This is a genomic window from Bartonella silvatica, from assembly GCF_040545155.1.
Classification (GTDB): Bacteria; Pseudomonadota; Alphaproteobacteria; order Rhizobiales; family Rhizobiaceae; genus Bartonella; species Bartonella silvatica.
In genome coordinates this window covers 1-50,255 of sequence record NZ_JBEPLI010000012.1, presented here as the reverse complement: position 1 = coordinate 50,255, position 50,255 = coordinate 1, and the positions used below count along the sequence as shown (strand labels likewise).

The following is a 50,255-nucleotide window of genomic DNA, read 5'->3' as shown; positions in this document are numbered from 1 at the left end:
GGAAGCGAACAATGCCATAGCAGTAGAATACTATCTTACCTTAGACATGGCGAAAGAGCTTGCCATGGTCGAGCGTAATAAAAAAGGAAAGCAAGTAAGAGAATACTTTATCAAATATGAGCGGCGTGCAAAGCAGGCAGCAACATCACAACTCAATCTTGCAAGTGCTTTAGCCCCCCCCCTCTTTGTTAAGAAACTACTTTTAGAAAGTGTTACACAAATAGAAAACTTAAAAAATGAGGTTAATACACTCAAACCAAAAGCAATGGCTCTTGAAAGCTTGCAACGCACTGATGGGCTCTTCGGTCTTATTACAGCTGCTAAAATTCTCCAAATGAAGCCAAAACAATTCATTCTCTTCTTACAGAAAAAGAGATGGATTTATCGAATAGCTTCTGGTGCTCCTTTGCTCCCTTATCAAGACAAAATCAAAAAAGGTCTTATGGATTGTCCAACCCACACAATTCAAACAAGAGAAGGGACAGAAAGAGTCGTTCCGACAGCTAAAATTACCACTAAAGGTATTGGTGTACTCTCTCAAGAACTGAAAACACAGGGCGTACATTAAAAGGAGACAAATCATGGTAAAAAAATACGATTTTACTAATGAAATAATTGAATTTGATGGATACCTTATGCTTTACCGCATACGTGCTTTAAAAAATTTTGGTAAAGTAAAAAAAGGTGATCTTGGGGGCTGGATAGAGCATGAAGGCAATTTAAGTCACGAGGGAGATTGCTGGGTTTATGATGATGCCAAGGTATATTATGGTGCAAAGATTTACGATAGTGCTAAGGTTTATGATAACGCACAAATTTATGGAAATGTAATTATTGATAACCATTCAAGAATTTATGGAGATGTCAGAATTTTTGATAATTCAAAAACTTGTCAACAAGCTATGACCGCCCGAGGCGTCTCTTCAGAAAAGTATATCATTCCTTTCTAACAATACAAACCAACTTTTAACACAAGCGTGATTCACGCCACGGGAAAACTGTACGCAAATAAAGGAAAAAAACATGACCTATTCTCCCCTAACTATTATGGCAAATAAATATGGATTTTCTGATGAAAAGTTTCGCAAAGCAATCGTTAAAACTTGTGTTAGCTCCAAATATAGTTGCACATTCTCTGATGAAGAATTTGCTGTTTTTATTTCTATTGCCAATACTTATGGGCTTAATCCTCTTACAAAAGAAATCTATGCCGTTCCTAAAAAAGGCGGAGGAATTATCCCTATTGTCTCCGTTGACGGTTGGATTAAGATCATTAAATCTAACCCTCAATTTGATGGAATGACCTTTCAAGATCAACTCGATAAAGACGGTAATCTCATTGCCATTAAATGTGCTATTCGTCTCAAAGGAATTAAAGACCCTATCGAGGTTACCGAATATTTATCAGAATGTAAGCAAGCAACGGACATGTGGAATAAATACCCAGCCCGTATGTTACGCCATAAAGCCACTATACAATGTGCTCGTTACGCTTTCGGCTTTGCAGGCATTTATGAAGAAGATGAAGCGGCTCGTATTAATGACACCACACAAGGACAACTTGTTTCTCATGATACACTTATGCAAATCAAACAATTAATAAACATCACTCAAACAGAAGAAGAAAAAGTACTGACTTATGCAAAAGTCAAAAGCCTTGAAGATCTCCCTGATCAAAAAGCACTAGAGATTTTGAATACTTTGAAAGATAGACAGAAGGTTCAAGCAGAACAATCTCACACACAACAAAAGCAAATAAACGCGCCTATACAAGATGCAGAATATATTCATATCCAAGATATTGAATATGCACCAACACAACAACAAACGGCAGTGTAAAATGGAACAAAGAACAGCAGAATGGTTTCAAGCCCGCTTGGGAAAAGTTACCGCTTCAAATATTTATAACATACTGAGTAAAACAGCAAAAAGATTGCCGACAAGCAAATATGAAGACTACAAAATCAAACTTATAACAGAGCGTTTAACCGGTGAAGTAAGCCAATTGTATATAACACCGGCTATGCAATGGGGCATTGAACATGAAGAGAATGCGCTCAAAGAATACGAATTCATTTATGATACAGAGGTCACGCAATGTGGTTTCATCCAACATCCTACAATCAAAATGGCAGGGGCAAGCCCTGATGGTCTGATTGGCGAACATGGGTTAGTAGAGATTAAATGCCCACAATCAATCAACCATGTACGCTTTTTTATAGATGATGAAATCAAGCCCGAATATAGCGCACAAATGCAATTTCAAATGGCGTGTACCGGACGTCAATGGTGTGATTTTATCAGTTATGACCCGCGTTTTGTAGGAAAAGCGTCTCATCTCCGTATGAAAATTAAACGTATCCACCGTGATGAGAAATATATTGAAGAGCTTAATCAAGCTGTTGAAGCCTTTTTAGTAGAAATAGAACGAGAGATAAAACAACTCTCTACAAAAGCTGCTTAAACTTTATGAGGGTGCACCTAGTCTCCAGCACTCCCACCCTTTCATAACAACTTTCAAAATATGCGTGATTCACGAAACGGGTGAATTGCATCTCAATGTAAGGAGAATAGATATGGCACCACGCCTTGCTACCATAACACAGCCTGCTATTGCACGTGCTTTACGAGAAGCAAAAAAACAAGGTTGCGAATTGATAGAAATAAAACCGACCGGTGAATTACTCATCTATCTGAAAACAAATATCCCATTACCAAACTCAACAACACATCAAGATAAACTATGGAATTTATCACGTGATGACTATGACTTTGATATCGTCTTATAGGTAATCACATGCCAAAACCACGCCCCCCTCATCTTGTGAAACAAATTACCCAACATGGCAAAATCATATGGTATGTACGTATTGGTCATGGAAAACGTATTAGAATACGTGGCACCTATGGAACGCAAGAGTTTGTTGACAACTACAAAAGCGCACTTGCCGAATTACAAGGGCTTATACTGCCAAAATCAAAAACTGGTAAACTTGTTGAAGGGTCATTTGCATGGCTGCTTAAACAATACTTTAACAGCTCTAATTGGCATAATTATGCTAAAGTCACCAAAAAACAAAACCAACTCATTCTTATGAAGGTGTGCGACTCCGTAGGAAATATTCCATACCAAGCAATTAATAAAAAACATATCATAGCTGGCGTTGAACGACGCAAAGAAACACCAGCAATGGCTATAAGCTTCCTGAAAGCCCTTAATGGACTTTTTAATTGGGCGATTGACCAAGGTCTTTTAGAAAGCAATCCAACCGTAGGAGTAAAAAGACCAGCCCTTCGCAACAAAGATGGCTTTGCTGTTTGGACAGAAGAAGATGTTGAGAAATATTATCACAAATGGCATCATGGTACTCATGAACGCGTTTGGATTGATGTTCTTCTTTACACGGGGTTGCGTCGTGGTGATGCGGTTCGTATTGGTTGGAAAGACGTGAAAGATAACATCATTCATATAAAAACAGAGAAAAGCAAATTCCAAACAGATGTTTTTCTTCCTATTTTACCGGAATTAGCCAAAACGCTTGAAGCTGGTCCTATTGGTGAGACAACATTCATCTGTAGTAAAACGAATAAAAAATTTATCAAAGAACACTTTGGGAATGCCTTTAGAGAAGCTTGTAACACAGCTGGAGTTAAAAAATCAGCGCATGGTTTAAGAAAATTAGCAGCAACACGTGCCGCTAATTCGGGGGCAACAGTATCACAACTCAAAGCACTTTTTGGCTGGACCAATGATGCTATGGCAGCTCTCTACACAAAGAGTGCAGACCGTAAAAAACTCGCTCTTGAAGCCATAAAAAAGCTTCAAAAAGATGGGGGATAGAGGCAAAAAAACGTAATAGAATCAAGACTAAACTATTCCCTTACATTAAACATAGCTTTTTGATTTTATTTACTCTCTACCCGCCCCTTGGGCGTACCATGTGTTTTTCTACTGTACATAATCTATTGGTTTTATAGATCTTTTTTAAGAAAAGAAATGTATGGATATGATTAGCAATAGAGCTTTTTTATACGTCTTTTACAGGCGTGTTTTCTGTTTATCACCGACTCTGCTACACCAAAAAATATAGAAGAAATAAGCATAGTATAAAATTATCTTGCATACATGTAGAGTTCACTTCGATACAAAATCTCCAATTTTCCCTGCACTTCATATTGCTTTATCAATGCAACCAATTGCCGTAAATATTCTTCTCCATAATTGGCAATAGCACACTGCGCTTGAGTTGAAAAGCAACTCATTCCAATAAAAGCTTCAGATGGAATCGTCATTGTCCAACTGTGTGTATGTAGAACAACCTTTTCCAGATTTACCCCAAAGCCATCACTCATTTCCTGTAAAAAATCAAAATTACGATAATAACGGGAATAGTTAGGGATCATTGCTTCTAGCAATGCCTCATAAGCAGCAAAAAATTCACTATACTTAAAATCACGATTGTTTTGAATGACTGCCGTGATACCACCGGTTCGAAGTTGGGATGAAACAGTACAAAGCAACTTAGGGCGATCCATCCACTGAAATGCCTGCGCCGCAATAACAAAATTGATTTTTCCAATTTGGAGCAATAAGCTCTCGGCTTGACCTTGATACCGCTTGACAGTAGGAAACTTTCTTTGCCCCTATTTAATCATATCTGTCGATATATCAACGTGATATTGATGTTCTTTCCCCAGAAGTTCAATAATCCCCTCTAATGCGATGCCTGTCCCCGCTCCTACATCCACGATGGACAAATGTTTTTTAACTTTAAAGGGGAGTAACATTGTTTTAAATAAGGTAAGAGGATAACGCGGACGATAGAGATCATAATCATCAGCCAGTCCATCAAATTTTTCAATTTTAGATTGAGTAGTTTGTTTCATAGAAGGTTATCCTCCTTACAATTGCTGACATAAATTGGTTAATAATTTCCTCTTTTGTTAGTATTTAAGCATCATAAATATATGTTAAAATAAATTCCATAAAAATACGAAGCCTATAAATTATATCAGCATAACGCGTGTAATCTGTTTTTAAAGTGAGTTCTTTTTTTACCATTTGTTGACTTTAAAAGACTTAAAAAGTTTCTAGAATATTCTGAAAAACTCACCCAAAATTCAATGGATATGATATATCCGTACAGCTCAATTTATGTCATGAGCTTTTTTATTAAGACACATAAAGTACAACTCTAAAGTGAGCACAATAATATCAGATTTATGGCTTTATTCGTATAATAAAACAGATCAGAAAAATATTAAAATAGTACAAATTTATCAATAAATTAAATTATATTTTTGACAAAAAGAATAAATAAAATCTATATGCTCAACAGATATTTCCTCAGCCATACATTGAACAGAAATCCCAGCGACTACACAATTGCGGCAGGCATATTAGACTTTTAGTGATATTACTTCTCAACAAAGTTTGATACCTTATGATAATAGGTTATGATGAGTATTACACATGTCCTCTCTCATATTCTTGTTTTTACTTTCCATTATAAGCCTGAAAGTGTTATAAAATAATATTACTTAAATAAAAAAGGACTTCTAATGGCAAAGATCAAAGTAGAAAATCCCGTCGTTGAACTCGATGGGGATGAAATGACTCGTATCATCTGGAAATACATCAAAGATAAATTGATCCATCCTTATCTCGATATTGATCTTAAATATTACGATCTTTCCGTCGAAAATCGAGATAAAACCAATGATCAGGTCACTGTCGATGCTGCCAATGCTATTAAAAAATATGGTGTTGGTATAAAATGTGCAACCATCACACCAGATGAAGCACGTGTTAAAGAATTCAACTTGAAAAAAATGTGGAAATCCCCCAATGGCACGATCCGTAATATTTTAGGGGGGGTCATTTTTCGTGAACCTATTATCTGCAAAAATGTTCCACGTCTTGTTCCTAACTGGACAAAGCCAATTATTATTGGACGTCACGCGTTTGGTGACCAATATAAAGCAACGGATTTCACGTTCCCGAGCAAAGGAAAGTTAAGTATTAAATTTGTCGGTGACGACAACCAAGTCATTGAGCATGATGTCTTTAACGCTCCAAGTGCCGGAATTGCCATGGCTATGTATAACCTTGATGATTCGATTCGTGACTTCGCTCGAGCATCATTTAATTATGGACTACAGAGAAATGTTCCCGTCTACCTTTCAACAAAAAATACCATTCTGAAAGCTTACGATGGCCGTTTTAAAGACATCTTTCAAGAAATATTTGATACAGAGTTTAAAGTTGAATTCGAAAGTCGCAAATTATATTATGAACATCGCTTAATTGATGACATGGTAGCCTCTGCACTGAAATGGTCGGGAGGATACGTGTGGGCTTGTAAAAACTACGATGGTGATGTGCAATCAGATATCGTTGCTCAAGGCTTTGGTTCCCTTGGTCTCATGACATCTGTTCTCATGACACCAGACGGTAAAATTGTGGAAGCAGAAGCTGCGCACGGAACAGTGACGCGTCATTACCGTCAACATCAGAAAAATGAAGAAACATCAACAAATTCTATTGCATCTATTTTTGCTTGGACACGTGGGCTAGCACATCGCGCTAAGCTGGATAACAATGAAAAATTAAAAAAATTTGCTACAACACTAGAAAAAGTGTGTATTAAAACAGTTGAAGACGGTTTCATGACCAAAGATCTCGCACTTTTAATTGGACCGAAACAAAAGTGGCTTTCCACAACAGGTTTCCTTGAAAAAATTGACGAAAATCTTAAAAAAGCAATGGACCATTAAATCAAGTTATCATTAAATTTCAAAGCTCTGCAAAAAAGAGCTTTGAATCTTCTCTTGGCAAATTTCAATAATTATCTTATAAGCGAAAAAGGGCAACTTTTTACTGAGTAGAAAGAACAGTGACACAACAAAGCTGGTCCGCGCTTTTATTGGGTAAAAATGGCATTCGTTTTTTAACGTTTGCAGGAGGTGTTCTGTTATATGCTACGAACATCTATATTGTTATTACTATATTACCTTCTCTTATGAGTGATATTGGTGGTGAGGTGTATTATTCTTGGGTAGCAACTATTTTTATCACAGCATCACTTCTTGGAACTTCATTCGCAACAAAAATATTAGAAAAAGTAGGTCCCCGCAAAGCTTATGTTATTGCTGCAGTTCTCTTTACTGTTGGGAGTTTTATGTGTAGTGCAGCATCAACTATGCCGTTATTTTTAGTAGGACGCTTTATCCAAGGGTTTGGAGGTGGCTCTTTACTATCCCTCTCCTATTCTATGGTACGTATTATTTTTACTGCACCTCTCTGGTCCCGCGCATTGAGTGTTATTTCTGGAATGTGGGGAATATCCACCCTATTAGGGCCAGCGATCGGTGGCATTTCTGTACACTATGGTGTATGGAGATTATCCTTTTTGGTCATTGGTTTATTAGCAATCATCTTTTCTTTTATAGCTCTTAAAATCTTACCAAAAGAAAATGAAAATAATTTTCCAACAGCTCCCCTTCCCCTCGCGCAGCTCTCCACACTTATTCTATTGATTTCTATCATTTCTACTGGAGGAGCTATAAACAGCACATCTGCAAAAATTTGTGGGCTTATTATCGGATTGAGTTTTCTTTTTATTCTAGCAAAAATTGAATCATCAACGCTTTATCCTATGTTACCACGCCACTCTTTTTCCTTTTCTTCTGAGTTCTTTCCTGTTTACGCATTAATGCTTATTATGACTATAACTGTATATAGTATAGAGCTTTATTTGCCACTCTTTCTTCAGGAGCTCCATAAACTACCTCCACTTATTGCTGGTTATATGGCAGCACTTATGAGTCTTGGTTGGACATGTGGTGCCTTATCAAGTGCCAGTGTATCTACAAAAAAGATCTGTAGAATTACTATATATTCTCCTATATTAAACCTGTTAGGTATAAGCATTCTTTTATGGCTCATTCCAACAAAAATGCCCACATCTGCACATATTTTTATCATTTGCATCACATTATTTTCTATTGGAATAAGTGCAGGTATAGCATGGCCGCATTTGTTAACAAGAATTTTGCGATGTGCGAATGATGAAGATGCCCTACGGGCCAGCGAATCTCTTACCTCTGTACAATTATTTTCAGCGGCACTAAGTGCGACACTCGCTGGGACAATAACCAACCTTTTTGGTCTCTTTAATCCTGGTGGAATATTAGGAATGATTTCCGCAGCAAAAGCGCTTCTTATTGTGCTCATCAGTCTTTTATTTTTTCTTGCTTTTCCATTTGCTTTGCGCATTTCCTATAGAATATTTAAAAACCCAACAGGACAATCAGATAAATGAATAAAAAGGGCCTTTTTCTTAATAAAGAGAAGAAAAATTAGTCGTGCTTTTCCATAAACCATGAAAAAGAAAAGATCAACAGCCCCAATAGAGTTAAAACAGCCCCAACAATAGCGGTATACTCATAACCATAACCTAACTTCAAAACCCATGCTCCAGATTCTGCTCCAAGAGCATTTGCAATATTAAAAGCAGATTGCATTAAGGCTCCTGCTAAGATCTGTCCATGAAGAGAAATATCCATAATTTTGGTTTGTATAGAAGGCATTGCTGCAAAAGAAGTCCCAACAAGAAAGCATCCTAATGCAGCAGTTAATGGAGCATAGGATAAAAAGAAAAAAAGAAAAAAGACAAATGTACTCCAAACCATAGAAAAAAATATCACTGGTGAAATGCCAATTTTAACTGCAAATTTAGGACCACATAGATTACCAACCACCATCCCAAGTCCCACTAACGGCATAATAAATGGTACAAAATCAAGCGAAATACCAGAAACGTGCGTTAATGTTGACTTAATATAGGTAAAAACAGAAAACAATCCTGATGCTCCAACTGAAACCATCGCCAAGAGAAGCCATACCTGTTTTTGCCTTAATGCATAAAACTCACGGAAAAGACTTGTTTTTGAGGTATGTAAATCTGCAGGTAAAAACTTCAAAATAAGTAAACAACACAATAACGCAATAATGCCAACGAAGATAAAAGCAACCTGCCATCCAACAAGCTGACCAAGCCATGTTGCTCCTGGTGCTCCTAAAACGGTCGCAATTGTTAAACCAAGCATTACATACCCAACAGCTTTAGAACGCGTTTTTATTTCTACCATTGAAGCAGCAACCATCGTAGCAAGACCGAAATAAATGCCATGTGGAAGACCACTCATAAACCGCAATACCACTAATATGCTAAAATCAGAAAAAAAAGCAGTGATAATATTTGCCAATGCATAAAAAAACATCAATCCTATCAAAACCAATTTACGTGATAATTTAGCTGTTATAATAGCCAAAAGAGGCGCTCCAATCATTACACCCAATGCATATGCAGAAACATATTGACCAGCTGTAGGAATATCGACATATGAGCTTCGTGCCATCTCCGGCTGTAATCCCATTGCAACAAATTCTGCAGTTCCAATAGCAAAACTTCCCACTCCAAGAGCTAAAATTGCCAAACGTCGTGTTCTCGAATCAGTTTCTAATAAAAAAGTGTTTTTGTTATAAGGGTTATTTATTGCCATCACTTTATATAGTACATCTTAAGTATAAAGATTTATAGTATAAGTAAATATCTAATATTTTTAAAATAAGTATTATATTATATTATATACATAAACTATTTTTGACTAAATAGAGGAAAAAATATTATAATGAATAGAATAAATCCAATTAGAGTGGCATTATTATCAGAAAATAATATACTTTCCACTTTTCAACACGAATCATTTGTGTTTTTAAAACCTTCAGCTCAGCTAAAATCAGTTTTCCATCACTTATAAAGGTACATCACATTGCAATATGAATTTCTAAAAACTTTCCAACGAAAGAATTTTATCATTCTTACACACAAATAAGCCTGATCCTTGTCATTATTTAACAACAAAAAACATTCTCCCCCTCAAAAAACACAATTTTCATACTTCTTTAAGAGTTCGCTAACACCTCATTAACATTGTTGATTTAAACAGTCACCAGAAACAGAAACAAACTGTTTTTCTCCGGATCAGGTAACGCGTACCGGAGTAACAGTTTCTGTTTGCGATTACAATTGTAGAATAATAGAGATCAATAAAGCTGTATATTAGAATTTTTGATTTGGGTGGCTTTATTCTCTTAAAAAGCATTTTTCACTTTATTTTTAGTCGTTTTTTAAGAAAAATAAATTCAAAAACATGAAACAAAGAAAAACATCATACATGAGTGCTACGATCAATACTTTGGCGTCCTCTTGCCCATAAAGCACGCGTTTCCGCACAAAAGTCAGCATAACATCCTTCTTCAATAGCATCACGAATACCTTGCATAAGCTGCTGATAATAAAACAGATTATTCCAAGTCAATAACATACCACCAAGAGCTTCACCAGATTTAGTTAAATGATGCAAATAAGCACAACTATAATCGGATGCAGCTGGACAAAGTGACTGTGGGTCAAGGGGACGTGGATCCTCTGCATAACACGCATTGCGCAAATTAATTCTACCAAAACGTGTAAAAGCTAAACCATGACGCCCCGCACGCGTCGGCATAACACAATCAAACATATCAATGCCACAAGCAACACTATGCAAAATATCATCAGGCGTTCCAACCCCCATAAGATAGCGTGGCTTATCTTCTGGCAAAATCGGACAAGTCGTATCTAATACAGCTGTCATCACACTCTGCGGCTCACCAACAGCAAGTCCTCCAACAGCATAACCTTTCAAATCCATCTCTTTTAATGCTTGGGCAGAACGTTCACGCAGTTTCATATTATCACCACCTTGAACAATACCAAACATCGCTTTTTCTGGCTGATCACCAAAAGCTGTCTTACAACGCTGCGCCCACCGTAACGAAAGCTCCATAGCAGCTTCCATTTCCTTTTCACTTGCAGGTAGTGCAATACATTGATCTAACTGCATCTGGATATCAGCATTAAGAAGCCCTTGAATTTCGATAGAACGCTCTGGACTCATTTCATAATATGTTCCATTAATATAAGAGCGAAAAAGCACACCTTGCTCTGTGATTTTACGGATTCCCGCAAGCGACATAACCTGAAATCCACCAGAATCTGTCAAAATAGGTCCAAACCAGCGCGAAAATTCATGTAATCCCCCTAAACGGGCAACACGCTCTGCCCCTGGACGCAACATTAAATGATAAGTATTGCCCAAAATAATATCTGCTCCAAGACCACGTATCTGATCCATATACATGGCCTTAACGGTTCCTGCCGTTCCAACTGGCATAAATGCAGGAGTGCGCACACAACCACGCCCTGTTATAATTTCACCACGACGCGCACGACCATCTTGAGCAATTTTCCTATAATGAAATGTTTTTTTCATCACTTTTATCTTTTTACTTCCATAAAGTCATATCCCTCTTATCAATTTCATCATAAAATTTACAGATTAATTCTCGTGTTACTAAACATCGTTACGAGCATAAAGAATGAAAAAATATAAACAAAATTAAGCTATATGCACAATCAAAATGATAATATGACTTCACAGAAAAAGTACTGAAAATAGCTGACAACAACAATATAAGCCTCTAAAATAGCTATGCTGATTTCCGTAGCTTTAAGAAAACTATTTATTTTTTTAATTAAGGCCTATGTCTTATAAAGGTAATTTATTATTTATACGTTTAGTAATCAACTCAAAGATCACTAAAGTTGCCTAAATCTATTTAAATTGAGAAACAATACAAAACCATTTCAGAAAGAGCTAAAATGCCTCTTCAAAAAGATCAATGTAAAAGCTATCATAATATGAGAAACTAACAAGTATAATCATGATACTGACTTTTACAATATATTCAGTCAAACCTATTCTCAGTTGTATTCTGTGCTGAGTTTCTTTTTATCAATGTAAATTTCCTAATCTCTACCAGTGATTAAAATGTATGAAAATAAAATCGTTATTTTTCAAATATAAATAAAATCACTTTTTAAATAAGAGAAACGAAACACTATGCTTTATGTTTTCTGACTTTCTCTCATAAATTCATAGGCCCCCACACAAAACAACGACAATATAATATTACCATTTTTAAACGGGATAATCAGGCTAAAACAATATTACATCAGTATAAGACTTAAGATACCCTCCTTACTGGTGCGCTTTCTTTAAAGAAAGCTTTTGCAACCGGTTCTCAAGCTCATTTCATAACCTATCGCTCAATGATATAATAAAGCCAATTGAATACCAATATCTTTACATTTATGTAAGATACAAACCAACACCGTCATTCTATTTACGAACTCAGGAATCGTTTTTCAATAGCCTCTACATTGAAACTACGCATGAAAAGGATTTTACTCTCTTCTCAAACTATTTTTTCCCACATCTCAACCTCACTTATGACATAAAAATGAAAAGTTCTATTCAATTGAATAGAGACAACATAGTGATTTATAAACATTATTCATATTGAATGCGTGACGCGGTTAACATAAGATTCCCTCACTTTAAGTCTGTTTATGTTAACCTCATCAGAATTATATCCTAACAATGCATAAACGGAATTGGCGTGCGGAAAAATGAGGCAAGAAAGAACAAAAATACCCCTATATGTCAATGTAAGGACGATCACAACGCATCGACAAACTGGCAAATAGAATAATGGTGCTCAATAACTTTACTGTTATAACACCACTGCGAATAAACTTGAGATGCCTTTTATGAAAACAAACGTGTGAAGCTGCAACAACAATAACATTCTATTGACGTGAAGAGTGCCCCTACAGAACACATACCTTAATCTGATCACCTCTAAAAACGACAAAGATTCATATGAAAGAAAACGCACAATAGCTTAAATTTCTTACGGATAAAGTTTGTATGAATAGATCTTATGTCATCACACTTGAGATAAAAAAACAGACACACCTCTACTAAATATTCTTAGAACGAAAACTGATATAATGATACTATTTTGTATCTGCAGCAATTGTCGCTTTGATGATGGCATCAGGATCTACAACAGGTTCACCACGCTTTATTTGATCGATATTTTCCATACCTTCAATAACTTGCCCCCATATAGAATATTGACGATCAAGCCAAGGAGCATCAGCAAAGCAAATAAAAAACTGAGAATTAGCAGAATTCGGATTCTGACTACGTGCCATAGAAACTGTACCACGCTTATGAGAAAGATTTGAAAATTCTGCTGTTAAATCCGGCTTTTCTGAACCACCCATACCCGCACGTGATAAATTAAATTTTTCACTGTCTTTTTTTCCAAACTGCACATCACCAGTTTGAGCCATAAAACCATCAATAACGCGATGAAAAATAACGTTATCATAAGCCCCTTCACGCACAAGCTCCTTAATACGCGCAACGTGACCAGGTGCCAGATCAGCAAGAAATTCAATAACAACTCTTCCCTTTGTTGTTTCAAGAATTAGAGCATTTTCTAGGTCTTTAATTTCGGCCATATGGCTAAACTCCTTCGTTTTATCTATCAGATTGCAAAGTGGCAGCATGAATAACATCAGGATTTTTTACAGATCCATTATTAGTTGTGGTGCCTTTTTTAATTTTATCAACAACATCCATTCCTTCTATGACCTCCCCAACCACAGTATACTGACCATTTAAAAAAGCAGCATCATCAAAACAAATAAAAAATTGAGAATTCGCAGAGTTCGGATCTTGTGCACGCGCCATCCCAACGGTACCACGCTTAAATGGCTGCTTTGAAAACTCTGCTGGTATATTGGGATAATTGGAACCTCCCATACCAACACGTTTAGGATCATAATCTGAGCTGTCTTTTTTTCCAAACTTTACATCACCAGTTTGTGCCATAAACCCCGGAATAACACGGTGAAATACAACCTTGTCGTAAGCACCTTCTCTTGTTAATTTTTTGATTTGTTCCACATGCTTTGGTGCTAAATCTGGGCGAAGACGAATAACCACATCACCATATTTGAGAGATAAAACAAGAACGTTAGAATCATCAATCACATGAGAATCATTTGCTACAGCCCCCAATGAAAAGAAACACAAGAGACATGTCAAAATAGCAAAAATTCTAAGATACATAATCATTTTCTCCTTAAGACTGAAACTTTAACCGCAAAGCTCTCGCAACATTTTCAGGTACAAAAGGTGCCACATCACCTCCCATAGAAGCAATTTGTCGTACCAACGTGGAAGTTATGACGCGTTCAGAAATGCCTGCTGGCAAAAAAACAGTTCGTAATTTGGGCGCTATCACACTATTCATTCCTGCCATTTGCATTTCATAATCAAAATCAGTTCCATCACGTATCCCACGAATAAGAAATGAAGCGCCTATCTCACGAGCCTTATCAATTAAAAGAGTATGAAATGAAATAACCTGTAACCGCTCAGAATCTATATTGAGCAAATTTTCCCCCACTTGGGTAATTAAATCAACACGCTCTTCAAAACTAAAAAGTGGTTTTTTTTTAGCCTGTTCTCCTATAGCCACAACCACCTTATCAGCTAACACAAAACTCCCTTTTAAAATATCAAGATGGCCATTTGTAAAAGGATCAAAGGAACCTGCATAAAGAGCAATTTTCACCATTTTACTCTGTATCCTTCCAAGTAGCTTCTCTTAACACGCATCAACCGTATCAGATTTTTTTTCAGCTTCATCATCTAATTGATTATCATCATCTTCAGATTCAGAAATATGCTCAACCGATACGACTTTTTCCCCTTCAGCTGTATTGAAGATTGTCACGCCTTTAGTTGAACGACCGGTGATACGAATACCATCAACAGGAACACGAATAAGCTGCCCCCCATCTGATACCAACATAATTTGATCTTGTGCCTTTACAGGAAAGGCTGCCACTAATTTACCAATTTCAGCTGTCTTAGATGGGGCTGTTGCACGGATACCTTTACCACCACGCCCAGAAATTCGAAATTCATACGAGGAAGATCGTTTCCCATAACCAAACTCACTCACCGTTAACAGCATCTGTTCACGCGCATGAAGCTCTGCATAACGTTCCTCTGTCAACTCTGTTTCGACTTCTTCGCCCTCTTCATCAAGAGTCACAATATCTTCAGTATCAGCACCAGCAGCACGTCGTTCATTAATCACACGTTTGACATAAGAAGAACGTTCAGCCGATGTAGCCTCAACATGCTCCAAGAGTGTCATCGAAATGACTTTATCACCATTAGCCAAATTAATACCACGAACCCCCACCGAATTACGCCCTACAAAAACACGAACCTCAACAACTGGAAAACGAATACATTGTCCATTCGCCGTTGTCAGCACGACATCATCATCTTCTGTACAAGTTTCAACAGAAAGAATTTCATCTCCTTCTTCATCAAGTTTCATGGCAATTTTTCCATTACGATTCACTTGAACAAAATCTGATAATTTATTACGTCGTACAGTTCCACGTGTTGTTGCAAACATAATATCCAGTTCACTCCAACGCGCTTCATCTTCTGGTAAAGGCATAATGGTTGTTATGCGTTCACCTTGCTGTAAGGGAAGCAAATTAATCAAAGCACGCCCACGCGATTGTGGTGTTCCTAATGGCAAACGCCAAACTTTTTCCTTATAAACAATTCCACGTGAAGAAAAGAATAAAACCGGCGTATGCGTGTTCGCTACAAATAATCGCGTTACAAAATCCTCGTCTTTTGTAGACATCCCAGAACGCCCTTTACCACCGCGACGCTGCGCACGATATGTATTGAGAGGAACACGCTTAATATAACCACTATGACTAACTGTTACCACCATATCTTCTGGTGCAATCAGATCCTCACTATCCATCTCAGCGCTACCAAAGCCAAATACAGTACGTCGAGGCGTTGCAAATTCCTCACGAAGCGCCCTTAATTCATCCTTAACAATACCCATGATACGCACGCGTGAAGACAAAATATGAAGATAATCAGTAATATCGACACCAATTTTATTCAATTCATCCGCAATTTCATCACGCCCAAGTGCCGTCAACCTTTGCAAACGCAATTCTAAAATAGCACGCGCTTGCTCTTCAGATAAATTGTAAGTATTATCCTCATGAATAATATGACGAGGATCATCAATAAGCTTAATTAAAGGTGCCACGTCAGCAGCTGGCCAGCGCCGCTCCATTAATTGTGCGCGTGCGGTCTGCGGATCAGGTGCGTTGCGAATAAGCGCTATAACTTCATCAATATTAGCAACAGCAAGTGCAAGACCAACTAAAACATGCGCACGCTCACGCGCTTTACGCAAAAGATATTTTGTTCGCCGACTGACAACCTCTTCACGGAAAGAAACAAATGCACGCAACATATCTAGCAACGCCATCTGTTCAGGTTTTCCTCCATTCAAGGCAACCATATTACAACCAAAAGAGGTTTGTAATGGCGTATAACGATACAATTGATTCAAAACAATTTCAGCAACAACGTCTTTCTTCAGCTCAATAACCACGCGATATCCATCACGATCAGATTCATCACGCAAATCAGAGATTCCTTCAATACGTTTATCACGCACCAATTCGGCCATTTTCTCAATCATTGTTGCTTTATTAACTTGATAAGGTATTTCACTCACAATGATTGCCTGTCGACCATTGCGAATTTCTTCAATATCAACCTTAGCACGCATGATAATTGAACCACGCCCCGTTTCATAAGCAGAACGGACTCCAGAATGCCCCAGAATAATACCACCCGTGGGAAAATCAGGACCAGGAATAATTTCGATAACTTCATCAAGCGTTATATTTGGATTATCAATCAACGCAATACAAGCATCAACAACCTCACCAAGATTATGGGGAGGAATATTGGTTGCCATTCCCACAGCAATACCACCTGAACCATTGACCAAAAGATTAGGGAAACGCGCTGGTAAGACGACAGGTTCCCGTTCTCGCCCATCATAATTATCCTGAAAATCAACAGTCTCTTTATCAATATCAGCGAGAAGTTCTTCTGAAACCTTTTCTAAACGACACTCTGTGTAACGCATTGCTGCAGGTGGATCACCATCAACAGAACCAAAATTTCCTTGACCATCAATCAACGGATTTCTCAAAGAAAAATCCTGTGCCATACGCACTAAAGCATCATAAATTGAAGCATCACCATGGGGATGAAACTTCCCCATAACTTCACCAACAACACCTGCAGACTTACGATAAGGCTTATTAAAAGAAAGCCCCATTTCATTCATAGCATGAAGAATACGCCGGTGAACAGGTTTAAGACCATCACGCACATCTGGAAGTGCACGCGAAACAATCACGCTCATCGCATAATCAAGGTAGGAGCGTTGCATCTCATCAATAATACTAACGGGTTCAATACCGGTCAGCACATCACGCTCAGGTGGTGGAGTAAGATCGGTCACTTTTTCAAGACTTTCGAATAAAGAATCATTTTACCTCTTATTTATATCGAAAAACACACTAAAAAGCCAATTTTGCCCCTGTAACAAACAAGAAGTTTAACAATAATTTTCAATATATTACTTATTAATATTAAAAGTCATAGAGAAAATAAACAAAACCAACTTCGATGAAAGTTGAAAAACTTAAAACAAACCACAAAAAAGCAATAAAAATACTGCCCTTTAAAAACCATCAAAAAGGGACATCATCATCTAATTTATGTGAAAAACTATCTTCTGCTTGGCTATTATTTTGACCAAAAGCACCTCTTTGACTTGAGCCACTTTCACCAAAACTACCGCTGGCATAACCGCCACCTGCTTGATTCATTCCTTGCATAGAATCTCCTCCACTCGCTCCACGCCCATCAAGCATTTGGAGCTCGCCACGATATTTTTGCAGCACAACCTCTGTTGTATAACGGTCATTACCATTTTGATCTTGCCATTTTCGTGTCTGCAATTGCCCTTCAATGTAAATTTTACTACCCTTTTTTAAATATTGTTCTGCAATTTTAACAAGATTTTCATTAAAAATAACAATACTATGCCACTCCGTTCGTTCTTTTCGTTCATTTGTATTACGATCACGCCAACTTTCTGAAGTTGCAATACGCAAATTTGCCACTTGATCGCCAGAATTCAAGCGACGAATTTCAGGATCTGCACCAAGATTACCAATCAAAATAACTTTATTAAGGCTACCAGCCATCGCATAAACTCCAAATTTTAATCCGCAAAATAATCTTTATTATAGAGTGGTTATTACCATTTTCACCGTATCATTTTATATATACAATTGACCTTCAGTGTGGATTTTGCTACCCTTCCTAAAATGTTTTATCGTATGATTATAGCAAAAGATGATAACAACGCATAGTTTATTCCATCATCAGAAAATAAAAAAATTATCCTCTACGTTTTCTTCCTCAAATTTGTTTTATTAACCCTATGAAAACAGTTAAATAGATTGTAACTTAAACAACAATTTTATTCTCTTGTTAATGCTCAAGCTTTTTACATATGCCAATTACATATGCCAAGGATAAAATATGGCTCCTCAAAAATATATTTCCATTCGCGGTGCCCGTGAACATAACCTCAAAAATATTGATCTTGATCTCCCTCGTGACAAACTGATTGTTATCACAGGACTTTCTGGATCAGGAAAATCATCTTTAGCTTTTGATACAATTTACGCCGAAGGTCAACGTCGCTATGTTGAAAGCCTTTCTGCCTACGCACGGCAATTTCTGGAGGTTATGCAAAAACCTGATGTGGACAGAATAGACGGTCTTTCTCCTGCTATCTCCATTGAACAAAAAACAACAAACCGCAACCCTCGCTCAACGGTAGGAACTGTTACTGAAATCTACGACTATATGCGCCTTCTGTTTGCACGCATTGGCATTCCTCATTCCCCTACTACAGGACTTCCTATTGAAAGCCAAACTATAAGCCAAATGGTTGATCAAATTATGGCATTACCAGAAGGTACACGAGTTTTTATTATGGCGCCTCTGGTGCGAGGACGAAAGGGAGAATATAAAAAAGAGCTAATTGAACTTTTAAAAAAAGGATTCCAACGCGCAAAAGTTGATGGAAAGTTCTACGAAATCCCAGATATTCCTCCTCTTGATAAAAAATATAAACACGACATAGATATCGTCGTGGATCGCATTGTTGTTCATGACAACATTGCCTCTCGCTTAGCAGACAGTATAGAAATCTGTTTACAACTTGCAAATGGCCTCGCAGTCGCTGAAATGGCAGACCACCCCCTGGCACAAAAAGAAACGGCAAAAGAATCTGCCCATAAATCAAAAAATGAAACGCACAAAAGACTTATTTTTTCAGAAAAATTTTCCTGCCCAGTATCTGGATTTTCCATACCCGAAATTGAACCACGCCTATTTTCGTTTAATAATCCTTTTGGCGCTTGTCCACTTTGCGATGGACTTGGCATCAAAAAGACAATAGATCCGACAAAAATTGTACCAAATAAAAACCTTACTTTAGAAAATGGAGCAATTGCACCTTGGTCAAAATCATCTTCACTCTACTATAGCCAAACCTTAGAAGCATTAGGAAAAGTTTATGAATTTAAACTTACGGACAAATGGTGTGTACTTTCTGATGAAGCAAAACACGCTGTCCTTTATGGTACCAAAAAAGAAATCTCCTTTATTTATAAAAATGATTTATCTTCGCATAAAACAACCCAACACTTTGAAGGTATCATCCCTAATATGGAACGACGATGGAAGGAAACTGATTCAACGTGGTTACGTGAAGAAATCGAACATTATATGTCTTCTTCCCCCTGTCCCGCTTGTCATGGTTATCGTTTAAAACCAGAAGCATTAGCTATTAAAATCCATGGAATGCATATTGGGCAAATATCAGAACTATCAATCCTTAAAGCAGATGATTGGTTCGCCAATATTCATCAGTATCTCACGGAAAAACAACGTAATATTGCAGTACGTATTTTAAAAGAGATTCGTGAGCGCTTGGCTTTTTTAAATCATGTAGGACTTGAATACCTCACCTTATCTCGAAACTCGGGAACTCTTTCAGGAGGCGAAAGTCAACGTATCCGATTAGCGTCTCAGATTGGCTCTGGTCTGACAGGTGTTCTTTATATTTTAGATGAACCATCCATCGGTTTACACCAACGCGATAACGAACGCCTTCTAAAAATGCTGCACCACCTGCGTGATCTTGGCAATACGGTTATTGTCGTTGAACATGATGAAGATGCCATTCGCACAGCAGACCATGTGGTTGATATGGGCCCTGCTGCAGGTATTCATGGTGGAGAAGTCATCGCACAAGGTACACCGCAAGAAATTATAGAAAATCCATCTTCTCTCACCGGTCAATACCTTTCAGGAAAAATGGCTATTCAAGTGCCGAAACAACGACGTAAAATATCGAAATCAAAAACACTTAAAGTTATTGGAGCACGCGGAAATAGTCTCAAAAATATTAATGTTCATATTCCTCTTGGAACTTTCACATGCATTACTGGTGTTTCAGGTGGGGGAAAATCAACATTTCTCATTGAAACTCTTTTCAAAGCTGCATCACATCATATCATGGGCAGTCATCACAGCCCCGCAACCTATGACAAAATTGAAGGGCTTGAATTTCTCGATAAGGTCATTGATATCAACCAGTTACCGATTGGGCGTACGCCACGCTCTAATCCAGCAACCTATACAGGAGCATTTACCCCGATACGTGAGTGGTTCGCCGAACTTCCAGAATCAAAAGCCCGTGGTTATAAAGCAGGACGTTTTTCATTTAATGTAAAGGGAGGACGCTGCGAGGCATGTCAAGGTGATGGTGTGATAAAAATTGAAATGCACTTTTTACCTGATGTTTATGTAACTTGCGATGTCTGTCATGGAAAACGCTATAATCGAGAAACGCTGGAAGTCAAATTTAAAGGGCAATCTATCGCCGATATTTTAGATATGACAATCGAAAAAGCAGAGGAATTCTTCCAAGCCATCCCCAGTATTCACAATAAAATGAAAACCCTTATTAAAGTCGGTCTCGGCTATATCAAAGTAGGACAACAAGCCACAACTCTTTCTGGTGGTGAAGCCCAGCGTATAAAGCTCGCCAAAGAACTTTCTCGCAAAACAACAGGACGTACCCTATACATTCTGGATGAACCAACAACAGGTCTGCATTTTTATGATATTTCTAAACTCCTTGAAGTTCTGCATGAGCTTGTTGAGCAAGGTAACACAATCCTGATCATTGAACACAACCTTGACGTTATAAAAACAGCCGACTGGATTATTGATTTAGGACCAGAAGGAGGAGATCGCGGTGGTGAAATTGTTGCTGTTGGGCGTCCTGAAGATATCATTCAGGTTCCGACTTCCTATACGGGAAAGTTTTTAAAAGAGGTCCTGCAACGTCGACCTTTATAAAAGTTTCATTTTTAAAACAGCCTCTATTACAAAATGCGGTACAATAAAATCACGCATCCTTTAAATACATTATTCTTTACAAACAAAGAAAAAAACACATCACACTACACTGCAAGAAAAACTTTGCTTACAACATATTTTGATGACATAATTTTTGACTTTCTGTGTACAAAGTATCTATTGAACAGCGCACAGTTGCCAATATAGTATGATGCAGTCTAAAAGGACAAAATAACGTTGGAGATAATTTCAGCATGAAAAAGATTGAAGCCATCATAAAACCTTTCAAGCTTGATGAAGTGAAAGAAGCACTTCAAAAAATTGGTCTACATGGTATTACCGTAACAGAAGCGAAAGGTTTTGGTCGTCAAAAAGAGCACACAGAGCTTTATCGCGGTGCTCAGTATGTTGTTGACTTTCTACCCAAAGTAAAAATTGAAATTGTTGTTGCCGATGAAAAATTGGAGCAGGCTGTTAATACAATACGTACAGCAGCTCAAACAAAGCATATTGGAGATGGCAAAATATTTGTTTTTTCCATTGATGATGCCATTCATATCGGCACGAACGAAACTGGAATAGATGCCCTTTAAATAAATGAAAAAGTTTCTTACTTCTTTATTTACCTTGCTCTCACATAAGGAAATTAAATATGACAACCGCATCAGATATTATCAAACAGATTGCAGACAACGAAATTCGTTTTGTTGATTTACGTTTTACTGATCCGCGAGGAAAGTTACATCATATCACAATGGATATCGCAGAAATTAGCGAAGATACATTTATTGATGGCGTTATGTTTGATGGTTCTTCAATTGTCGGATGGAAGACAATTAATGAATCTGATATGGTTTTGATGCCAGATCCGGAAACAGCACATATTGATCCTTTTTTTGCACAATCAACTTTAGTCATATTTTGTGATATACTTGACCCAGTTTCAGGAGAATTTTATCGCAGGGATCCTCGCTCTATTGCCAAAAGAGCTGAAGTGTATATGAAATCTCTTGGGATCGGCGATACAATTAATGTCGGTCCAGAGGCGGAATTTTTTATCTTTGATGATGTTCGCTATAAAACGGATCCTTACAATACAGGATTTAAACTCGACTCAAGTGAACTTCCCTCCAATGATGATACGGAATATGAAGTAGGAAACCTTGGACATCGTCCACGAATGAAGGGAGGGTATCTTCCCGTTCCACCTATTGATTCCTGTCAAGACATGCGCTCTGAAATGCTCAGCGCCCTTAAAGATATGGGAGTTCGTGTTGAAAAACACCATCACGAAGTCGCAGCCGGACAACATGAACTGGGCATTCGCTTTGATACACTTGTTCGCGAAGCTGATAAGATGCAAATCTTTAAATATGTTGTACATCAAATAGCAAACAGCTACGGGAAAACAGCAACTTTCATGCCAAAACCAGTTTTTGGTGATAACGGTTCAGGTATGCATGTTCACATATCCATTTGGAAAGATGGAAAGCCAATTTTTGCGGGGAATGAATATGCCGGACTATCAGAAATCTGTCTATTCTTTATTGGTGGTGTCATTAAACACGCAAAAGCAATCAACGCCTTTACCAATCCATCGACAAACTCCTACAAACGTTTAGTTCCAGGTTATGAAGCTCCTGTTCTCTTAGCTTATTCTGCTCGTAATCGTTCTGCATCTTGTCGTATCCCCATGAGTCCTTCACCAAGTTCAAAACGTGTAGAAGTGCGTTTTCCAGACCCAACAGCAAATCCCTATTTAGCATTTGCAGCGCTTTTAATGGCTGGTCTTGATGGAATTAAAAATAAAATTCATCCTGGACACGCTATGGACAAAGATCTTTATGATCTTCCCTTAAAAGAGCTTAAAGAAATCCCTACAGTTTCAGGAAGCTTGCGTGAAGCATTGGAAGCGCTTGATAAGGATCGTAGTTTTCTTAAAGCCGGCGACGTTTTTGACGATGACCAAATTAACTCTTTCATTCAAGTAAAAATGCAAGAAGTTTTACGCTATGAAACAACGCCCCACCCTGTTGAATTTGATATGTATTATTCTATTTAGAACAATAGGTTATTCTTTTTGATTAAAAAATGGGATTAAGAATCACATTTTTGTGAATATCCCTTCCCTTAGAGAGCACAAGTGGCTTTTTGCCAATGTGCTTTTCCTTTATAATTTTGAATAGAATCCACTCAAATGAACAAGGTTTCTGATGCTGCGAATTCGTTCTCTATTTCCTATTTTTTTATGGATTGCCTTTACTTTATCAACAACTCAAGCTTATACGATAACAAATCAAAAGCTTATAGACCTTGAAAAAGCAGCTTTTGCTTATAGCAAAGCCATTCAAGATGCCGATGTAGACGCTATTTTAAATGCCATTCCGCCCCAAATTATTAACAGCTTCACTGCCCAAAAAAAGTTCAGTAAATCACAATTCCAACAAATCATGAAAAGCCAAATGGAATGGCTAGCAAAAAATTATAAAATTGAAAGCATCCACATTGACCAAAAACAAAAACGCGAAGGAGAACTTGATAATGGGATCCCTTATTTTGTTATACCTGTAGAATTTGTCACAACCACAAACTCTGGAAAAAAGTGTTCTATTCAAACTGAGATTATTGCCCTTCTTGACAATGACAAGTGGTATTTCATTCGTGGAAATGACGAAGCAATCTTAAATATCACCAGTGAAGCATTTCCTGGACTTGAAAAAATAAAAACCAATCCACAGAAAGTCACAAAAATATTATGATTAAAGAAAATGGTGCGCCCAGTAAAAAAGATTACTCTGACCAACAACATGATTGTTTATGAACAAATCGTCGTGACTGTAGCAGCAGAAATGAATTCATTTTTCTTATGAGCACGACGCACCATTGCTTCTTCATCTGTGCCCCATTGCTCCATCATCCAATTTTCATCTAAATGGGCAATATCCCAGGCGTGATCTACATCAATTTGTCTTGCAGCAACAGCCAGAGCAATCAGTGCTGATCCTGTTAAAGTTGTCATCGCGTGAACTGCAGCAAGCATATAAGGAGACTGAATTTTCCGTAAATAGTTGCTTACCGCTTGAATAGCTTCTGATGATTGTTCAATATGCATAAGCCCTTCCGTCAAATGAAAATGAGTACCAAACTTTTTTTCTGCCCAGTCCAATAAGGGATCCCACTGTTCACATTGTCTCTGTACCAATTCCTGAGGTGTTTGTGCACGATAAAAGATCATATCACATGCGACAAAACGTAATAAATCTTCAAAAACAACCTGCATATCATCAGCTATACCATCAATAACAGTGTTAACAAGACGCGTCATAGGCATTTTTACTGGATCAATAACTTGCTTTTGGCTTTCAAACTCTCGTACAATGAATGTAGCAAATGCATCTGTTGGTACAAGAAAGTGACGCTTTGCCGGTGTTTTTACTGGCAAACCATCCAGTAATATAGAAAAGCCTCCTTCTTCACGCAACGTTTTCACCTCTTTATAAAATCGTTTGGATAGTGGTTGGCATGAAAGCTTTTGTGTATTCTGAACAGAGTGATTATTCTTAAATGACACATCAAAATGATCCAAAATTTCACGCATATTATTTTACCTCTGATATTTCCAATAAATAGGCCATTTTCCTAAAGAAAAATCTACATAAATTTTTTATGCAATAAATTTGCTAAAAGCTATCAACCACAACCATACCAATCGATGATACAATTTAGAGGAAGCAGTTTTTATATCTATAATATTTTATATCTATAATAAAAGTGATCCCCTGAATAAGAAATCATACATAATGAAGCAAAAGAGTTGAAAAAGTTTTTTCATTATTCTGTCTCATCATCATTTTCACTAAAAGCCAACAAATTAAAGCTTTGTACCATATGAGGAGGTAAAGGTGCGACAATATCCAATATTCCCCCAGAAGGATGAGGAATACGAATACGACGCGCATGAAGATGAAGACGATTTTGAATTCCCCCTGGTAATGCCCAATTACTATCAGAAAAAAAATATTTTGAATCGCCAATAATAGGATGCCCCATATGAGCGGCGTGCACACGGAGCTGATGTGTTCTACCCGTATAAGGTTCCATTTCAAGCCATGAAAGAGCTCTCCCTCGATTATCCAAAACACGATAATAGGAAACTGCATGGCTAGAATCTGGTTCTCCATGTTCACAAACGCGCATTTTATCGCCCTCTGTAGTCATTTCTTTAACCATCCATGTTGAAATTCTATCCTGCTTTTTTTTAGGCACTCCCCGCACCAATGCCCAGTAGATCTTTTTCGTTTCCCTTTCTCTAAAAGCAGCAGTTAAAGCCTGTGCTGCTCCTCTCGATCGTGCAACAATAAGAACACCTGATGTCTCACGATCAAGGCGATGAACTAAACGCGGTTTTTCACCTTTTTTGTTACGCCATGCCTCAAGCATACTATCAACATGGCGCGTTAAACCAGAACCACCTTGTACAGCTAAACCAGCAGGTTTATTAAAAACAAAAACCTTTGGGTCCTCATAGAGCAGCATTTTTTTTAAAACCGTTCCATCATCCTGTCCCCGAAGTGTTTTATTCGTTACCGTTGCAGGAAAACTTTCCTTATCATGAATAGGTAGAGGTGGAACACGAACCACTTGCCCCATGAGAAGACGTGTATCGGCTTTAACACGCCCACCATCAACACGTATCTGTCCAGAACGCAACAGTTTCTGTAAATATCCAAATCCAAGTCCTGGATAATAAACTTTAAACCAGCGATCTAAACGCATTCCGCTTTCGTCTGCTTCAATTTTTTTTATTTTCACGCCTGCCATAAAAATTCCTTTGCCAAGTAATTTTATTATCCCATTTTACAGCTTATTTTTATAAATAAAAAATTGACATCTTCTAGAATAGAGCGAAACTTATCACACCATATTACAGTTCGTATCCAAAATTGCATTTTCTTATGACACAAATTTTATTAGCCCAATACGAAGAGATTATAAGAATCGATAATTTATATTTGCAATAATTGGTGGAGATGATCACCTGTGTCTTTATTGAAAACCTATACTCGTGTCCTCACTTATCTCCACAAAGAAAAAAATACATCCGTCTTGATTTGTACTGCAAATATTATTTTAGCTATTATTACCATTGCAGAACCTATTTTATTTGGACGTGTCATTGACTCTATTGCAGAAAAATCCGGTATTGTCCTTACGCTCACAATTTGGGTATGTTTTGGTCTTTTTCATATTATCTCTTATGTCCTTATTGCTCGCAGTGCTGATCGCTTAGCTCATAGACGTCGCCTAGCTGTTTTAACCGAATCTTTTGAACGCGTTATTGCAATGCCTTTAATCTGGCATCAACAACGCGGCACATCTCATGTTCTTCATACAGTGTTGCGTGCTGTTGACTCTATGTCAACCATATGGCTTGATTTTATGCGCCAACATCTCTCAACTCTTGTCGCATTATTCATTCTTATACCTATTGCCTTTCACATGAATTGGCGCCTTTCAACGGTTTTAGTTATACTCGCCATCATTTATACATTGATTACACGTTTAGTAATGCAAAAAACGAAAGATGGACAAGCTGCTGTAGAGTGTTATCATCATAATCTTTTCAAACATATCAGCGATTCAATTACGAACGTTTCCATTGTACAAAGCTACAGCCGAATAAAAGAAGAAACTTCTATTTTACATCAACATACAAACGACCTTATTAAAGCACAAAATCCTGTTCTTAACTGGTGGGCTCTTGCAAGTGGTTTAAACCGAATGGCTTCCACCATTTCAATTGTTTGCGTCCTTCTCCTTGGAGCTTTCTTTGTAGCCAGAAATCAATTACGTGTCGGTGAAGTCGTTGCTTTTGTAGGTTTTGCACAATTAATGATTAGTCGTCTGGATCAAATGAGTGGTTTTATTAATTTAGCTGCATCTTCACAAGCAAAGCTACAAGAATTCTTTGCAATGGAGGACTCAACCCTTCACATCCATGAACCTGAAAAACTACCTTGTCTCAAAAATGTTAAGGGTACCATACAATTTCATCACGTTACTTATAAATTTCCAGATTCTTCTCAAGGTGTTTTTGACATTTCCTTTAAAGTTAAAGCAGGGCAAACTGTTGCAATCGTAGGACAAACAGGGGCAGGAAAGACAACATTAATCAATTTATTGCAACGTATATACGACCCCACATCTGGACATATCTCCATTGATGGAATCGATATACGCTCTATTAATCGTGAATCTTTACGCAATTCTTTAGCAACAGTATTTCAGGATGCTGGCCTATTTAACCGCAGTATTCATGACAATATCTCTATAGGAAGAAAAAGTGCAACAGATGAAGAACTTTATGAAGCAGCAAGAATAGCAGCTGCTCATAACTTTATTCTAAAAAAAGCGGACCGTTACAACACAATAATTGGCGAGAGAGGTTCTCAATTATCAGGTGGAGAAAAACAACGAGTAGCAATCGCACGCGCTGTTTTAAAAAATGCTCCCATTCTTATTCTAGATGAAGCAACAAGCGCTCTTGATGTAGAAACAGAAGCACGTGTTAAAGATGCTCTTGATCACATAAGCCATAACCGTACCACCTTTATTATAGCACATCGTCTTTCAACAATACGAAATGCTGATATTGTGCTCTTTTTAGAACAAGGTCATTTAGTTGAAAAAGGAAACTTTCAAGAATTAATCAATAAAGGTGGTCGTTTCTATAAATTATTAAAAACCAGCGGTTTAACAATCAATCAATCAACAATAAAAGAAGAAGATAAAAACGTAATTCCTTTGCAAAAAGCCCTCGCTTCATAGTGATAATACTCTGGCTTTAAGTAAATTTTAAATACACAAAACCGTCTTTCTTTAAAAGATTGCGGGTTTGATGACATACAAATAGCCAAAAATTACCCTTCAAGAGCAGATTTTAACGCTATAAGCGCCTCTTCAGCCTTATTTCCTTCAGGCCCCCCAGTTTGCGCCATATCAGGACGACCACCACCACCCTGACCACCAAGAACACCTGAAACAATACGCACTAAATCAACAGCATTTAACTTATTCGTTAAATCATGCGTCACACCAACAACAGCGCTTCCCTTACCATCCTCTGATACACTGATAAAAGCAACCACCCCAGATCCAATCTGTTTTTTTCCGGAATCCGCGAATGCTTTAAGATCTCGCGGTAAAATATTGCTTACAACACGTCCCATAAAAGGCATGCCATTGATGATAGTAATATCTTCTTGATCACCTTGTATCGCCCCACCACTCAGTACCATTTTCTTGCGCACATCACTCAACTCTTTTTCAAGTTTACGGCGATCATCAAGCAAAATTTGAATTCGTTCTTCTACATCATGAGCAGAAGCTTTTAAAAAATCAGCAATGTTACGGATACGCTTATTTTGACGCGTAAGATAAAGACGCGCTTCTGTACCTGTTAGAGCTTCAATACGGCGCACTCCAGCGGCTACAGAACTTTCAGAAACAATATGAATCAAACCAATATCGCCAGTTCTTTCCACATGTGTGCCTCCACAAAGCTCAACTGACCAAGGCTTATTTCCCTGTTCAAATGGCATCCCCATCGAAACAACGCGTACTTCATCACCATACTTTTCACCAAAGAGTGCCATTGCTCCTTCAGAAATTGCATCATCCACATGCATAAGACGTGTTATGACCTCACTATTTTGCAAAACAATCTCATTGGCGATATCTTCTATCTTACTCAATTCTTCCAAAGAAACAGATTTTGGATGAGAAAAGTCAAAACGCAACCGATCCGGTAATACAAGAGACCCCTTTTGTGCAACATGATTCCCCAACACTTGACGTAAAGCTTCATGTAATAAATGGGTCGCAGAATGGTTTGCACGAATTTTTTTACGGCGAACAGCATCCACGGTTAATTCTACACAATCAGATATCTTTACCTGACCAGACTTCACTTCCCCAATATGAATAAAAACCCCATCAGCCTTTTTCTGGGTATCATGCACGTCAAAAACAAAATTTTCACCAAAAATGATACCACGATCACCAATTTGCCCACCAGATTCACCATAAAAAGGTGTCTGATTCACAACAAGAATGGCTTTCTGCCCTGCAGAAATACGATCAACGGGTTTGCCATCACACACGAGCGCTGTAATAATACCTGCAGCGTTTTCTGTCTCATAACCCAAAAACTCTGTTGTTCCCACTTGCTCACGAATAGAAAACCAAATTGCTTCTGTGACAATTTCACCAGAACCAGACCAATTGGCACGCGCTTCCTCTTTCTGACGCTCCATCGCTTTATCAAAAGCATCAACATCAACAGATATTCCACGACGCCGCAGAACATCTTGTGTTAGATCAAGAGGAAAACCATAAGTATCATAAAGTTTAAAAGCAACTTCACCATTTAAACGCTCCCCTTCTTTAAGATGTGAACTTTCTTCATTCAACAAACCAAGTCCCCGCTCAAGAGTTTTACGAAAACGGGTCTCTTCTAATTTCAAGGTTTCTGAAATTAAAGAATCAGCACGCACCAATTCAGGATAGGCTTGCCCCATTTCGCGGATCAAAGCAGGTAAAAGACGCCACATTAAGGGTTCTTGAGCACCAAGAAGATGCGCATGCCGCATAGCACGGCGCATAATACGACGTAGAATATACCCCCTTCCCTCATTAGAAGGAAGAACACCATCAGCAATCAAAAATGCACATGAGCGAAGATGATCTGCAATCACACGATGACTTGCAACAAAATCTCCCGTCGCCTCAACCCCTGTTATCTCTTGTGATTCATGAATCAATGTACGAAAAAGATCAATATCATAATTATCGTGAACTCCCTGTAAAACAGCAGCAATCCGCTCTAATCCCATCCCTGTATCAATAGAAGGATGAGGCAATTCAACGCGCTCTCCTTTATTCACCTGCTCATATTGCATGAAGACAAGATTCCAAATCTCAATAAAGCGATCACCATCTTCTTCTACACTTCCAGGCGGTCCCCCAAAAATTTTATCACCATGATCATAAAAAATCTCTGAACAAGGACCACAAGGACCTGTATCTCCCATTGCCCAAAAATTATCAGCCGTAGCAATATGAACAATTTTTTCGTCTGGAAGTCCTGAAATTTTACGCCATAACTCAGCAGCAACATCATCACTATGATAAACTGTCACCAACAATTTATCTTTTGGAAGACAAAATTCTTTTGTTAATAGATTCCATGATAAAAAAATGGCTTCTTCTTTAAAATAATCACCAAAAGAAAAGTTACCGAGCATTTCAAAAAATGTATGATGGCGTGCTGTATAGCCAACATTGTCAAGATCATTGTGTTTTCCACCTGCACGAACACATTTTTGCGCTGTTGTCACCTGTTTACAGATAGGCTGTTCTAATCCAGTAAAAATATTTTTAAACTGCACCATTCCTGCATTTGTAAACATGAGTGTAGGATCATTACGTGGTACAAGTGGACTAGAAGGGAGAATCTTATGCCCATTCAAATGAAAATAATTAAGAAAAGCTGACCGTATGCTATTAACGCTATTCATATCAACACCTGTAGAATACAGTACAAAGCCATAAGAGCAATCCCCCCTAAACATACTTTTTTCTATGCTTAGGTCACTTTAATAAAAAGTGGAATATTTGCTCAAGAAACTTTAGAAATAAACGACCTTATATAAAAAAAACTCTAACCAATAAAAACAGAAAAATCTAAAATGAGGGCATCATATTGAAATATATATTCCCTCAAATTGCTTCATCACTTTCTGTATTTTCCACCCCTGCATTTTCTAATAATTCAACCGCAATCAAACCAGCATTTTGACGTAAGGCCGTTTCAATTTCTGTCGCTATTTCCACATGTTCACGTAAAAACTGCTTGGCATTTTCTCGCCCCTGTCCCAAACGTTGAGAATTATAAGAAAACCATGAGCCAGATTTTTCTACGATGCCAACTTTAACACCCAAATCAATCAACTCACCTAATTTGGAAATACCTTCACCATAAATAATATCAAACTCAACCTGTTTAAATGGAGGCGCCAATTTATTCTTGACCACCTTAACACGTGTCTGATTTCCAACAACCATATCCCGATCCTTAATGGATCCAATGCGACGAATATCCAAACGAACCGAAGCATAAAACTTTAGGGCATTCCCCCCTGTTGTTGTTTCAGGAGAACCAAACATCACACCAATTTTCATGCGAATTTGATTAATAAAGATTACCATACAGTTAGAGCGAAAAATAGAAGCTGTTAACTTCCGTAATGCTTTACTCATCAACCGTGCCTGCAATCCAGGTAAAGCATCACCCATTTCACCATCAATTTCTGCACGTGGTGTTAAAGCCGCTACGGAGTCAACAACCAGAACATCAACAGCACCAGAACGAACCAATGTTTCTGTAATTTCCAACGCCTGTTCACCAGTATCCGGCTGAGAAATGAATAAGTTTTCTAAATCAACACCAAGCTTACGTGCATAAATAGGATCAAGAGCATGCTCTGCATCAATAAAAGCACAAACCCCACCAGTTTTCTGTGCCTCAGCAATAGCATGAAGAGCCAATGTTGTTTTTCCAGAACTTTCTGGTCCATAAATTTCAACAATACGCCCCTTCGGTAACCCACCAACACCCAAAGCAATATCCAAAGATAATGAACCTGTTGGCACTGTTTCAATTTCAACAACCTGCTCTTTTTGCCCAAGACGCATAATCGAGCCTTTACCGAAAGAACGTTCAATTTGTGAGAGAGCAGCATCGAGCGCTTTTGTTTTATCCACGATTCTATCCTTAATCGATTTATATAATGCAATCTTCAGTATACATTGTTACTTTAACTTAACCAAAGTCTTGAGTTTAAATTTTTACAGACTCTTCTTATCCTTACATACCGATAATGTTTCATGACCAATGACAAAAGAATTTTTCGTTCCTTAGCTTATGGCACAAAGTACACTTCAATAAAACACCATCTTATAAAGAAAAAGAACTGAATACACTTATACCTTTCCTCTAGAAAAGAAACAATTTAATTTTCCATACAAAGCTCTTCTCATGCCCCTTTGTCAATACTTACGAGACATATCTTTTAAGCAATCCTCGATGATCGATTATTACAATGACCATCCATCAAAACCACTAGATACCATACACAACTGAAATCAAAAATACAAAATAACCGACGAATGAAAGCAAAATAAACGTTCTTTTTAAATTACATTTTAAGCAACTATAAATTTTGAGATAAAAAAGATTCTTACTCTCTCAAAAAAAATAACACGGATTGAAGCTATAATCTAAACTGTTAACAGTATCATTATTACATAACTGAATCACTTTAAGAATGACAAGAAATTTATCTCAACCACACTTTATTTTTAAGTCGCACGTTTTTTACGCAACTGCTTCCACCATTCAAGACGCTTTATAATTTCACGCTCAAAACCACATTCTCGCGGTTTATAGTAACTTTGACGCCCAAGTTTTTCAGGAAAATATTCTTGCCCTGAAAAAGCATCTGGTTCATCATGGTCATAACGGTAGCCAAAACCATAGCCTTCTTTCTGCATAAATTTTGTAGGCGCATTAAGGATGTGCTTAGGAGGAGGTAAAGAACCACTTTTACGTGCGCAATGCATAGCTGCTTTATAAGCGAGATATGTAGCATTTGATTTTGGTGCAGTTGCAACATACAAACATGCTTGCGTCAAAGCCAACTCTCCCTCTGGCGATCCTAAATAATCATAAGCATCCTTCGCAGCATTACAAATGACAAGAGCCTGAGGATCTGCCAAACCGACATCTTCGACAGCCATACGAACCAATCTTCGCCCAATATAAAGAGGATCTTCACCAGCATCAAACATACGTGCTAAATAATAGAGAGCAGCGTCAGGATCAGATCCACGAACTGATTTATGTAACGCTGAAATGAGGTTATAATGACCATCTCGTCCTTTATCATAAATCGGTGCACGACGCTGAATAATATCCTGCAAAGAGTGAGAATCGAATATCTCGCCCTCTCGTGCAGCACACCAAACTTCCTCTGCCAATGTTAACGCTGCTCGTGCATCACCATCAGACATCCCTATTAAAACTTCCCTAGCACCATTATCCAAAGGAAGAGGCTTTCCTTCCACTTCTTCAGCACGTTTCAAAAGCATCTCCAAACTTTCGCTGTCATGTGAAAGAAATGACAAAACACGTGCACGAGAAAGAAGCGCAGCATTAAGTTCAAATGAAGGATTTTCTGTAGTTGCCCCTATAAGAATAATAGTGCCATCTTCTATAACAGGAAGAAAACTATCTTGCTGCGCGCGATTAAACCGATGAATTTCATCGACAAATAAAAGCGTTTGGCTTCCAGACATAAAACGCATCTGAGCCGCTTCAAAAATTTTCTTTAGCTCAGAAACTCCAGTAAAAATAGCAGAAACTTGCTCAAAAGCGAATTTTGTTTCAGTTGCTAACAAGCGCGCAACTGTTGTTTTTCCTGTACCTGGAGGTCCCCAAAAAATCATAGAACCAACTGAGCCAGCTGCCAGCATACGCGAAAGCATCCCCATCTCTCCAAGCAAATGATTTTGTCCCATTACATCATTGAGAGAACGAGGACGTATTCTTTCTGCAAGAGGACGTTTTTTATTAACTTGGTGATCAAAAGAGGCGGTAAAAAAATCTTTATTCAAAAAAAACCTCAACGAATAAACTGGCGAATATACATACCATCACGTTCATATTCCAATTGCCACATATTTGAGTGAGCTTGCCTCAGAATCTTTTTTAACTGACTAACTGTTTGCACTTTATGTCCATTAATAACACGTAAAATATCTCCAGAGCGAAAAATTCCTGCAGCATTACTCATTTCATCAACATTGCTAATCACAACACCTTTTGCAGATATAGGAAGATGAAAACGCCGACTATTTTGCGGTGTTAAATCTAACACTTCAGCACCAGAAAGAGGACCTTCATCAAGAATTTTTTCAGATTGCAAAAATGCAGATTCTGATATCGACGAAACCATGAGTTTTGTCTTTAAAGTTTTTCCACTTCGTAGATATTCTAAATCAAGATTGTTCCCAGTACCAGCTGTCATTAAACGATATCCAAGACCATCTGGACTATCAACACGCACCCCTTGCAAACTTAAAATAACATCACCTACTTTCAAACCAGCTTTGGCAGCAGGACTATCCTTAATAACTTCAATGACAAGAGCACCATAAGGACGTTCTAAACCTAAACCACCCGCAATATCAGGAGTAACATTTTGAAAAGATGCCCCAATATAAGGTGGTACAAAATACTGCCCGCCGGCTCTAACAGTATCGAGCATTACTTTTACAAGATTTGCTGGAATAGCAAAACCAATCCCGACAGAACCACCTGAACGTGAATAAATAGCTGTATTAATCCCAATTAATTGTCCTTTCATATCAACCAAAGCTCCACCAGAATTCCCTGGATTAATGGCAGCATCTGTTTGAATAAAAAAGTCAAAATCAGAAATACCAACACGTGTACGTGCTTGTGCTGAAACAATACCACTTGTAACCGTTTGACCAACACCAAAAGGATTACCAATTGCTAAAACAAGATCACCAACCTCAACGGCATCAGAATCTCCCAGAGGAAGAACAGAAAACTGCGCACCCTTTGCATCAACTTCAAGCACAGCAATATCCGTTGCTTCATCCTTTAACATAACCTTACTTTCAAACTCCCGCCCATCTGAAAGAGCAACTTTAATTTCACTTGCATTCTTAATAACGTGGTAATTCGTAACAATCAAACCACGCGAATCAACAATCACGCCAGACCCTAAAGAAGATTGCTTACGGACAGGTCGATTACCTTGAAAATGACTAAAAAATTGTTCAAAAAATGGATCACCCTCAAAAGGCGAACGCGCTCTAATTTGCCGAGCCGCATAAATATTGACAACAGATGGAATCGTCTTTTTCACTAAGGGAGCAAATGAAAGAGTAATTTCTTTTTGTGTTTGCGGAACTTGAGCACACGCATAGTGAAAAGGTATCTGTGCCAGAATAGCAAAAAAAATCCAAGCCCCAAAAGAATATCTCATTACTCACTCCTTAAAAGTAACTCACTTTATAATATTCATAGAACAAATTTTCTGGATCTCCCACCATCTAAGAACTTTTATTCGTATTTATAATGAAGGAGAAAAACAAATATTTGAACCATAAATACTATAAAACTAAAATAATTCAATATATTATAATTTCCTGTCAGTATTTATGTTCTATTGAACAAGAGCAAACTTTGAAATGCTCATTAAAAAAACCGCCCAAAAAGGCGGCTTCCCAAAGTTTAAAAGAAAAACACTCCACATTTATGAAGACGCTTCTTTTTGATTTTCAACACTTTCCGCACGCATACGATCAACAGCACCCTTTGCATCAATATTACGATCAACAAACTCTATAACAGCCATAGGAGCATTATCACCAGTACGAAAGCCTGCTTTCATAATACGCAAATATCCACCGTTACGAGATGCATAACGTAATGCAAGCGTATCAAATAACTTTGCAACTTTTTCTGTATCACGGAGGGCTGCAATTGCTTGTCGACGCGCATGCAACCCACCACGTTTACCAAGAGTTACCAATTTTTCAACGATAGGACGAATTTCCTTAGCTTTTGGAAGTGTTGTCACAATTTGCTCATGCTCAATTAACGAAGCTGCCATATTAGCAAACATCGCTTTACGGTGACTAGCAGTCCGGTTCAACTTGCGACCTGAATAACTATGGCGCATGAACTTTCTCCTTAAATTTTAAACTTCAATACTGATCTTCATAACGCTTGGCAAGATCATCAATGTTTTCAGGGGGCCATGCAGAAATTTCCATACCAAGGTGCAATCCCATACATGCCAAAACCTCCTTAATCTCATTTAATGACTTTCGCCCAAAGTTTGGTGTCCGAAGCATCTCTGCTTCTGTTTTCTGAATAAGATCACCAATATAAACGATATTATCATTTTTAAGACAATTTGCCGAACGAACTGAAAGTTCCAATTCATCCACTTTTTTGAGAAGTGCCGGATTAAAAGAAAGATCGGAATCAGACTCTTCAACCACTTCTTTCTGAGGTTCCTCAAAATTAATAAACAACGACAATTGATCTTGAAGAATACGCGCTGCAAAAGCAACAGCATCATCTCCACTAACAGCACCATTTGTTTCAATAGTAAGCGTCAACTTATCATAATCAAGAACCTGCCCCTCACGTGTGTTCTCTACCTTATAAGAAACCTTACGAATAGGTGAATAAATGCTATCAACAGGAATAAGACCTATCCGCGTGTCATCAACATAATTGCGATCAGACGGAACATATCCCTTACCTGTATTAACAACAAACTCCATACGAATCTCAGCACCTTCATCAAGAGTACAAATCACATGCTCCGGATTAAGAACTTCCATATCTCCAACAGTACTGATATCTCCAGCCTTTACAACACCGGGTCCCTCTTTATAAATAACGACACGTTTAGGTCCCTCTTCCTCCATACGAAGGGCAATTTCTTTTATATTAAGAATGATATCTGTGACATCCTCACGAACACCTGGAATTGATGAGAATTCATGCAAAACACCATCAATCTGTACCGCGGTAATCGCAGCACCACGAAGAGATGATAATAAAACACGACGAAGTGCATTCCCCAAAGTCAAGCCAAATCCACGTTCAAGAGGTTCTGCAATTACACTAACAACATTCGGATTATCATGGGTAAAAAACTCAACTTTATTGGGTTTAATTAGTTCCTGCCAGTTTTTCTGGATCATATTTTTATTCCCGTTCTTTAGTTCCGCTACCATCCAATCGTAACGGCCAATGTGAACATCAGAGTAGTCTCTGACAACAAAAAAACAATACCCAAATTAAACGCGCCGTCTTTTCCGCGGACGACATCCATTATGAGGAATTGGTGTGACATCACGAATGGATGTAATAACAAAACCAACGGCTTGCAGCGCACGCAAAGCAGACTCACGACCGGACCCAGGACCACAAACCTCAACTTCCAGTGAACGCATACCATGCTCTTGTGCTTTTCTAGCACAATCTTCTGCAGCCACCTGAGCCGCAAAAGGTGTAGATTTTCGCGACCCCTTAAATCCCTGAGCACCTGCAGATGACCAAGCAATTGTATTCCCTTGAGCATCCGTAATGGTAATCATTGTATTGTTAAATGTTGAATTGATATGTACAACACCTGATGAAATATTTTTACGCTCGCGACGACGAACACGTGTGGCTTCCTTTGCCATAACTTCCCTTTCAACGATCTCTCCACTGCCGTAACTCCAGCAGCTCCACCTCTCTCCCCCTTATAGAAAAACATCAACAAGAGAGAGAAATAAAACTCTTTCTTCAAAAAAGCATTCTACTTTTTCTTACCAGCAATTGCCTTAGCCGGCCCTTTACGGGTACGCGCATTTGTATGTGTACGCTGACCACGGACAGGCAAAGAACGACGATGACGTAGACCACGATAACAACCGAGATCCATCAAACGCTTAACATTCATAGCAACTTCACGACGAAGATCACCCTCAACTTGATATCCTTGATCTATTGCTTCACGAATTTGCAACACTTCCGCATCCGAGAGTTCATGCACACGACGCCCTGCAGGGATACCAACCTTTTTAGTAATTTCTTGAGCAAATTTTGGTCCAATCCCGTGGATATATTGAAGCGCAATAATTACACGCTTATTCGTCGGGATATTGACGCCAGCAATACGAGCCACGTCCACTCTCCTTAATTATGTTGACAACAAACTATAAAATACCTGATGTACCTTACAGAAAAATGATCCGGCATAAACATATTCCGAACCCTATTACTTTCTTGAAATAAATTAAAGCTTTTTTGATAGATTTTACCGAAAAAGTCAATAGTTTTCATTTATTTCTAAAAAAAATCCTTATTGAAAAAAACTTCTAATTGCATGCGACACATCATTAACATCCATCATCCCATCAACGATCTTTAATATCCCCTTCTCTGAATAAAACTCCGATAAAGGAATCGTTTTCTCACAATATTCTTCTAATCGCTTTGCAAAAGAAATAGGATTATCATCTGAACGCACTTGACCGCCAGCAGCGGCTGTTTCCATAACACGCTTTTTCATTCTTTCAATCAACGCATCTTTATCAACGTTCAACTCGATAACAGCGTCAAGTTTCATATTTTTCGATTGAAGATTTTTTTGCAACGCCTCTGCCTGACTCACGGTTCGCGGATATCCATCCAATATAAAACCGTTTACACAATCACTTTCATCAATCCGATCTGATACGATTTGATTAACAATGGCATCCGAAACCAAAGCACCAGAACTTATAGTCGCCTTCGTTAATTGACCAATCTCTGTTTCTCTAGACATAACCTCACGCAACATATCCCCTGTCGACAATTGAGGAATATTATATTCCTCTGTCAATATTTTAGCTTGCGTACCTTTTCCAGCACCAGGAGGACCTAAAAGAACAATTCTCATCGATTTCTTTTACCTCCACGAAGCTTTGACTTTTTAATCAACCCTTCATATTGGTGAGCAACAAGATGTCCTTGAATTTGAGCAATCGTATCAAGTGTAACCGTAACAACAATCAACAGAGATGTTCCCCCAAGATAAAAAGGAACCTGTAGAGCAGATATCATAAACTCAGGTAACAAACAGACCAAAATGATATAAGCGGCCCCCACAACGGTAATACGCGTCAAAACATAATCAATATATTCAGCCGTACGCTCACCAGGACGAATTCCAGGAATAAAACCAGAATGCTTTTTCAATTGATCTGCTGTATCACTTGGATTAAACACAATCGCTGTATAAAAAAAGCAGAAAAATGCCATCAAAAATGCATAAACAATCATATAAAGCGGTTGTCCATGACCAAGAGAATAAGAAACAGCCTGAATCCATTGTGGCATTTTATCAGAAAAATTATTAATAGTTGCAGGCAACAACAACAAAGATGAAGCAAAAATGGGCGGTATAACACCAGCAGTATTCAATTTTAAGGGAAGATGCGACATATCACCTTGAAAAATCTGGTTACCAACCTGACGTTTTGGATACTGAATAAGAATTCTCCGTTGCGCACGCTCTATAAAAACAATAAGCCCAATAACAAAAACCGCCACAAGAACGATTACGATTAATAAAAAAGTTGATAAATCAGCCTGACTATGCGCAGTCAAAAGTTGAGCAAAAGTAGAAGGAAGATTCGCTACAATTCCTGTAAAAATAATCAGAGAGACTCCGTTACCAACACCACGAGACGTAATTTGCTCACCAAGCCACATGAGAAACATCGTTCCACCAACAAGCGTAATAACAGAAGAAATACGAAACATAAGACCTGGCTCCAAAACTATTTGAAGTCCTGTTCCTATACCCGTCTCAAGCGCAACCGCAATACCAAATGCTTGCAGAACAGCCAAGACAACTGTCACATAACGTGTATATTGATTAATAATCTTACGACCTGTTTCACCTTCTTTTTTGAGAGCTTCCAAAGAAGGAATAACGGACGTGAGCAATTGCACAATAATCGACGCCGATATATAAGGCATGATTCCCAATGCAAAAATTGCCATACGCCCAACAGCACCCCCAGCAAACATATTAAACAATCCTAAAACACCAGATGCATGATGTTCAAACGTTTGCCGTAAAGAATCGATGTTAATACCAGGAAGAGAAATATAAGTACCAAAACGATAGACAAGAAGCGCAGCCAGAGTAAACCAAATGCGTTTTTTCAATTCAGTTGCACGTGAAAAAGTACCCAAATTTATATTGGAAGCAAATTGCTCTGCTGCTGACGCCATAAAACCTCTCCACACTACACTTCAGTTTTTAAATAACAGAAGTATAACCCTAAAATTTACATTATCACACACAAATAAATACAAAAATTAAATTATTCTCCACAAAAGAAATCCTATCCCCCATTACTTATATCCCAAAACTACTGAACAGAATCAAGCAAAACAACCTGACCACCAGCTTTTTCAATTTTAAGACGAGCAGCCCCAGATACCCCAGAAACATGAACTATAATTTTTGATTTCAACTCACCATCAGAGAGAAGGCGCACGCCATCCTTAACAGAACGAATAATACCCACCTCTTTTAAAACAGTCGTATCAATAGGTGCTTCAAGATTTAACTTACCCGCATCAATCGCCAATTGAATACGTCCCAACGAAACTTCATTATAAGTTTTAGAAAAAAAGTTTTTAAATCCACGTTTAGGCAAACGGCGATAAATGGGCATCTGCCCACCCTCAAAACCATTAAGAGAAACACCCGAACGCGATCTCTGTCCCTTTACACCACGACCAGAAGTCTTACCGATACCAGAACCAACACCACGCCCAACACGTTTACGATTCTTTATTGCACCCTCACGATCACACAGCTCATTGAGTTTCATATTTTACACTCCTGCAACCTTAACCTTCATCGACAACACGAACAAGATGCCGAACTTTAGCAATCATACCCCGTACACAAAGCGTATCTTCTAAAACACGCCGCTTCCGCATTTTATTTAGCCCAAGCCCCTTCAAAGTTGCGCGCTGTATCTGTGAGCTGCGAATAGAACTTCCAATCTGTTCTACCGTCACAGTTTTATTATTCTGAGATTTTTTCTGAACCATTTCCTAATTCCTCTTCTGATAATCTCAGAAATTATCCTTCCGCATCGACCAAATGCCGACGACGAGCCTGTAAAGTCGAATATTTTATACCACGCTGAGCAGCAATATCTCTAGGATGCATTTGATTCTTTAGCGCATCAAATGTTGCACGCACCATGTTATAAGGGTTAGATGATCCTAGGGATTTTGCAACAACATCCTGCATACCAAGCGTTTCAAAAATAGCACGCATAGGACCACCAGCAATAATACCAGTACCAGCAGAAGCTGAACGCAACAAAACACGACCAGCTCCGTGTCGACCTTCAAGATCATGATGCAATGTACGACCAGACCTTAGTGGAACATAAATCATCCCACGCTTCGCAGATTCTGTCGCTTTACGAACAGCCTCTGGTACTTCACGTGCTTTACCATGACCAAAGCCAACACGCCCTTTCTGATCTCCAACGACAACAAGAGCAGCAAAACCAAAACGCCGACCACCCTTTACAACTTTAGCAACACGATTGATATGAACAAGTCTATCGACAAATTCATTATCACGCTCATCTCGCTCACTACGTTCTTTCTGTGCCATTCCTCATTCCTTTTTCTTTTCCGGAAGCACCTTAACAAAGTTCCATTATAAAATAAGGGAAACCTAAACGAAGTACTCTAAAATCTTCTTACTTAATCTCTAAATAAGATATTTTAAAAGCTTAACCCCCCCTCACGAGCAGCTTCAGCCAAGGCTTTTACCCTACCGTGATAAACATATGCACCACGATCAAAAACCACTTGATTCACACCAGCTTTCTTCGCACGTTCAGCAATCAACTTACCAACAGCAAAAGCAGCCTCCTTATCAGCCCCACTCTTTAGCGTTTTTTTCAAATCACCATCAAGAGTCGACGCCGCTGCAAGCGTACATCCACGCATGTCATCAATAATCTGAGCATAAATATTCTGATTCGAGCGATAAACACTAAACCGCGGACGATCACTAGAAACCATTTTAATCCTACGACGAACACGCCGCGCACGACGCTGGATAATGTCCTTAGATGAAACCATAATACAAAATCCTTATTTCTTTTTACCTTCTTTACGGAAGATACGCTCATCGGCGTGTTTAACACCTTTTCCCTTATAAGGTTCAGGCCTACGATACTCACGAATCTCTGCGGCAACCTGCCCAACCTGCTGCTTATCAATCCCAGAAACAACAATTTCTGTAGGCTTCGGAACTGTTACAGCAATACCCGATGGCACTTTATAAATCACATCATGTGAATAACCTAATGACAGCTGAACGTCTTTACCTTGTAAAGCAGCACGATAACCAACACCACTGATTTCCAGCTTCTTTTCAAAACCGTCCTTCACACCACAAAAAATATTTTCAATCATTGAACGCGACATCCCCCACTTAGAGCGCGCATCTTTTGACTGATCACGCGGCAAAACGGATACAGCATTATCCTCAAGTTTAACCAAAACTTCATCATTGACGACGTAACTCAGCTCACCCTTCGGACCTTTTGCTTTAACCAGCTGCCCTTCAACAGTTGCAGTAACTCCAGAAGGAACCGAAATGGGCTTTTTTCCAATACGAGACATTGTTCTAACCTACTTTTCTTCTGTTTTCTTTAACATAACTTAGAAAACACGACACAGGAGCTCTCCACCAACATTTTGTTCACGTGCCTCATGATCCGCCATAACCCCCTTAGGAGTTGATAAAATCGAAACACCAAGACCATTTGCAACTTGGGGAAGTGACTTAGAAGAAACATAAACACGACGACCCGGCTTCGAAACACGCGAAATCTCACGAATAGCAGCAAGCCCTTCAAAATACTTTAACTCAATTTCAATTTCAGACTTTCCACCACCCAAATCGACTTGATTATACCCACGGATATAACCTTCAGACTGAAGAACATCAAGAACCCGTGCACGAAGCTTCGAAGCAGGCGTAACCACTTTTCCTTTTTTACGACCAAGCGCATTACGAATACGTGTCAACATATCACCAAGAGGATCCGACATAGACATTGACCAATCTCCTCTCACCAACTAGACTTAACAATACCAGGAATATGCCCCACAGAACCAAGCTCACGCAGTGCAATTCGCGACATTTTTAACTTACGATAATAAGCCCTCGGACGCCCCGAAACTTCACAACGGTTACGAACACGGACTTTTGAAGAATTACGTGGCAATTCTGCCAACTGAACAGAAGCTTTAAAGCGTTCCTCAAGAGAAACCTTCTGATCCATAACGATTGCCTTCAAGCGCGCACGACGTGCAGCATAACGCTTTACCATAACCTCACGACGCTTATTTTTCTCAACGGCACTTACTTTGGCCATAATCTTACCTCGCTACGTTTGCCGTTACGAACGAAAAGGAAAATTAAAAGCACGCAACAATTCACGCGCTTCATCATCCGTTTTTGCTGTCGTACAAACGATAATATCCATACCCCAAATTTGATCAACTTTATCATAATTAATTTCTGGAAATACAATGTGCTCTTTAATACCCATAGCAAAATTTCCACGACCATCAAAGCTTTTTGGATTCAAACCACGAAAATCACGAACCCGCGGAAGTGCAATCGTAACAAGACGATCCAAAAACTCAAACATACGATCTTTACGCAACGTAACTTTAGCCCCAAGCGGCATTCCTTCACGAACTTTAAAGGTCGCAATAGAATTACGCGCACGGGTAACAACAGCTTTCTGACCTGTTATTAATCCCAAATCCCCAGCAGCAATAGATGGCTTCTTAGAATCAGCAGTCGCCTCACCAATTCCCATATTAACCACAATTTTATCAATTCGCGGAATTTGCATCATATTTTTATAATTAAACTTCTCTTGAAGTGCCTTGCGAACAACTTCAAAATAATGCGTTTTCATGCGCGGTATTTGTTTTTCTTCAGCCATTAATCAATTCTCCCGAACGCTTGGCAAAACGAACTTTATCGCCATCTGCATTCATACGAAACCCTACACGTGTAGGCTTACCATCCTTAGGATCAGCAATCGCTAAATTAGATAGATGAATCGGAGCCTCTTTAGAAACAATCCCAGCTTCCTGCTTTTGTGTTTGACGCTGATGACGCTTAATCATATTGACACCACGAACAAAAGCCTTACATTCTTTTGGATCCACCTTAATTACTTCACCACTACTTCCTTTATCCTTACCGGATAAAACAACCACTTTATCACCTTTACGAATCTTCTGCATAACATCCACCCCTTATAATACTTCAGGAGCGAGCGAAATGATCTTCATATGATTCCTACCGCGAAGCTCACGGGGAACAGGTCCAAAGATACGTGTACCGATCGGCTCTTTCTTATTATCTACCAAAACAGCAGCATTACCGTCAAAACGAATAACGCTACCATCTGCGCGACGAATATCCTTAGCAGTACGAACCACTACAGCCTTCATCACATCACCTTTTTTAACACGGCCACGCGGAATAGCATCCTTGACCGAAACAACAATAATGTCGCCGACCGAAGCATACTTTCGCTTTGAACCGCCTAACACCTTGATGCACATGACACGACGAGCACCAGAATTATCTGCAACGTCGAGGTTTGTTTGCATCTGAATCATGACTGGCCACCTTCTCTTAACATTTATACCCGGTCATGCTTTTAACACAAACGGATTTGCCTGCCAAACAACAAAATTATCATTACAAAACCCATCAACGGAAAACAAAACCACTGAAAGATCTTAAAACAATAAACTCAACTCATTATGTCATATCGCCTTTCACAACGACCCAACACTTATCTTTCGAAATCGGTTTAGATTCTTGAATAAAAATTCTATCCCCAATTTTGAACTGGTTATGTTCGTCATGCGCTTTATATTTCTTAGATTGTCGAACAGTTTTCTTAAGAAGCGGATGAGAATAACGACGCTCCACCTTGACGACAACAGTCTTGTCACTCTTGTCACTAACGACAACACCCTGCAAAATGCGTTTAGGCATCTCTTATTTTCCTTAAACCTTACTTTCGTTTATCTTCTGACGAAGAAAAGTTTTAACACGAGCAATATCACGGCGAACCTGTCTAACACGTGCTGTCTTTTCCAATTGACCCGTCGCCTTTTGAAAGCGCAAATTAAACTGCTCTCTCTTCAACTGAGCTAATTCATCTTTCATTTCGTCGGGCGTTCGCCCGCGTAACTCTGTGGCCTTCATAACCTAACCTCTTTATTCAGCAATACGTTGAATGAAACGTGTTTTAACAGGCAATTTCGCAGCACCTAACCTGAGCGCCTCGCGTGCCACATCTTCAGGAACACCATCAAGCTCAAACATAATACGCCCAGGTGCAACACGAGCAGCCCAATAATCAACACTTCCCTTCCCCTTCCCCATACGAACCTCTGTCGGTTTAGATGTAACGGGAAGATCTGGAAAAATACGAATCCACACGCGACCAGAACGCTTCATATAACGTGTAATAGCACGACGCGCTGCTTCAATTTGTCGAGCAGTAACCCGCTCAGGCTCAACAGCCTTCAAACCATAAGCACCAAAATTCAAATCCGTACCACCCTTCGAAACACCGTGAATACGTCCTTTAAACTGCTTACGGAACTTTGTGCGCTTTGGCTGCAACATTGCTCTCTACTCCAAATTTCAGTTTAACCACAAAAACTAAGCACTTTCACGGCGACGATTTGACGAAGAACCAGAATGGTCAGCCTCCGTAGCACGACGCTCTGAAGCCATCGGGTCATGTTCAAGAATTTCACCTTTAAAGACCCAAACTTTAACACCACAAATACCATAAGCAGTTTTAGCTTCCGCTGTACCGTAATCAACATCAGAACGCAAAGTATGAAGAGGAACACGACCTTCACGATACCACTCCATACGCGCAATTTCAGCACCACCAAGACGACCAGAACAGTTAATACGAATTCCTTCCGCCCCAAGACGCATCGCTGACTGAACTGCACGTTTCATTGCACGCCGAAAAGCAACACGACGCTCTAGCTGCTGTGCAATTGACTGCGCAATAATCGTAGCATCAATTTCCGGCTTCCGAATCTCCACAATATTCAATGAAGTCTCAGCATTTGTCATCTCTGAAAGCTTAGAGCGAAGCTTCTCAATATCTGCACCCTTTTTACCAATAATCAAACCAGGACGCGCTGAATGTATCGTCACACGACACTTTTTATGAGGTCGCTCAATAACAACTTTAGAAATAGCAGCCTGTTTCAACTCTTCAAGAATATAGAGACGGATCTTCAAATCTTCATGAAGAAGACGACCATACTCACCACTATCAGCATACCAACGGGAATCCCAAGTCCGATTAACTCCGAGACGAAGTCCTATTGGATTAATCTTCTGACCCATTATGCGGCCTCCACTTTTTCGGTAACTTCACGAACAATAATAGTAAGATGTGAGAACGGACGTTCAATTCGACTCGCACGACCACGTCCACGAACATGAAAACGTTTCATCACAATTGACTTACCAACATAAGCCTCAGAAACAACCAGAGAATCAATATCAAGATCATGGTTATTTTCTGCATTTGCAATCGCCGATTCAAGTGTTTTTTTCACAGTTCCAGCAATACGTTTACGCGAAAATGTCAAATCAGCCAGCGCCACATTAACTCTCTTACCACGAATCATGGCAGCAACCAAATTTAATTTCTGCGGACTAACACGAATCGTGCGGGTAACAGCTTTTGCCTCATTATCCTTAAGCTGGCGCGAAATCTTAGCTTTTCCCATTCCTATTTCCTCTTCGCTTTCTTATCTGCACCATGCCCATAATAAGTCCGGGTGGGAGCGAACTCACCAAACTTATGCCCAACCATCTCTTCAGAAACAGAAACAGGGATATGTTTATTACCGTTGTAAACACCAAAAGTCAAACCAACAAACTGCGGCAAAATAGTAGAGCGACGGCTCCATATTTTAATAACTTCATTGCGCCCACTCGCACGGACCTTTTCTGCTTTCCCAAGAAGATAGCCGTCAACAAACGGACCCTTCCAAACTGAACGAACCACTTCAGACTACCTTTCTCATTTCTTACGCTGATGACGCGTACGCATAATAAACTTATCAGTCGCTTTATTGGAGCGCGTACGCTTACCTTTAGTAGGTTTACCCCAAGGAGATACCGGATGACGCCCCCCTGATGTACGCCCTTCACCACCACCATGCGGATGGTCAACCGGATTCATAGCGACACCACGAACATGCGGACGTTTACCACGCCAACGTGATCGACCTGCCTTACCGTCATTAATATTCCCATGATCAGGATTTGAAACAGCACCAACAGTTGCAAAACAACGGCTAGATACCAAACGCTGCTCACCAGAATTAAGGCGGAGAATAGCCATCCCTTGATCTCGCCCAACCAATTGCACATAAGTCCCTGCTGAACGAGCAATCTGACCACCTTTGCCAGGTTTCATCTCAACATTATGAATAATTGTACCCACTGGCATACGACTAAGCGGCATAGCATTACCTGGTTTAACGTCAACATTATCACCAGCAACGACAGTATCTCCAATACCAAGACGCTGCGGAGCAAGAATATAACTCAAGTTACCATCTTCATAGCGTATCAACGCAATGAAAGCCGTGCGATTTGGATCATACTCTAAACGCTCAACCTTTGCAGAAATATCACGCTTAACACGCTTAAAGTCAACAAACCGATAGCTGCGTTTATGGCCGCCTCCCTGAAAACGCGCAGTAATACGGCCATGATTATTTCGCCCACCTTTCGATGACAAACCTTCTGTCAATTTCTTTACGGGCTTACCCTTATAAAGATAAGAGCGATCTACAACAATAAGTTGACGTTGCCCAGACGTAGTTGGATTAAAGTGCTTAAGTGCCATTATTCTTATCTCCGAGCCTCTTTAAAGACCTGTCGAAACATCTATAGACTGACCATCAGCCAACGTCACAACCGCTTTTTTAACATCATTTTGGCGCCCAACAATGCCCCTAAAACGCTTCATTTTGCCTTTACGAATGATCGTGTTAACTGCCTTAACTTTAACACCAAAGAGCGACTCGACAGCAGCCTTAATCTCAGGCTTTGTCGCTTTCGGCGCCACATTAAAAGCAACTTGATTATATTCAGAAATCATAGTCGACTTTTCAGTAATAACTGGACTAACAATTATATCATAATAGCGAAGATCTGTCATTTAAAACGCTCCTCAAGAGCCTCGACAGCCGCTTTTGACAAAACAAGTGTGCTGCGACGCAAAATATCATAAACATTAATCCCTTGAATTGGCAAAACATCAATATTAGGAATATTAGATGTTGCACGGAAAAAATTAACATCAATTTCCCGACCACCAATTAAGAGAGCATTATCAAACCCAAGCTTAGAAAAGCGAGAAACAAGCATTTTTGTTTTAGTATCTTTAACACTCAGGTCATCGACGACAACCAAATTATTCGCCTTTAATTTTGCTGACAAAGCAAGACGTATCCCAAGTGCACGAACCTTTTTAGGAAGACCATGCGCATGACTACGAACAACCGGACCGTGCGCTTTACCACCACCTCTAAACTGCGGGGCACGAGCAGAAGAGTGCCGAGCACGCCCTGTTCCTTTTTGCTTAAACATTTTTGCCCCTGTTCGCGAGACATCAGAGCGCCCTTGTGACTGATGCGTTCCCTGCTGACGACGCGCAAGCTGCCAACGAACAACACGCTGTAAAATATCCTCACGTGGAACAAGACCAAAAATAGCCTCAGAAACTTTTAATTTACCAGCTTCATTCCCATCAAGGGTTTTAATTACAAGATCCATTATTCGGCTCCCTCAACTGCAGAGGTTTCCACCACCGGAGCAACCATTTCTGTTTTTTCCTTCACAAGACGACGAATCCCCGCAGGTTTCGGCGCATTATCTGGAAGACGTTTCTTTACAGCATCCCGCACCAAGATCCAAGCACCTTTAGAACCAGAAACAGCTCCGCGTACTAAAATTAAACCACGTTCAACATCTGTAGAAACAACTTCAATATTCTGTGTTGTCACACGAACCTGCCCCATATGGCCAGCCATTTTTTTACCTTTAAACACCTTACCTGGATCTTGACATTGCCCTGTTGAACCATGAGCACGATGTGTAATTGAGTTACCATGTGAAGCACGATGTCCGCCAAAGTTATGCCGCTTCATAACACCAGCAAAACCCTTACCAATACTCGTACCAGTTACATCAACTCTCTGTCCAGGAACAAAATGTTCCACCGTAATCTCAGTACCGATATCAAGAAGATTATCAGGACTCACACGAAATTCCGCCACCTTAGCTTTTGGCTCAACAGAAGCCTTAGCAAAATGCCCACGAAGAGCCTGTGAGGTATTTTTAACTTTGGCAAATCCTACACCTAATTGAACGGCAGTATAACCATTTTTCTCAACTGTACGCTGCGCCACAACCTGACAATTTTCTAAACGAAGCACTGTCACCGGCACATGCTCACCAGCTTCATTATAAATACGGGTCATGCCCAGCTTCTGTGCTATTACACCTGAACGCATCGGGTCTGTTCCTTCTGTCCTCAAACCTCAGAGCTTAATTTCCACATCCACACCAGCAGAAAGATCGAGTTTCATAAGTGCATCAACCGTCTGTGGTGTCGGATCAACAATATCAAGAAGACGCTTATGTGTACGCATTTCAAACTGCTCACGACTCTTCTTATCAATATGTGGCCCACGATTGACCGTAAACTTCTCAATCCGCGTTGGAAGCGGAATAGGCCCACGGACATTCGCACCAGTTCGCTTGGCTGTCGACACAATCTCACGTGTCGACGCATCAAGAATTCTATGATCAAACGCTTTCAAACGAATGCGGATATTTTGACTGTTCATGCTCTTTTATTTCCCTGTCACGCAAAACGCCTTTCATAACAAAGGCCTTTCACAACCACTATTTACTCAATGATCTTAGAAACGATACCTGCACCAACAGTACGACCACCTTCACGAATAGCGAAACGGAGTTTCTCTTCCATAGCAA

At 39.1% G+C, this 50,255-nt stretch carries 54 protein-coding genes and 1 pseudogene; 13 read left to right on the top strand and 42 right to left on the bottom strand.

Features of this window, described 5'->3' with window-relative positions; genetic code table 11:
* The 6 genes from ABID23_RS05680 to ABID23_RS05655 all read left to right on the top strand — a co-directional run.
* On the top strand, nucleotides 1–568 hold a 568-nt coding region (locus ABID23_RS05680; RefSeq protein ID WP_354190179.1), incomplete at its 5' end, for a phage antirepressor KilAC domain-containing protein.
* Between the two features lie 13 nt (nucleotides 569–581).
* Complete coding sequence (locus tag ABID23_RS05675; RefSeq protein ID WP_354190177.1) at nucleotides 582–950, top strand: hypothetical protein; 369 nt, start codon at nucleotides 582–584, stop codon at nucleotides 948–950.
* A gap of 73 nt (nucleotides 951–1,023) precedes the next feature.
* A complete protein-coding gene (gene bet / locus ABID23_RS05670; RefSeq protein WP_354190175.1) occupies nucleotides 1,024–1,839 on the top strand; it encodes a phage recombination protein Bet in 816 nt (271 codons plus the stop codon).
* A 1-nt stretch (nucleotide 1,840) separates the two neighbouring features.
* On the top strand, nucleotides 1,841–2,464 hold the full coding sequence (locus ABID23_RS05665) for a lambda exonuclease family protein (protein WP_354190173.1): 624 nt from the start codon (nucleotides 1,841–1,843) through the stop codon (nucleotides 2,462–2,464).
* Between the two features lie 112 nt (nucleotides 2,465–2,576).
* Complete coding sequence (locus ABID23_RS05660; protein ID WP_354190171.1) at nucleotides 2,577–2,789, top strand: hypothetical protein; 213 nt, start codon at nucleotides 2,577–2,579, stop codon at nucleotides 2,787–2,789.
* Nucleotides 2,790–2,797: 8 nt separating this feature from the next.
* Nucleotides 2,798–3,841 carry a tyrosine-type recombinase/integrase gene (locus ABID23_RS05655; protein ID WP_354190169.1) on the top strand — a complete coding sequence of 348 codons (1,044 nt, stop codon included), beginning with the start codon at nucleotides 2,798–2,800 and terminating at the stop codon, nucleotides 3,839–3,841.
* Between the two features lie 272 nt (nucleotides 3,842–4,113).
* Here the strand turns inward: ABID23_RS05655 and ABID23_RS05650 are convergent.
* Nucleotides 4,114–4,887: pseudogene (locus ABID23_RS05650) on the bottom strand (class I SAM-dependent methyltransferase).
* Between the two features lie 675 nt (nucleotides 4,888–5,562).
* Here ABID23_RS05650 and ABID23_RS05645 point away from each other — a divergent pair.
* A complete protein-coding gene (locus ABID23_RS05645; protein ID WP_354190167.1) occupies nucleotides 5,563–6,777 on the top strand; it encodes an NADP-dependent isocitrate dehydrogenase in 1,215 nt (404 codons plus the stop codon).
* Nucleotides 6,778–6,896: 119 nt separating this feature from the next.
* Nucleotides 6,897–8,324, top strand: coding sequence for an MFS transporter (locus ABID23_RS05640; protein ID WP_354190165.1), 1,428 nt, complete (start codon nucleotides 6,897–6,899; stop codon nucleotides 8,322–8,324).
* A gap of 37 nt (nucleotides 8,325–8,361) precedes the next feature.
* Here the strand turns inward: ABID23_RS05640 and ABID23_RS05635 are convergent, their stop codons facing one another.
* The 7 genes from ABID23_RS05635 to ABID23_RS05605 all read right to left on the bottom strand — a co-directional run bounded on the left by ABID23_RS05635 (nucleotide 8,362) and on the right by ABID23_RS05605 (nucleotide 18,161).
* Nucleotides 8,362–9,567 carry an MFS transporter gene (locus ABID23_RS05635; protein ID WP_354190163.1) on the bottom strand — a complete coding sequence of 402 codons (1,206 nt, stop codon included), beginning with the start codon at nucleotides 9,565–9,567 and terminating at the stop codon, nucleotides 8,362–8,364.
* A 669-nt stretch (nucleotides 9,568–10,236) separates the two neighbouring features.
* Complete coding sequence (gene tgt, locus ABID23_RS05630; protein WP_354190161.1) at nucleotides 10,237–11,382, bottom strand: tRNA guanosine(34) transglycosylase Tgt; 1,146 nt, start codon at nucleotides 11,380–11,382, stop codon at nucleotides 10,237–10,239.
* A 1,589-nt stretch (nucleotides 11,383–12,971) separates the two neighbouring features.
* Complete coding sequence (locus ABID23_RS05625) at nucleotides 12,972–13,484, bottom strand: peptidylprolyl isomerase (RefSeq protein WP_354190159.1); 513 nt, start codon at nucleotides 13,482–13,484, stop codon at nucleotides 12,972–12,974.
* Nucleotides 13,485–13,503: 19 nt separating this feature from the next.
* On the bottom strand, nucleotides 13,504–14,097 hold the full coding sequence (locus ABID23_RS05620) for a peptidylprolyl isomerase (RefSeq protein ID WP_354190157.1): 594 nt from the start codon (nucleotides 14,095–14,097) through the stop codon (nucleotides 13,504–13,506).
* Between the two features lie 13 nt (nucleotides 14,098–14,110).
* The gene (gene coaD / locus ABID23_RS05615; RefSeq protein WP_354190183.1) at nucleotides 14,111–14,605 is read right to left on the bottom strand and encodes a pantetheine-phosphate adenylyltransferase; all 495 of its coding nucleotides are present in this window, start codon (nucleotides 14,603–14,605) and stop codon (nucleotides 14,111–14,113) included.
* A gap of 33 nt (nucleotides 14,606–14,638) precedes the next feature.
* Nucleotides 14,639–17,410 carry a DNA gyrase subunit A gene (gene gyrA, locus ABID23_RS05610; RefSeq protein ID WP_354190155.1) on the bottom strand — a complete coding sequence of 924 codons (2,772 nt, stop codon included), beginning with the start codon at nucleotides 17,408–17,410 and terminating at the stop codon, nucleotides 14,639–14,641.
* Between the two features lie 232 nt (nucleotides 17,411–17,642).
* Nucleotides 17,643–18,161, bottom strand: coding sequence for a single-stranded DNA-binding protein (locus tag ABID23_RS05605; RefSeq protein WP_354190153.1), 519 nt, complete (start codon nucleotides 18,159–18,161; stop codon nucleotides 17,643–17,645).
* 340 nt (nucleotides 18,162–18,501) lie between these two features.
* On the opposite strand from ABID23_RS05605, the gene uvrA reads away from it, so the two are divergent.
* The 4 genes from uvrA to ABID23_RS05585 all read left to right on the top strand — a co-directional run bounded on the left by uvrA (nucleotide 18,502) and on the right by ABID23_RS05585 (nucleotide 24,158).
* Entirely contained in the window at nucleotides 18,502–21,399 is a 2,898-nt protein-coding gene (gene uvrA / locus ABID23_RS05600; protein WP_354190150.1) for an excinuclease ABC subunit UvrA, read from the top strand.
* Between the two features lie 254 nt (nucleotides 21,400–21,653).
* Nucleotides 21,654–21,992 carry a P-II family nitrogen regulator gene (locus tag ABID23_RS05595; RefSeq protein ID WP_354190148.1) on the top strand — a complete coding sequence of 113 codons (339 nt, stop codon included), beginning with the start codon at nucleotides 21,654–21,656 and terminating at the stop codon, nucleotides 21,990–21,992.
* 59 nt (nucleotides 21,993–22,051) lie between these two features.
* Nucleotides 22,052–23,461, top strand: a complete 1,410-nt coding sequence (glnA, locus tag ABID23_RS05590) for a type I glutamate--ammonia ligase (protein WP_354190146.1) — start codon at nucleotides 22,052–22,054, stop codon at nucleotides 23,459–23,461.
* 151 nt (nucleotides 23,462–23,612) lie between these two features.
* On the top strand, nucleotides 23,613–24,158 hold the full coding sequence (locus ABID23_RS05585) for a hypothetical protein (RefSeq protein ID WP_354190144.1): 546 nt from the start codon (nucleotides 23,613–23,615) through the stop codon (nucleotides 24,156–24,158).
* 56 nt (nucleotides 24,159–24,214) lie between these two features.
* Here ABID23_RS05585 and ABID23_RS05580 read toward each other — a convergent pair whose 3' ends face one another.
* Together ABID23_RS05580 and ABID23_RS05575 are read right to left on the bottom strand one after the other, a co-directional pair.
* Nucleotides 24,215–24,997, bottom strand: a complete 783-nt coding sequence (locus tag ABID23_RS05580) for an ATP12 family chaperone protein (protein WP_354190142.1) — start codon at nucleotides 24,995–24,997, stop codon at nucleotides 24,215–24,217.
* A gap of 233 nt (nucleotides 24,998–25,230) precedes the next feature.
* The gene (locus tag ABID23_RS05575; protein WP_354190140.1) at nucleotides 25,231–26,220 is read right to left on the bottom strand and encodes an RluA family pseudouridine synthase; all 990 of its coding nucleotides are present in this window, start codon (nucleotides 26,218–26,220) and stop codon (nucleotides 25,231–25,233) included.
* A gap of 219 nt (nucleotides 26,221–26,439) precedes the next feature.
* Between ABID23_RS05575 and ABID23_RS05570 the strand changes: the two genes are divergently transcribed.
* Nucleotides 26,440–28,227 (top strand): glucan ABC transporter ATP-binding protein/ permease, encoded by a 1,788-nt coding sequence (locus ABID23_RS05570; protein ID WP_354190138.1) that lies wholly within the window; start codon nucleotides 26,440–26,442, stop codon nucleotides 28,225–28,227.
* A gap of 92 nt (nucleotides 28,228–28,319) precedes the next feature.
* Here the strand turns inward: ABID23_RS05570 and alaS are convergent, their stop codons facing one another.
* The 32 genes from alaS to ABID23_RS05410 form a co-directional block, all read right to left on the bottom strand.
* A complete protein-coding gene (alaS, locus tag ABID23_RS05565; RefSeq protein WP_354190181.1) occupies nucleotides 28,320–30,977 on the bottom strand; it encodes an alanine--tRNA ligase in 2,658 nt (885 codons plus the stop codon).
* 202 nt (nucleotides 30,978–31,179) lie between these two features.
* On the bottom strand, nucleotides 31,180–32,223 hold the full coding sequence (gene recA, locus ABID23_RS05560) for a recombinase RecA (protein ID WP_354190136.1): 1,044 nt from the start codon (nucleotides 32,221–32,223) through the stop codon (nucleotides 31,180–31,182).
* A gap of 597 nt (nucleotides 32,224–32,820) precedes the next feature.
* Nucleotides 32,821–34,134, bottom strand: coding sequence for a replication-associated recombination protein A (locus ABID23_RS05555; protein WP_354190134.1), 1,314 nt, complete (start codon nucleotides 34,132–34,134; stop codon nucleotides 32,821–32,823).
* 8 nt (nucleotides 34,135–34,142) lie between these two features.
* Nucleotides 34,143–35,537 carry a DegQ family serine endoprotease gene (locus ABID23_RS05550; protein ID WP_354190132.1) on the bottom strand — a complete coding sequence of 465 codons (1,395 nt, stop codon included), beginning with the start codon at nucleotides 35,535–35,537 and terminating at the stop codon, nucleotides 34,143–34,145.
* Nucleotides 35,538–35,807: 270 nt separating this feature from the next.
* On the bottom strand, nucleotides 35,808–36,236 hold the full coding sequence (rplQ, locus tag ABID23_RS05545) for a 50S ribosomal protein L17 (protein ID WP_354190130.1): 429 nt from the start codon (nucleotides 36,234–36,236) through the stop codon (nucleotides 35,808–35,810).
* 25 nt (nucleotides 36,237–36,261) lie between these two features.
* Entirely contained in the window at nucleotides 36,262–37,275 is a 1,014-nt protein-coding gene (locus ABID23_RS05540) for a DNA-directed RNA polymerase subunit alpha (RefSeq protein ID WP_354190128.1), read from the bottom strand.
* A gap of 96 nt (nucleotides 37,276–37,371) precedes the next feature.
* Nucleotides 37,372–37,761: a 30S ribosomal protein S11 gene (gene rpsK / locus ABID23_RS05535; RefSeq protein ID WP_183228100.1), complete on the bottom strand. Its 390-nt coding sequence runs from the start codon at nucleotides 37,759–37,761 to the stop codon at nucleotides 37,372–37,374.
* Between the two features lie 116 nt (nucleotides 37,762–37,877).
* Nucleotides 37,878–38,246, bottom strand: a complete 369-nt coding sequence (gene rpsM / locus ABID23_RS05530; protein WP_354185951.1) for a 30S ribosomal protein S13 — start codon at nucleotides 38,244–38,246, stop codon at nucleotides 37,878–37,880.
* A gap of 177 nt (nucleotides 38,247–38,423) precedes the next feature.
* Complete coding sequence (locus tag ABID23_RS05525) at nucleotides 38,424–39,002, bottom strand: adenylate kinase (protein ID WP_354190125.1); 579 nt, start codon at nucleotides 39,000–39,002, stop codon at nucleotides 38,424–38,426.
* Nucleotides 38,999–40,345 (bottom strand): preprotein translocase subunit SecY, encoded by a 1,347-nt coding sequence (gene secY, locus ABID23_RS05520; protein WP_354190123.1) that lies wholly within the window; start codon nucleotides 40,343–40,345, stop codon nucleotides 38,999–39,001. Before secY ends, ABID23_RS05525 begins: the two co-directional genes overlap by 4 nt.
* Nucleotides 40,346–40,485: 140 nt before the next feature.
* Nucleotides 40,486–40,953 (bottom strand): 50S ribosomal protein L15, encoded by a 468-nt coding sequence (gene rplO / locus ABID23_RS05515; RefSeq protein WP_354190121.1) that lies wholly within the window; start codon nucleotides 40,951–40,953, stop codon nucleotides 40,486–40,488.
* 19 nt (nucleotides 40,954–40,972) lie between these two features.
* A complete protein-coding gene (gene rpmD, locus ABID23_RS05510) occupies nucleotides 40,973–41,179 on the bottom strand; it encodes a 50S ribosomal protein L30 (protein ID WP_354190119.1) in 207 nt (68 codons plus the stop codon).
* A 31-nt stretch (nucleotides 41,180–41,210) separates the two neighbouring features.
* A complete protein-coding gene (gene rpsE, locus ABID23_RS05505; protein ID WP_354190117.1) occupies nucleotides 41,211–41,759 on the bottom strand; it encodes a 30S ribosomal protein S5 in 549 nt (182 codons plus the stop codon).
* 113 nt (nucleotides 41,760–41,872) lie between these two features.
* Nucleotides 41,873–42,235 (bottom strand): 50S ribosomal protein L18, encoded by a 363-nt coding sequence (rplR, locus tag ABID23_RS05500; protein WP_354190115.1) that lies wholly within the window; start codon nucleotides 42,233–42,235, stop codon nucleotides 41,873–41,875.
* Nucleotides 42,236–42,247: 12 nt separating this feature from the next.
* Complete coding sequence (rplF, locus tag ABID23_RS05495; RefSeq protein ID WP_354190113.1) at nucleotides 42,248–42,781, bottom strand: 50S ribosomal protein L6; 534 nt, start codon at nucleotides 42,779–42,781, stop codon at nucleotides 42,248–42,250.
* A 39-nt stretch (nucleotides 42,782–42,820) separates the two neighbouring features.
* Complete coding sequence (rpsH, locus tag ABID23_RS05490; protein ID WP_354190111.1) at nucleotides 42,821–43,219, bottom strand: 30S ribosomal protein S8; 399 nt, start codon at nucleotides 43,217–43,219, stop codon at nucleotides 42,821–42,823.
* 14 nt (nucleotides 43,220–43,233) lie between these two features.
* A complete protein-coding gene (rpsN, locus tag ABID23_RS05485) occupies nucleotides 43,234–43,539 on the bottom strand; it encodes a 30S ribosomal protein S14 (protein ID WP_354190108.1) in 306 nt (101 codons plus the stop codon).
* A 24-nt stretch (nucleotides 43,540–43,563) separates the two neighbouring features.
* Entirely contained in the window at nucleotides 43,564–44,121 is a 558-nt protein-coding gene (gene rplE / locus ABID23_RS05480) for a 50S ribosomal protein L5 (RefSeq protein WP_354190106.1), read from the bottom strand.
* Nucleotides 44,114–44,428, bottom strand: coding sequence for a 50S ribosomal protein L24 (gene rplX, locus ABID23_RS05475; RefSeq protein ID WP_354190104.1), 315 nt, complete (start codon nucleotides 44,426–44,428; stop codon nucleotides 44,114–44,116). The genes rplE and rplX overlap by 8 nt, the downstream gene beginning before the upstream one ends.
* Before the next feature lie 12 nt (nucleotides 44,429–44,440).
* Nucleotides 44,441–44,809 carry a 50S ribosomal protein L14 gene (rplN, locus tag ABID23_RS05470; RefSeq protein WP_004859184.1) on the bottom strand — a complete coding sequence of 123 codons (369 nt, stop codon included), beginning with the start codon at nucleotides 44,807–44,809 and terminating at the stop codon, nucleotides 44,441–44,443.
* Between the two features lie 145 nt (nucleotides 44,810–44,954).
* Entirely contained in the window at nucleotides 44,955–45,194 is a 240-nt protein-coding gene (gene rpsQ / locus ABID23_RS05465) for a 30S ribosomal protein S17 (protein WP_354190101.1), read from the bottom strand.
* Nucleotides 45,195–45,206: 12 nt separating this feature from the next.
* Nucleotides 45,207–45,407 carry a 50S ribosomal protein L29 gene (rpmC, locus tag ABID23_RS05460; protein WP_354190099.1) on the bottom strand — a complete coding sequence of 67 codons (201 nt, stop codon included), beginning with the start codon at nucleotides 45,405–45,407 and terminating at the stop codon, nucleotides 45,207–45,209.
* Nucleotides 45,408–45,419: 12 nt separating this feature from the next.
* On the bottom strand, nucleotides 45,420–45,833 hold the full coding sequence (gene rplP, locus ABID23_RS05455; protein ID WP_019221635.1) for a 50S ribosomal protein L16: 414 nt from the start codon (nucleotides 45,831–45,833) through the stop codon (nucleotides 45,420–45,422).
* A 36-nt stretch (nucleotides 45,834–45,869) separates the two neighbouring features.
* On the bottom strand, nucleotides 45,870–46,580 hold the full coding sequence (gene rpsC / locus ABID23_RS05450; protein WP_354190097.1) for a 30S ribosomal protein S3: 711 nt from the start codon (nucleotides 46,578–46,580) through the stop codon (nucleotides 45,870–45,872).
* Nucleotides 46,580–46,969, bottom strand: a complete 390-nt coding sequence (rplV, locus tag ABID23_RS05445; protein WP_354190095.1) for a 50S ribosomal protein L22 — start codon at nucleotides 46,967–46,969, stop codon at nucleotides 46,580–46,582. Before rplV ends, rpsC begins: the two co-directional genes overlap by 1 nt.
* Nucleotides 46,970–46,971: 2 nt before the next feature.
* On the bottom strand, nucleotides 46,972–47,250 hold the full coding sequence (rpsS, locus tag ABID23_RS05440; protein ID WP_004855734.1) for a 30S ribosomal protein S19: 279 nt from the start codon (nucleotides 47,248–47,250) through the stop codon (nucleotides 46,972–46,974).
* Nucleotides 47,251–47,265: 15 nt separating this feature from the next.
* Entirely contained in the window at nucleotides 47,266–48,099 is an 834-nt protein-coding gene (gene rplB / locus ABID23_RS05435; RefSeq protein WP_354190093.1) for a 50S ribosomal protein L2, read from the bottom strand.
* Between the two features lie 21 nt (nucleotides 48,100–48,120).
* Entirely contained in the window at nucleotides 48,121–48,414 is a 294-nt protein-coding gene (locus ABID23_RS05430; protein WP_354190091.1) for a 50S ribosomal protein L23, read from the bottom strand.
* The gene (rplD, locus tag ABID23_RS05425) at nucleotides 48,411–49,031 is read right to left on the bottom strand and encodes a 50S ribosomal protein L4 (RefSeq protein WP_354190089.1); all 621 of its coding nucleotides are present in this window, start codon (nucleotides 49,029–49,031) and stop codon (nucleotides 48,411–48,413) included. The genes ABID23_RS05430 and rplD overlap by 4 nt, the downstream gene beginning before the upstream one ends.
* Nucleotides 49,031–49,771, bottom strand: a complete 741-nt coding sequence (gene rplC / locus ABID23_RS05420; RefSeq protein WP_354190087.1) for a 50S ribosomal protein L3 — start codon at nucleotides 49,769–49,771, stop codon at nucleotides 49,031–49,033. Before rplC ends, rplD begins: the two co-directional genes overlap by 1 nt.
* Before the next feature lie 27 nt (nucleotides 49,772–49,798).
* Nucleotides 49,799–50,107, bottom strand: coding sequence for a 30S ribosomal protein S10 (rpsJ, locus tag ABID23_RS05415; RefSeq protein WP_004855744.1), 309 nt, complete (start codon nucleotides 50,105–50,107; stop codon nucleotides 49,799–49,801).
* 62 nt (nucleotides 50,108–50,169) lie between these two features.
* Nucleotides 50,170–50,255 (bottom strand): EF-Tu C-terminal domain-related protein (locus ABID23_RS05410; RefSeq protein WP_483416251.1); only part of this gene is annotated, 86 nt, incomplete at its 5' end.

Coding starts and splice junctions, on each gene's coding strand:
- rpsC (WP_354190097.1), bottom strand. CDS start 46,580: ATGGGTCAGAAGATTAATCCAATAGGACTTCGTCTCGGAGTTAATCGG.
- rplR (WP_354190115.1), bottom strand. CDS start 42,235: ATGGTTTCATCTAAGGACATTATCCAGCGTCGTGCGCGGCGTGTTCGT.
- ABID23_RS05550 (WP_354190132.1), bottom strand. CDS start 35,537: ATGAGATATTCTTTTGGGGCTTGGATTTTTTTTGCTATTCTGGCACAG.
- ABID23_RS05660 (WP_354190171.1), top strand. CDS start 2,577: ATGGCACCACGCCTTGCTACCATAACACAGCCTGCTATTGCACGTGCT.
- rpsE (WP_354190117.1), bottom strand. CDS start 41,759: ATGGCACAGAAAGAACGTAGTGAGCGAGATGAGCGTGATAATGAATTT.
- ABID23_RS05625 (WP_354190159.1), bottom strand. CDS start 13,484: ATGGCCGAAATTAAAGACCTAGAAAATGCTCTAATTCTTGAAACAACA.
- rplF (WP_354190113.1), bottom strand. CDS start 42,781: ATGTCTCGTATTGGAAAAAAGCCCATTTCGGTTCCTTCTGGAGTTACT.
- ABID23_RS05575 (WP_354190140.1), bottom strand. CDS start 26,220: ATGGCAGGCGTGAAAATAAAAAAAATTGAAGCAGACGAAAGCGGAATG.
- rpmD (WP_354190119.1), bottom strand. CDS start 41,179: ATGGTTCAGAAAAAATCTCAGAATAATAAAACTGTGACGGTAGAACAG.
- ABID23_RS05525 (WP_354190125.1), bottom strand. CDS start 39,002: ATGAGAATTGTTCTTTTAGGTCCTCCTGGTGCTGGAAAAGGTACGCAA.
- rplQ (WP_354190130.1), bottom strand. CDS start 36,236: ATGCGCCATAGTTATTCAGGTCGCAAGTTGAACCGGACTGCTAGTCAC.
- rplP (WP_019221635.1), bottom strand. CDS start 45,833: ATGTTGCAGCCAAAGCGCACAAAGTTCCGTAAGCAGTTTAAAGGACGT.
- rplD (WP_354190089.1), bottom strand. CDS start 49,031: ATGGATCTTGTAATTAAAACCCTTGATGGGAATGAAGCTGGTAAATTA.
- secY (WP_354190123.1), bottom strand. CDS start 40,345: ATGGCGTCAGCAGCAGAGCAATTTGCTTCCAATATAAATTTGGGTACT.
- rpsH (WP_354190111.1), bottom strand. CDS start 43,219: ATGTCTATGTCGGATCCTCTTGGTGATATGTTGACACGTATTCGTAAT.
- rpsQ (WP_354190101.1), bottom strand. CDS start 45,194: ATGCCTAAACGCATTTTGCAGGGTGTTGTCGTTAGTGACAAGAGTGAC.
- rpmC (WP_354190099.1), bottom strand. CDS start 45,407: ATGAAGGCCACAGAGTTACGCGGGCGAACGCCCGACGAAATGAAAGAT.
- ABID23_RS05605 (WP_354190153.1), bottom strand. CDS start 18,161: ATGGCTGGTAGCCTTAATAAAGTTATTTTGATTGGTAATCTTGGTGCA.
- rplX (WP_354190104.1), bottom strand. CDS start 44,428: ATGCAGAAGATTCGTAAAGGTGATAAAGTGGTTGTTTTATCCGGTAAG.
- ABID23_RS05595 (WP_354190148.1), top strand. CDS start 21,654: ATGAAAAAGATTGAAGCCATCATAAAACCTTTCAAGCTTGATGAAGTG.
- rpsJ (WP_004855744.1), bottom strand. CDS start 50,107: ATGAACAGTCAAAATATCCGCATTCGTTTGAAAGCGTTTGATCATAGA.
- ABID23_RS05655 (WP_354190169.1), top strand. CDS start 2,798: ATGCCAAAACCACGCCCCCCTCATCTTGTGAAACAAATTACCCAACAT.
- ABID23_RS05585 (WP_354190144.1), top strand. CDS start 23,613: ATGCTGCGAATTCGTTCTCTATTTCCTATTTTTTTATGGATTGCCTTT.
- ABID23_RS05635 (WP_354190163.1), bottom strand. CDS start 9,567: ATGGCAATAAATAACCCTTATAACAAAAACACTTTTTTATTAGAAACT.
- glnA (WP_354190146.1), top strand. CDS start 22,052: ATGACAACCGCATCAGATATTATCAAACAGATTGCAGACAACGAAATT.
- ABID23_RS05675 (WP_354190177.1), top strand. CDS start 582: ATGGTAAAAAAATACGATTTTACTAATGAAATAATTGAATTTGATGGA.
- rplO (WP_354190121.1), bottom strand. CDS start 40,953: ATGAAACTCAATGAGCTGTGTGATCGTGAGGGTGCAATAAAGAATCGT.
- rplN (WP_004859184.1), bottom strand. CDS start 44,809: ATGATTCAGATGCAAACAAACCTCGACGTTGCAGATAATTCTGGTGCT.
- tgt (WP_354190161.1), bottom strand. CDS start 11,382: ATGAAAAAAACATTTCATTATAGGAAAATTGCTCAAGATGGTCGTGCG.
- ABID23_RS05580 (WP_354190142.1), bottom strand. CDS start 24,997: ATGCGTGAAATTTTGGATCATTTTGATGTGTCATTTAAGAATAATCAC.
- rplE (WP_354190106.1), bottom strand. CDS start 44,121: ATGGCTGAAGAAAAACAAATACCGCGCATGAAAACGCATTATTTTGAA.
- ABID23_RS05645 (WP_354190167.1), top strand. CDS start 5,563: ATGGCAAAGATCAAAGTAGAAAATCCCGTCGTTGAACTCGATGGGGAT.
- ABID23_RS05620 (WP_354190157.1), bottom strand. CDS start 14,097: ATGTATCTTAGAATTTTTGCTATTTTGACATGTCTCTTGTGTTTCTTT.
- ABID23_RS05540 (WP_354190128.1), bottom strand. CDS start 37,275: ATGATCCAGAAAAACTGGCAGGAACTAATTAAACCCAATAAAGTTGAG.
- rplC (WP_354190087.1), bottom strand. CDS start 49,771: ATGCGTTCAGGTGTAATAGCACAGAAGCTGGGCATGACCCGTATTTAT.
- rpsN (WP_354190108.1), bottom strand. CDS start 43,539: ATGGCCAAAGTAAGTGCCGTTGAGAAAAATAAGCGTCGTGAGGTTATG.
- uvrA (WP_354190150.1), top strand. CDS start 18,502: ATGGCTCCTCAAAAATATATTTCCATTCGCGGTGCCCGTGAACATAAC.
- rplB (WP_354190093.1), bottom strand. CDS start 48,099: ATGGCACTTAAGCACTTTAATCCAACTACGTCTGGGCAACGTCAACTT.
- rpsK (WP_183228100.1), bottom strand. CDS start 37,761: ATGGCAAAGGAAGCCACACGTGTTCGTCGTCGCGAGCGTAAAAATATT.
- alaS (WP_354190181.1), bottom strand. CDS start 30,977: ATGAATAGCGTTAATAGCATACGGTCAGCTTTTCTTAATTATTTTCAT.
- ABID23_RS05665 (WP_354190173.1), top strand. CDS start 1,841: ATGGAACAAAGAACAGCAGAATGGTTTCAAGCCCGCTTGGGAAAAGTT.
- ABID23_RS05430 (WP_354190091.1), bottom strand. CDS start 48,414: ATGACAGATCTTCGCTATTATGATATAATTGTTAGTCCAGTTATTACT.
- rplV (WP_354190095.1), bottom strand. CDS start 46,969: ATGGGAAAAGCTAAGATTTCGCGCCAGCTTAAGGATAATGAGGCAAAA.
- bet (WP_354190175.1), top strand. CDS start 1,024: ATGACCTATTCTCCCCTAACTATTATGGCAAATAAATATGGATTTTCT.